The 57,671-nt window shown below is 42.2% G+C and carries 31 protein-coding genes (2 of these 31 only partly in view); 28 read left to right on the top strand and 3 right to left on the bottom strand.

Translation table 11 applies throughout. The features are described from left to right. The 3 genes in view from BM367_RS10285 to BM367_RS10275 are tightly spaced (at most 45 nt apart) and all read right to left on the bottom strand, a layout consistent with a single transcriptional unit that may run on beyond the window. A protein-coding gene (locus tag BM367_RS10285; RefSeq protein ID WP_092460256.1) for an aspartate kinase crosses the window boundary here: on the bottom strand, positions 1-358 show its 5' end (the start). Its footprint begins 965 nt before the window's first position; the window shows 358 of its 1,323 coding nt (coding positions 1-358); the start codon lies at positions 356-358; its stop codon lies beyond the left edge, outside the window. 45 nt (positions 359-403) lie between these two features. Continuing rightward, positions 404-1,525 carry an Ldh family oxidoreductase gene (locus BM367_RS10280; RefSeq protein ID WP_092460254.1) on the bottom strand — a complete coding sequence of 374 codons (1,122 nt, stop codon included), beginning with the start codon at positions 1,523-1,525 and terminating at the stop codon, positions 404-406. Between the two features lie 31 nt (positions 1,526-1,556). Further along, the gene (locus BM367_RS10275; RefSeq protein WP_092460252.1) at positions 1,557-1,871 is read right to left on the bottom strand and encodes a DUF3467 domain-containing protein; all 315 of its coding nucleotides are present in this window, start codon (positions 1,869-1,871) and stop codon (positions 1,557-1,559) included. Positions 1,872-2,211: 340 nt separating this feature from the next. On the opposite strand from BM367_RS10275, the gene rhaT reads away from it, so the two are divergent. The 28 genes from rhaT to BM367_RS10135 all read left to right on the top strand — a co-directional run. Next, a complete protein-coding gene (gene rhaT, locus BM367_RS10270; RefSeq protein WP_092460251.1) occupies positions 2,212-3,285 on the top strand; it encodes an L-rhamnose/proton symporter RhaT in 1,074 nt (357 codons plus the stop codon). 3 nt (positions 3,286-3,288) lie between these two features. Continuing rightward, positions 3,289-3,603, top strand: a complete 315-nt coding sequence (gene rhaM / locus BM367_RS10265; RefSeq protein ID WP_092460249.1) for an L-rhamnose mutarotase — start codon at positions 3,289-3,291, stop codon at positions 3,601-3,603. Between the two features lie 92 nt (positions 3,604-3,695). Next, positions 3,696-5,747 carry a glycoside hydrolase family 65 protein gene (locus BM367_RS10260; protein ID WP_222842621.1) on the top strand — a complete coding sequence of 684 codons (2,052 nt, stop codon included), beginning with the start codon at positions 3,696-3,698 and terminating at the stop codon, positions 5,745-5,747. Positions 5,748-5,797: 50 nt separating this feature from the next. Beyond that, on the top strand, positions 5,798-8,581 hold the full coding sequence (locus tag BM367_RS10255; protein ID WP_222842620.1) for an alpha-L-rhamnosidase: 2,784 nt from the start codon (positions 5,798-5,800) through the stop codon (positions 8,579-8,581). A gap of 27 nt (positions 8,582-8,608) precedes the next feature. Beyond that, positions 8,609-9,760, top strand: a complete 1,152-nt coding sequence (locus tag BM367_RS10250; protein ID WP_092461020.1) for an alpha-hydroxy acid oxidase — start codon at positions 8,609-8,611, stop codon at positions 9,758-9,760. Positions 9,761-9,940: 180 nt separating this feature from the next. Next, positions 9,941-13,054 carry a SusC/RagA family TonB-linked outer membrane protein gene (locus BM367_RS10245; RefSeq protein WP_092460246.1) on the top strand — a complete coding sequence of 1,038 codons (3,114 nt, stop codon included), beginning with the start codon at positions 9,941-9,943 and terminating at the stop codon, positions 13,052-13,054. An 18-nt stretch (positions 13,055-13,072) separates the two neighbouring features. Then, a complete protein-coding gene (locus BM367_RS10240; RefSeq protein WP_092460244.1) occupies positions 13,073-14,575 on the top strand; it encodes a RagB/SusD family nutrient uptake outer membrane protein in 1,503 nt (500 codons plus the stop codon). A 20-nt stretch (positions 14,576-14,595) separates the two neighbouring features. Next, a complete protein-coding gene (locus tag BM367_RS10235; RefSeq protein ID WP_092460242.1) occupies positions 14,596-15,396 on the top strand; it encodes a rhamnogalacturonan acetylesterase in 801 nt (266 codons plus the stop codon). Positions 15,397-15,629: 233 nt separating this feature from the next. Next, entirely contained in the window at positions 15,630-19,112 is a 3,483-nt protein-coding gene (locus tag BM367_RS10230; protein ID WP_177224195.1) for a DUF4450 domain-containing protein, read from the top strand. Positions 19,113-19,121: 9 nt separating this feature from the next. Beyond that, positions 19,122-22,034, top strand: coding sequence for a sugar-binding domain-containing protein (locus tag BM367_RS10225; protein WP_092460238.1), 2,913 nt, complete (start codon positions 19,122-19,124; stop codon positions 22,032-22,034). Between the two features lie 4 nt (positions 22,035-22,038). Continuing rightward, entirely contained in the window at positions 22,039-24,231 is a 2,193-nt protein-coding gene (locus tag BM367_RS10220; protein WP_143104006.1) for a hypothetical protein, read from the top strand. Next, positions 24,218-25,534 carry a glycoside hydrolase family 88/105 protein gene (locus BM367_RS10215; RefSeq protein ID WP_092460235.1) on the top strand — a complete coding sequence of 439 codons (1,317 nt, stop codon included), beginning with the start codon at positions 24,218-24,220 and terminating at the stop codon, positions 25,532-25,534. Before BM367_RS10220 ends, BM367_RS10215 begins: the two co-directional genes overlap by 14 nt. A 5-nt stretch (positions 25,535-25,539) precedes the next feature. After that, complete coding sequence (locus tag BM367_RS10210; RefSeq protein ID WP_092460233.1) at positions 25,540-26,868, top strand: rhamnogalacturonan acetylesterase; 1,329 nt, start codon at positions 25,540-25,542, stop codon at positions 26,866-26,868. Positions 26,869-26,884: 16 nt separating this feature from the next. After that, positions 26,885-28,300, top strand: a complete 1,416-nt coding sequence (locus BM367_RS10205) for a glycoside hydrolase family 28 protein (RefSeq protein WP_092461019.1) — start codon at positions 26,885-26,887, stop codon at positions 28,298-28,300. Next, the gene (locus BM367_RS10200) at positions 28,297-29,868 is read left to right on the top strand and encodes a sialate O-acetylesterase (RefSeq protein WP_092460232.1); all 1,572 of its coding nucleotides are present in this window, start codon (positions 28,297-28,299) and stop codon (positions 29,866-29,868) included. Before BM367_RS10205 ends, BM367_RS10200 begins: the two co-directional genes overlap by 4 nt. A gap of 332 nt (positions 29,869-30,200) precedes the next feature. Further along, positions 30,201-32,846, top strand: coding sequence for a glycosyl hydrolase 115 family protein (locus BM367_RS10195; RefSeq protein WP_177224194.1), 2,646 nt, complete (start codon positions 30,201-30,203; stop codon positions 32,844-32,846). Positions 32,847-33,142: 296 nt separating this feature from the next. Beyond that, positions 33,143-35,323: a fasciclin domain-containing protein gene (locus BM367_RS10190; protein ID WP_092460229.1), complete on the top strand. Its 2,181-nt coding sequence runs from the start codon at positions 33,143-33,145 to the stop codon at positions 35,321-35,323. Positions 35,324-35,341: 18 nt separating this feature from the next. Then, positions 35,342-38,632, top strand: coding sequence for a SusC/RagA family TonB-linked outer membrane protein (locus BM367_RS10185; protein WP_092461018.1), 3,291 nt, complete (start codon positions 35,342-35,344; stop codon positions 38,630-38,632). A 20-nt stretch (positions 38,633-38,652) separates the two neighbouring features. Beyond that, positions 38,653-40,143: a RagB/SusD family nutrient uptake outer membrane protein gene (locus tag BM367_RS10180; RefSeq protein WP_092460227.1), complete on the top strand. Its 1,491-nt coding sequence runs from the start codon at positions 38,653-38,655 to the stop codon at positions 40,141-40,143. 12 nt (positions 40,144-40,155) lie between these two features. After that, positions 40,156-41,823 carry a fasciclin domain-containing protein gene (locus BM367_RS10175; RefSeq protein WP_092460226.1) on the top strand — a complete coding sequence of 556 codons (1,668 nt, stop codon included), beginning with the start codon at positions 40,156-40,158 and terminating at the stop codon, positions 41,821-41,823. Positions 41,824-41,844: 21 nt separating this feature from the next. Further along, a complete protein-coding gene (locus tag BM367_RS10170; RefSeq protein WP_092460225.1) occupies positions 41,845-43,311 on the top strand; it encodes a fasciclin domain-containing protein in 1,467 nt (488 codons plus the stop codon). Positions 43,312-43,318: 7 nt separating this feature from the next. Further along, on the top strand, positions 43,319-46,486 hold the full coding sequence (locus BM367_RS10165) for a SusC/RagA family TonB-linked outer membrane protein (RefSeq protein ID WP_092460223.1): 3,168 nt from the start codon (positions 43,319-43,321) through the stop codon (positions 46,484-46,486). Between the two features lie 139 nt (positions 46,487-46,625). Further along, entirely contained in the window at positions 46,626-48,278 is a 1,653-nt protein-coding gene (locus BM367_RS10160; RefSeq protein ID WP_245759963.1) for a RagB/SusD family nutrient uptake outer membrane protein, read from the top strand. 11 nt (positions 48,279-48,289) lie between these two features. After that, the gene (locus tag BM367_RS10155) at positions 48,290-52,117 is read left to right on the top strand and encodes a polysaccharide lyase family protein (RefSeq protein WP_177224193.1); all 3,828 of its coding nucleotides are present in this window, start codon (positions 48,290-48,292) and stop codon (positions 52,115-52,117) included. 2 nt (positions 52,118-52,119) lie between these two features. Next, a complete protein-coding gene (locus BM367_RS10150) occupies positions 52,120-55,086 on the top strand; it encodes a DUF4982 domain-containing protein (RefSeq protein ID WP_092460218.1) in 2,967 nt (988 codons plus the stop codon). Then, complete coding sequence (locus BM367_RS10145) at positions 55,083-55,967, top strand: PorP/SprF family type IX secretion system membrane protein (protein WP_092460217.1); 885 nt, start codon at positions 55,083-55,085, stop codon at positions 55,965-55,967. The genes BM367_RS10150 and BM367_RS10145 overlap by 4 nt, the downstream gene beginning before the upstream one ends. An 11-nt stretch (positions 55,968-55,978) precedes the next feature. Then, the gene (locus BM367_RS10140; protein WP_092461017.1) at positions 55,979-56,722 is read left to right on the top strand and encodes a polysaccharide deacetylase family protein; all 744 of its coding nucleotides are present in this window, start codon (positions 55,979-55,981) and stop codon (positions 56,720-56,722) included. A gap of 12 nt (positions 56,723-56,734) precedes the next feature. Beyond that, positions 56,735-57,671, top strand: the 5' portion of a protein-coding gene (locus tag BM367_RS10135) for a rhamnogalacturonidase (RefSeq protein WP_092460215.1). The gene runs 635 nt beyond the window's last position; only the first 937 of its 1,572 coding nucleotides appear in the window; it begins with the start codon at positions 56,735-56,737; the stop codon falls past the right edge of the window.

Raw genomic sequence — 57,671 nt, 5'->3', positions numbered from 1 at the left:
CGCCCTGAGCCAGGATATCGCGTTCGAGTGCTTCGCTGAAAGAAATTTTCAGGATAATTTCCAGAAATTCAAAATGGTGATTCACGATATCGCGGGCTTTCACGCGTGCTTCAGCTGTTTGCAACAGGCCTTCGCAGAATGCATCGTAATGTTTACGCAAATCATCGATGATTTGTTTTGCTTGATCGCGATGACCCTCAGCCAATGCTTTGCTGATCTGTACCAGCGTGTTGGTGGTGCCAGAAAGTGCAGAAAGCACTACGATTTTATCTTCCGGCTCAGCTAAAATCAGCCGGGCAACGGCATGCATACGTTCGGGCTTGCCCACCGATGTGCCGCCAAATTTCATGATCTTCATAGGCTATCTTCCGTTTTATCTGCATCAAATTTTGTGATATAAAAATTAGGTCACATTCTTTTCTTCTCCGTTTTGCAGGGAATCCGGGAAAGGCACGCCCATGCGTGCCGATAGGTTTTTTAATGCCTCGATTACTGACTGATGAAGCGGAATTCCCCGCTGCAGCCGCTCGGCTTCCATGGCCCGTTCCGGATCACCTGGAATTTTTACTGGCTCTGCGGCATCAATGGGTCTGGCACTGCGAAAACGACGAATCCAGCTATCCATGTGTGTTTTGAATGATGCTGCTGGTCGGAAAGCATCTATACGCATCGCACCAAAGAAATGGCCGATGCCGGCAGTGCCTGGGGGGGCATCCTGTGGCAGGGGCAGAAAATGTACAAAAGGAGGCACCCAGGGCCCAAAACCTGCTCCCGGCAATACGCCCGACAGGATATCTACCAGCGCAGATAGGCAATATCCTTTATGGCTGCCCGTTTCAGGCCGACTGCCTAATGGCAATAAAGCTCCCCCCCGTTGCAAAGCAAACGGATCGTGCGTAGGACGACCTTCAGCATCCTGAACCCAGCCCAGAGGAGCTTTTCCCCCTTTGCGTTGCAAAATCTCCAGTTTCCCGTTGGCAGCGGCTGCCGTAGCCATGTCAATCACCACAGGCGGCTCTTCACCCGCCGGAATGGCTACAGCAATGGGATTGGTACCCAGCATTCGCTCAAGCGATAATGCAGGTGCTACCAGTGGACTGGCATTGGTGAGGGCTATGCCAATCATGTCTTTTTCCAGGGCCAGCATCGCATGATAACCCGCAATCCCGAAATGATTGGAATTGCGCACGGCCACCCATCCGGCACCCACCTGACTGGCTTTTGCAATGGCTACACGCATCGCATAAGGAGCCACCAGCAAGCCCAGCCCGGCATCGCCATCCACCAAAGCCGTGGAAGGTGTTTCATGTACAATATGGGGCCGTGCATCCACCCGAATGCGCCCTGCATCCCAGAGACGCACATATCCTGGCAACCGCGCCAGCCCATGCGAATCAATGCCCCGCAAATCGGCTTTCAACAATACATCAGCCGCTAACGCCGCATCAGCAGCCACAAAACCCATCTGTTGAAAAACGGCCTCCGTAAACCCACGCAATGCATCTACCGAAAAGACTGCCTCCATGGAACTGTTTGCTAATACGCGCTCAACTTCTTTAAGCCTGTGCAGCCGGACCTCCAAAATTCATGGGAATAGTAACCGGATCCTGATCCTGAATGGTGCCATGTACGGCTTCATATTTCTTGATATTATCGGCCAGGGCTTTGAGCAAGCGTTTGGCGTGCTGGGGAGTGACAATAATCCTCGATTTCACCCGGGCCTTGGGCATGCCGGGCATCACGGTGATAAAGTCCAACACAAACTCGGCATTGGAATGCGTAATCACGGCCAGATTGGCATAAATGCCTTCGGCCATGTCTTCGCTCAGCTCAATATTGAGCTGATTCTGATTTTCGGGTTGCTGACTCATGCTGCAAAATTTCTTCTGCCAGCAAAGGTAGCAAATCCTGAAAAGCCGTAATAGAAATTGTATTTCCTCTGGCTTGAATCATGTACCCAAAAACAAGTACGAGCAGGACACCACAGGATAGTTTTTCGTGAACGGCTTGTTACCTTTATCCAACCAAGTATCTACAGGATATGATATCTGGTTTATGGGTAAATGAGTTCATCCAACAACCGCTCCGGCTCATTCCTGACCGGAGCTTTCTCTTTTCATCCGTTCAGGAATGCCCTACCGAATGGAATGTAGTATATCGTTCAACTGCGTTTGCTTCAGATTCAGTTCACATACTAAAGACGAATAGCTTATGCAAGTCATCTATGGTGTTATCCTGCACTTTATCGGCGGTTTTGCATCCGGGAGTTTTTACATGCCTTTCAAAAAAGTCAGAAAATGGGCCTGGGAAAACTACTGGCTCGTAGGTGGATTTTTCTCCTGGCTGATCATCCCGACCCTGGCAGCCTGGCTTACCGTGCCTCACTTTGGTGCCATCATCCGCGCCACATCGGCCGATACGAAATTCTGGACCTATCTAATGGGTGTGCTCTGGGGCATTGGGGGCTTAACATATGGACTAGGAGTGCGGTATCTGGGCATGTCGCTGGGCAATTCGGTCATCCTGGGCTTGACCTCTACTTTCGGGGCTTTGTTACCATCTATTTATTATGATTTTCATCCGGAAGATGGCAAAGTGAAATTCACCACCTTGTTACACGAAAGCTGGGGACAACTTGTACTGGCGGGTGTGGTGGTTTGCTTGATTGGCATCTATCTCTGCGGCAAGGCAGGTTTGATGAAGGAAAAAGATTTTAAAGGACATGCACCGGTAGATGAACTGTCACAGGAAAGCAAAGAAGAATTCAGCATTGGCAAAGGCTTGATCGTTGCCATCATTTCAGGCGTACTGAGTGCATGTTTTAATTATGGCATTGAAGCGGGCTATCCCATGGCCAAGATGGCTATCGAACAGGGCACCGATCCGCTTTTTCAGAACAATGTGATTTATATCGTGCTGCTATGGGGCGGACTCACCACCAACTTCATCTGGTGCATCATCCTGCATATCAAAAACCGTACGTTTGGGGATTATATCGATACCAAAACTCCATTGGCCAACAATTACCTGTTTGCTGCACTGGCCGGTACCACCTGGTTCCTGCAATTTTTTTTCTATGGCATGGGCGAAAGCAAACTCGGCAATGGGGCCAGCTCATGGATCTTACACATGGCATTTATCATCTTAACGGCTAATATGTGGGGATTGGTGTTGAAAGAATGGAAAGGCGTACAGCCGCGTACCCTGCGCACGATCATCGCCGGTATTGCAGCCATTTTTATCTCCATCATGCTGGTAGGATTGGGCAATGCTATTAAACCCTGAACCATGAAACGCATAGCATTTAAAATGCAACTAAAGCCCGGCTGTGCCGATGAATACAAAAAACGCCACGACGCCCTCTGGCCTGAATTGCGACAACTGCTGAAAGATAGCGGGATTCATCATTATGGCATCTACCTGGATGAACAATCGCACAGCTTGTTTGCTGCCCTGGAGATAGAAGATGAAAGCCGATATGCAGCTTTACCGGAACATCCGCTGATGCAGCAATGGTGGGCTTATATGGCCGACATCATGGACACCCATCCCGACCATTCACCCATCAGTATTCCGTTGAAAGAAATGTTTTATTTGGAATGATGCATGTCTTTTTACGATATGGATGCATGTTGCTTGCAATAGGGATATGCTTGCCCGCAAAAGCACAGGAATCTTTTAACCGCAAGACATGGGTGCAACGCCATAATATTCGCATTCAATCGTTTGACTCACTCGGCTCTCTTACCGTTGGTAACGGCCAATTTGCTTTTACAGTAGATATCACGGGTCTGCAAAGCTTCCCGGATGCCTATCTCCACGGCGTACCCTTAGGCACCTTGTCGGATTGGGGATGGCATAGCTTTCCAAACGATAGCAATTACACCATTGAAGAGGCTACCCGATGGCTGCCCAGTTGCCAAAACCGGCTGATTCCGTATGCGTTACAATTCGACACAGGAAGAGCAGCTCGTGCAGCCAATTACCTACGCGCCAATCCTCAACGCATTCATCTGGGGTTATTCGGGTTGCATTTCTATGATTCATCCCATCACCGCATCAACCTTTCCCAAATCAAAAATGTGGATGAAACACTGGACATGTGGAGCGGACAAATTACCAGCCGTTTTACTGTGCAATCCAAGCCCGTTAAAGTAACCACATATTGCCATCAGCAAAAAGATTTGATCGCTACGCAAGTGATCACACCTCTTTGGCATACGCATCAGGCCGAACTGTATCTCTATCTCCCCTACCCCAGTGCACAAGCCGTATCACCTGGATATGACACCGGACATGTACAGGACTATATCACGCAAGTGATTCATCAATCTAATTGTGAATTGATTTTAAAGGAACAGATTGATACTACCATTTATTACGTGTATCTGAAAACAGAACAACCTGCCCACTTTGTATCACAACAAGCCCATCTATGGCGTATTATCCCCACATCCAATACAACAGATACTTTCCGATGCAGCGTTTGGTTTACGCCCAAACTGTTTGACACTTATGTACCCGATTTTGCTGAAACGGCCATGAGCAGCCGACAGGGATGGGCAGATTACTGGAATAAAGGCGGATATATTGATTTCTCCCATTGCACCGATCCCAGGGCTTTTGAGCTGGAAAGACGAATGATCACTTCACTTTACCTCACCCGTGCACAATGTGCGGGAGTTTATCCTCCACAGGAAACTGGCTTGACTTACAACAGCTGGTATGGCAAGTTTCATCTGGAAATGTATGGGTGGCATATCTTGCATTTTGCTTTGTGGGGACATCCTGAGATTGTGGAACGCAGCCTGCAATGGTTTGCCAAAGTATTACCAGAAGCGCGTCATACAGCTGCAATACAAGGATTTAAAGGTGTAAGATGGCAGAAGATGACCGATCCCTCCGGCCGACGATCTCCCTCCAGCGTAGGTGAATTGCTGATCTGGCAACAGCCAAACGTGATTTTCCTGGCAGACATGTTATATCGGATCACCCACGATGCGCGCATATTGCATCAATATCAAAATCTGGTATTCGAAACAGCCGATTTCATGGCTTCATTTGCACACCTGGATTCAACCGATCATTTGTATCATCTCTGCCATCCGTTGATTCCGGCTCAGGAAATCTTTCATGCGGAACAAACAGATGATCCTGCATTTGAACTGAATGAATGGTATGTAGGCCTGCAAATAGCACAGCAATGGAGAAAACGGTTACATCTTTCGCCCAATCCTTACTGGCAAGATGTGATGGATCATCTGGCACCGCTTCCGGTAAAGGATAGTTTGTATCTTCCCGAAGCACATGCTACAGAAGCTTATACCCAAGATACCTTCCGACGTGATCATCCCATCGTACTGGGCATTCTGGGCATGTTGCCTTGGACGAAAAAAGTGAATTTGCCTATCATGAATCATACTTTCGATGAAGTGATGAAAAAATGGAACTGGAAAACGACCTGGGGCTGGGACTTTCCCATGATGGCCATGACAGCTACTCGTCTGGGCAGACCTGAAGATGCCATTCGTGCTTTGTTGATGCCCGTGCAAAAAAATACTTATTTGATCAACGGACATAATTACCAGGATCAGCGATTGCGGGTGTATTTGCCAGGTAATGGAGGTTTATTAACTGCACTGGCATTCATGGCCGCTGGATATGATGGTGCTACTACCACCTGCCCCGGCTTTCCACATAATGGCAAATGGAATATTCGCTGGAGCGGATTGTATAGGTTGTGGTAAAAAATGATGAAAGCTGTTTGTTTCACATATACAATACAAATGACATGAACATGAACATGATAATGAAATACTTCTCATTGATATGTGTTTTCATTTTATCCAGAAACCCGTACTTATTTGCGCAAAACGGTGTTTCCATTTCCCATCTTCGTTGTGAATACCTGGATCATCCGCTGGCAGTAAATAGTACACATCCGCGATTGAGCTGGGAAATTCAGGCCAGTGGCCGCAATGTGAAGCAGGTAGCTTATCGCATCCTGGTGGCAAGCTCAATGGATAAACTCAATCACAACGAAGGCGATTTGTGGGACTCAAAAAAAGTAATGTCGGGCCAAAGCGTGGGAGTTACATATCAAGGCATACCCCTGCAAAGCCGCATCACCTGCTACTGGAAAGTGAAAGTATGGACCAACGACGGACGTGAATCGGCCTGGAGTGAACCTGCACACTGGAGCGAAGGCTTGTTGCATAAGGCCGATTGGTATGCACAATGGATTGGACTGGATACTTTTTTCAGCTGGGACCGTCCGCACGACATGCATACGCGTCTTTCGGCACGCTACCTGCGAAAAGAATTTACCATCGACAAGCCCATCCAGTCGGCCAAAATCTATATCAGCGGATTGGGTATTTATCAGTTGTTTATCAATGGCAAAAAAGTTGGCCATGAAGAACTCTCGCCCGATCCCACGGAATATAATAAACGCATTTTTTACAACACTTTCGATATCACACCCTATTTGCATTCCGGCAAAAACGCCATAGGAGTAATCTTGGGCAATGGTAGATTTTTCACCATGCGCTGGGGCAAGTCGCCTATTCCTCCCATTAGCAATTTTGGATATCCTAAAATGATTGCCCAAATAGAAATACAACATCGCGACGGCTCCATGCAAATGCTAACCAGCGATACAACCTGGAAGATCACAGCCGATGGCCCCATTCGCTCGAATAATGAATATGACGGTGAAGATTATGATGCTACCAAAGAATTATCCGGATGGAATGAAGTGGGATACGACGACCATAACTGGTTGCAAGCTCAACTTACCCAACCGCCCTGTGATCATCTCGAAGCCCAGATGGATCCATTGATCACCATCATGGACACGGTGAAACCGAAGGCTTGCTATGAAATTGCACCCGGAAAATATATCTACGACATGGGGCAAAACATGGTGGGCTGGGTGGAAATCCATATTCCTGACGGCAAAGCCGGAGATACCGTAACGTTGCGGTTTGCCGAACGCTTGAACCCGGATACCACTTTATATACAGCCAATCTGCGTTCAGCCGAAGCGACCGATCATTACATCATGAAATCCGGAAATCAAAGCTGGGAGCCGCATTTCACCTATCATGGTTTTCGATATGTGGAACTTACTGGCTATCCGGGTAAACCCGACTTATCTACCCTTGTGGGCAAAGTCGTTTATGATGATCTGCCGGTAACGGGTCATTTTGAAACATCCAATCCGTTATTAAATCAAATCTATCATAATGCTTTTTGGGGCATTCGCGGCAACTACCGGGGCATGCCTACGGATTGTCCACAACGCGATGAGCGTATGGGCTGGCTGGGCGACCGGGCTGAAGGATCGTATGGCGAGAGCTTTATTTTCGATAACAACACGCTATATGCCAAATGGCTGCAGGATATTGAAGATGCGCAACGGGAAAGTGGAAGCATTCCCGATGTAGCGCCTACCTACTGGAAAGTGTATAGCGATAACATGACCTGGCCGGGTGCTTATCCCATTATTACCCACATGCTGTATCATCAGTTTGCCAATGAGCAACCGCTCATGCAACATTATGCATCGATTAAAAAATGGCTGTACTACATGCGTTCGCGATACATGAAAGAGGGTATCATCACCAAAGATACGTATGGCGATTGGTGCATGCCTCCGGAAGATCCGAAACTCATTCATTCCAGAGATTCGTCCCGCATCACACCCGGTGCACTGCTATCCACTGCATTTTATTATCACACGTTAAAACTCATGGAGGGCTTTGCATCGTTGCAACATCTTACGGATGATTCCATCCAGTTTGCCCGTGAAGCAGCTGCTGTGAAAACAGCATTTAATCAACATTTCCTGAATACCCGCCTCGATGAATATGCCAACAATACCGCTACGGCCAACATCTTTGCATTGGCCTTTCACCTGGCACCCGATTCCATCAGGCATACGGTGTTTGCTCATATCATTGAAAAAACAGAAAATGATTTCGACGGACATATCAGCGTGGGATTGGTAGGCGCCCAGCAGTTCATGCGTACACTTACACGCAACGGACGTCCCGATCTGGCTTATCAGATCGCCACCAATACCACCTATCCAAGCTGGGGATATATGGTAAAAAATGGGGCTACCACCATTTGGGAGCTCTGGAATGGCAATACGGCCGATCCAGCCATGAACTCGGGCAACCATGTGATGTTACTGGGTGACCTGGTTGTGTGGATGTATGAAGATTTGGGCGGTATTCGCTGCGACGATGTGCAGGTTGGGTTTCAAAAAATCATCATGCATCCCCATTTCGTGAAAGGATTGGATTGGGTGAATTGCAGTTATCATTCCGTGCATGGATTGATTCAAAGCAACTGGAAAAAACAAGGTAATACATTGCTTTGGAACGTTACCATTCCCGCCAATACAGAAGCCGAAGTGTATTTGCCGGCCAATCAAGCAAATCAGGTGCAAGTGGATGATAAACCTTTGTCTGGTGAAAAAGGCTTTTCCTTTACATCTGATCAAAACCGGATCAAAGTGCATCTGGGATCGGGAACTTATCATTTTACGGTGAATCATTTTGTGGAAGAATAAAACAAGCAAGAAAAGAAGATGGCAAGCATGAAGTTAGGTTATGATCCGCGATATCCTTCTGTAGATGACCTGAGGCGCAAGGCCCGGAAACGGATACCCGGATTTGCATTTGATTATTTGGATGGCGGATGCAATGAAGAAATCAACCTGCGCAAGAATACTGAAGAGCTCCGTGCCATTGAGCTGATGCCGAGATACATTCGGCCTTTTAGCGGAGCCAACATGGAAGTTTCGCTTTTCGGACAACGTTATCAGGCACCATTTGGTATTGCACCGGTGGGCTTACAGGGACTGATCTGGCCGGGTGCCCCGCAAATTTTGGCCAGAGCTGCATTTCATCACCAGATTCCTTTTGTGCTGAGCACCGTGAGCACAGCTACCATTGAAGAGATAGCGAACATCACAGAAGGACAGGCCTGGTTTCAACTTTATCATCCGGTCGAAGATAGCTTGCGGGATCAACTGCTGCAGCGCGCTGCCGATGCGGGTTACCGGGTTTTGGTAATCCTGGCCGATGTACCCACCTTCGGCTACCGGAACAAAGAAATCAAAAACGGACTGGCCATGCCACCCCGCATGACCTGGCGAAACATCCGACAAATCATCAGTCGGCCGCACTGGGCTATTCAAACTTTATTGCATGGCCAACCCAGATTTCAAACCCTGTTGCCTTATATCCCGAAAGGACTGAATATGCATCATTTGGGGCTATTCATGAACAGTACGTTTAATGGTCGATTAAATGATGAAAAACTCAAACGCTTAAGGGATAAATGGAAGCATAAATTGGTGATAAAAGGAATGGCCAACCCCGACGATGTGGAAAAATGCATCGAGTTGGGATTGGATGGGATTATTGTTTCCAACCATGGTGGCCGGCAACTGGATGCAGGCCCTTCGTCTATCAAGGCTTTGCAGCAAATAGCTCCCCTCTTCAAGGGTAAGATCAAGATCATGATGGACAGTGGATTGCGATCGGGGACCGACATTGCCCGCGCATTGGCCTGCGGTGCAGAATTTGTTTTCTTAGGTCGCACCTTCATGTATGGCGTTGCTGCTCTGGGCAAAAGAGGCGGCGAACACACCATCGTTATTCTCAAACGACAGCTTCAACAAATCATGGAACAACTCGGTTGTGAAAAGATTGAAGACCTGCAGGAGAGAGTGATTTCAGGATAAAATGAAAATGACGGGTTTTCCCCTATCATCTATTTTTAAAAAACATGTTAACACTTTATTTGATACGACCAGCACAGTACAGGACAGAGCAGGACACTACAGGATAGTTGAATCCAAAAATGCCTCTACTTTAGCCTTGACTACTTGCTGATTGTTTCACGCTTTTAAACTCCTTATGCCATGTACAAACACTCTTCAGTGAAAACATTATGGGTGTGGTTTAGCGGAATTTTGTTTTCTTTTTGCATCTCTTTTCAATCGGTTGCACAAAACCAGCACTTCATTTCCGGCATTGTAACCGATTCTGCTACTGGAAAACCTTTACCAGGCGTTACAGTGGTGGAAATAGGCAGCAATCATGGGACTGTTACCGATGCAGAAGGTCAATATCGCTTATCGCTATCAGGCCCTGCTGCCAGGCTGAGATTCAGTTACATTGGGTACCGCAGCAAGGTGGTTCCGGTGGAAAATGGACTCACCAACCTGAATATTGGATTAACCAGCAGCAATACCAGCCTCAATGAACTAGTGGTGATTGGTTATGGCTCGCAAAAACGAGCAGATGTAACAGGAGCCGTAGCTCAATTAAATGCCAACCGAATTGATGAGCGTCCTATTTCCCGCCTGGAACAGGCCATGGAAGGACAACTTGCTGGCGTACAGGTGCGCACAACTACGGGACAGCCCGGTGCTGCTTTACAAATCCGAGTGAGAGGCACGGCTTCTATTTCCGCAAGTAATGATCCCCTTTATGTAGTAGATGGAATTCCGGTTTCTGATCTGGGCGATATCAATCCAGAAGATATTGCGTCCATTGAAGTGCTGAAGGACGCCGCTTCATCGGCCATCTATGGCTCACGCGGTGCCAACGGCGTGGTGTTGATTACTACAAAAAAAGGACAAGCTGGCCAAACCAGGTTCACATTCAACGCCTACACAGGCTTCCAGGAATTGGCCAAAAAAATAGATCTGCTTTCTCCACAGGAATGGATTGATCTCGCCACACAGATTGAAGATTCAAACTGGGTGAAATTAGGTATTCAGAAGGGCAAAAATTATCAGGCTACCGATCCCATCTCGTTCAGGCAGCAACAATTAGGAGTGACACAAAACGCGACTTATATCCCGGATTCCCGATGGGCCTATGGCGCAGATAGCTTGGCATTCATTGACTGGCAGGATGCATTCTACCGAAAAGCTCCTATGAATAGTGTACAGCTCACTGCTTCGGGTGGCAACGCTAATTTCACTTATCGCCTCTCCGGAAATTACCTGGATCAGGAAGGAATTGCTGTGTACACGAACTATAAGCTGGCCAGTGTGAGAGCCAACTTCGAAGGACAAATGGCCAAATTCCTGAAAGTGGGACTGGAGATATCCCCATCTTACTCCTGGCTGAATGGTGGAGATGTGGATGGGAAAGACAACCAATCTCATCACGTGCTGGCCATGGTCCCCGTAGCTGAAAAGAATGCTGGCATCAACACCGGTGTGGCTCCCTATGGCCGATATTACTGGGCAGGATCCACCCAAAGCCCGGTAGCATATGAACGTGCTACTACTGATTTACAAAACCGGCTACGCCTGCTTTCCAATATGTATGTACTGGCTAATTTGTACGATGGGCTGAGTTTAAAGCTTACGGGTGCCTGGAATGCAGATATGCAATTTCATAAAGTTTATCACCCCACACTGGGTTTGGGACAGGCTCCGGGATCTGCCAGTTCAGGAAGCTACTCAACAGCCAACAGCCAATATTACCTGTTTGAATCCTTGTTGACTTATAACCATTCATTTGGTGGACATAATATCAATATCCTGGCAGGATACACAGCTGAAGAAACAGTTGGTACTAATTCCGGTCAGAGCCACAGGCTTTTTGCCAATGATGAATTAACTACTTTGAATAATGCAACCTCTACCGTAACCTCTTCTACCACTACTGAATTCAAAGAAACCCTGCTTTCTTATCTGGGAAGAATCCTGTATAACTACAAAGACAAATATTTAGCTTCTGTAGCCTTCAGAAGAGATGGCTCTTCAAAATTTGGCTCCAACAACAAATGGGGTAATTTTCCGTCTTTTTCTCTGGGATGGAACATCGCACAGGAAAACTTTATGCGTGCCATTCCCTGGATCAACGTACTGAAACTGCGTTATAGCTGGGGCATGAACGGAAATAACTCCATTCCAAATTACCTGGCTTACGGCGGAATCAGCGCAGCCAACTATTCGTTCAACGGCTCCCTTGCCAACGGATATGTACCCAGCTCATTATCGAATCCAGACTTACACTGGGAAAAAACACGTTCATCCAACTATGGAGCCGATATCGGAATAATCAACAACCGTATTTCTCTCTCGGTAGATCATTATGATAAACTCACCACTGACTTGTTGTTGAATGTCCCCGTCGCCCTCGCCACTGGCTTTTCTTCTGGATGGGTTAACATCGGGCATGTGCAAAACAAGGGATGGGAATTTGAACTGAACACACAAAACCTGACCGGAAAGCTACAGTGGCAAACCAGTTTTAATATCGGGTTCAACCATAATAAAGTATTGGCACTTGGACAGGGCAATGCTCCCATCCACACAGGTTTCAGCAATCTTACCCAGATCATTGAAGTAGGACAACCTATCAACGCGTTTTATTTGTATGATGCGATTGGCGTATATATGAATGATGCCGATTTGAAAGCCAGTCCGCACATGTCTACCAACATCGTGGGCGATGTGAAATACAAAGATGTAAACGGAGATGGCGTAATTGACGCCAATGATCGTACAATCATGGGCTATCCCGATCCCACTTATTCCTGGGGAATATACAACATATTTACCTACAAAGGTTTTGACCTATCATTCCTGATTCAGGGAGCAGGGGGAAATAAAACATACGAAATCATCGGACGAGCTATTGACCGTCCTTCCATGGGATTTACCCAGAATGCTCTTGGCCGATGGCGCAATCGCTGGCGTTCTCCTTCACAGCCAGGCGATGGACACACACCCAGAATTGATGGCACCACAGGCGGATATTACGACTCCCGGTGGTTGTACGATGCAACTTATGCCCGGTTTAAAAACCTCACAATCGGATACACTTTTCCGCATCAGCTGATTAAAGGTGTAGATCAGGCCAGGATATATTTCAGTGCCGAAAACATGTTTTATTTCATCAACAGAGATTACGGAGGATATAGCCCTGAAGCACTGAATACCTCAGGCGGAGATTATGGATCCTATCCTGATGCTAAAACATTTATGGTTGGAATTAACCTCAGTTTCTGATTTAAAAAAACAAATACTATGAAAGCATTATCATATATCTTCTCCATAGCTGCTGTAGCAGTATTGGCCAGTTGTTCAAAATCATATCTAAATGTAACACCTACATCCAGCATTACTGTTGCCAATTTTTATAAATCACAGTTAGATATCCAGCAAGCTGTCAACGGAGTATATGCTGGATTAAGGGATTGGCCAGTAGATATTTACTGGTATCTTTCCGAAGTGCGTTCACCAAACTATTATATTACCTACGACGGTGCTCAACGCGATTGGTATGATCTCAATAATTTTCAGGATAATCCACAAACACAAATTATTCACGATACCTGGCAAAGCCTCTATGCTATGATTAATAGGGCTAATGAAGTGTTAGCCAATATCGATCAGATACCCTTCAGCAGCCAGGCATTAAAAACACAATATAAAGCTGAAGTCAGATTTCTAAGAGCATTTGCATATTTCCAGCTGGTACGTCTGTGGGGCAATGTACCTATTGTCGATCATGTGATTTCTCCTTCAGAAGCACTAACTATCAAACAATCCGATCCAGCAACGGTGTATAAATTCATCACATCCGAAATGAATGCCATCAAGGATTCTCTTCCGGTACAATACACCAACAGTGCAGATATCGGTCGTGCCGACCAGTGGGCAGTAAAAGGTATCCTGGCAAAAGTATATCTTACCATGGCTGGTTATCCCCTACATCAGAAAGATAAGCTGGATAGCGCAAAAGCCTTGCTGCAGGAAATCATCAGCCATGAAGGACAATATCCTCACCTGAACCTGATTTCAAATTATGCCAATCTCTTTGGTTACAAAAATGACAATCTGCATAACATTTTTGAGGTGGAATATATTTCTGGTGGACTGGGTGAAGGAAGTTCTTTCCCTTCACAAAATATTCCTCCAAATCTCAACGCTTCTTTGGTATCAGTATCATCACTTTTATTTAATACAAGTACACAAGTTTCTTCAGATCTAATCAACAGTTATGACACTAATGATCTTCGTTTCAATGTAACAATTGATACTGCTTATTTAACCAATGACAATCCGCCAATTATTGCTCATACCCCATTTTTCAAAAAATTTGTTGATTTCGGGCTTACAAATCTTACAAGTTATAACGATTGGCCTGAAAACTTTCCTTTGCTCAGATATGAAGATATTCTCCTCATGTATGCAGAAGTACTAAATGACGAGGCATCCGCGCCTCCCGCACAAGCAATTACAATCTTAAACCGGATACGCGCGCGTGCAGGACTATCTCCTGTTACACCCGTTACAACACAAGATTTTGCGCTTGCACTTGAAACCGAACGCCGGCATGAATTTGCAGATGAAGGGCAATACTGGTTTGACCTGGTTAGAACCGATCGGGCTATTCCTGTGGAAAATGCCTACTTGCAGGCTACAGGAAGAAACAAAACCATCGACCAGCATAATTTATTTTATCCTATTCCGCAAACAGAAATTGATATTTATCCCGGCTTATATCAGCAAAATCCCGGGTATTAATCAGAAAACCATTTTTGATTATGCAAAAACTATTATGGTTCCTTGTCCCTATTTGCTGCTCAAGCTGGTTTTTTCATCAGCAACCCATCACCATCTGGCTTGCTGGCGATTCTACTATGCAACCTTACGATACCAGCCGTACACCCCAACGCGGATGGGGACAGGAACTATACCGGTTTTTCGATCATGATATCATCATAAAAAACAAAGCCAGAGGAGGAAGAAGCACCAAAACCTTCATAAACGAGGGATTATGGCAACAGCTGATTGATTCTCTGCAACCCGGCGATTGGGTATTTATTCAATTCGGCCATAATGATCATTCTTCCAAACCGGAAAGATATACATCCCCGGATCAGTATCAGGATAATCTCAAAAAAATGGTCATGGATGTACTCCAGAAACAGGCACATCCCGTTTTATTGACTCCAATTGCCATGCGCACATTCGATCAGGCGGGTCATTATCACGATGGTCATGGAGCATATCCCGATAAAGTAAGACAACTGGCAAAAGAAATGCATGTACCCCTGATTGATCTGGACAAAAGTTTCGGAGAAGCCATTGCCGCACTGGGACCTGATTCATCAAAAGCCTTTTTTATGAACTTCGTTCCTGGAATGTATCCGGGATACCCACAGGGACATCAGGATAATACCCATCTTCGTGAAACCGGCGCTCTTCTGGTGGCCTGGCTTACCATACACGACATTCAGAAGTTGCAGCTTCATCCGCTGGATCAGCATATCCGAAAAGTTTTTTGGGATGATTTGAGGAAAAAATATGAACCTGTTATTCAACAGATGAAAAATGAATATTGAACTGCATCAAATCTATCCTTTTTTCATACAGCACGGGACGAAGATTCTTCTTTGTCCCTACTATTTTTAAAAATTCAAACTATGCCATGTCAGAAAACATTGTTACATGGGCAATAATCATGTTAATCTGGATAAGTACAACCTGCTATGCATTTTCGTATCCGCATAACACAATTGATTCGATACCTGTCAGAACTCTAAGATATCATCCAGATGGAAATGATTTCGTAATTGTGAACGGAAAAAATAAATTCGATCGTTCGCTGTATGGATGGCAAACAGCTTTCCGCGTGGAAGCTGGTGATTTACCCATGTTTGCTTTGTATATGCCTGGAACTGGCGGATGTTTGAAACTGGGAGTGATAAGCCAGCCCATTTCAAAATGGGCAGAATCCTTTGCCAGCATTGAATCACGCTACCATGCAGGAAAAATGATATACACATTGCAAGATCCAAGTATTGGACAAGCAAAAATCAGAATTGAGGTTGACCCTTTGTATACTGCACATGGCATGGCAGTAAGAATACAGGTTGTACATGTGAAAAAGCCATTTCAACTGATACTCGCATTTGGTGGAGCAGGTGGAATATATCCTGCTCGCAACGGCGATCTGGGAGCAGATTCTCCTGATGTATTTGATATAACACCTGCTCATTGCCTGAACAATCATTTCATTGTTCAAACACCTCGTTTTTTTCTCACGTATAAAAATAAAAATTCCTACACCACCCTTGAAGGCATATTACCAGCAACATCGGAAATAAAAATTTTAGATGCAAAGAAAATGAATGATCCAGTATCGTTTATGCATTCGGATACAAATACACAAACGCCTGTACTTGCAGGCAAAATAAATATCAAACGAGATGGAGATTTTTTTCTGGTAATCAAAGAAAAAGATAGCTCCGCTTTGTCCGTTAGAAGGGCTAAACAAATATTCCTGAATGCAGAAATTCAAAGAAAGAATATGGCAAACAGGATTTATGTACATACGCCCGATCCATTCATGAATACAATAGGAAGTGCTATGAGTATTGCTGCCAATGCTATCTGGCAGGATTCTGTTTTTATGCATGGAGCCGTAGCCTGGCGTATGCCCTACAACGGATGGCGCGGATCTTATGTGGCTAATGATTTGGGATGGCATGAAAGAGCTAAAACATTTTTTCGGGCATATAATAAAAGTCAATTAACAGAACCAGATACCTGCATCGTGGCACCAGATCCGAAAGCCCATCTTTCCAGACAAATTGAAAAAACAGGGTTGGGTATTTACAACAGCGGATACATTTGTCGGTATCCAAATGGCAGACTCATACCCGGGCATTATGATATGAATCTGGTATATATCGATGACATGATTCGGCATTTTCAATGGACAGGCGATACGGCCTTCATGCGTGAATGTTGGCCTGTAATCAAAAGGCATCTTGATTGGGAAAAAAGAAATTTCGATCAGGATCATGATCATTTATTTGATGCTTATGCCTGCATCTGGGCGAGTGATGCACTGGAGTATAGCGGTGGTGATGTTTCATACAGCTCAGCCTATAATTATTTTCAACATAAATTGGCTGGAGAAATTGCATCTTTACTTCATGAAAATCCCCTTCCGTTTGAAAATGAAGCACAACGAATTCGGAATGCCCTATTGAGCAAATTATGGATTCCACAGAATGGATCGCTGGCGGAGTTTCAAGATTTAACAGGCGCCAGGAATCTGCATCCCGATGCAGGATTATGGACCGTTTACCATGCAATAGATGAAGAGGTTACAAACCCCTTTCAAACTTATCAACTGCTTCAATACATCAATCATGATATTCCTCACCAATATTTCACGTGCCCAGGCATACCAGGTAAATATTTTGAATTATCAACCACTGATTGGATGCCCTACACATGGTCGGTAAACAATGTAGCCATGGCCGAAATGGCTCATGCAGCTCTGGCATACTGGGAAGGAGGTCAAAAAAGAACAGCTTTCCAATTGTGGAAAAGCTTGATACTGGAAAGCATGTATTTAGGAAATTGCCCTGGAAATTTTGAACAATTATCTTCCCTCGATCATTTCCGGGGAGAATTATATCGCGATTTTGCTGACCCGATCGGCATTTGTGCTCGAACGCTGGTGGAAGGATTATTCGGCATCTGGCCCGACGCTATCCATCACCGCTTGTTTATCATACCTGGATGGCCTGACGAATGGAGGTTTGCCACAATTCGAACACCAGATATCCATCTGGAATTTCATAGAAACCTGAATACAGATCACTATGTAATCGAACCCCGGTTTGAAACTCCTATGGGATTAGATCTTTGCATACCCGTTGATCATATCATTCCTTCCGAAATATGGGTCAATCAACATCAGGTCAACTGGATTGTTGACAGTTCTGCTATCGGATATCCGCGTATTGTGATCTATGTTGCTTATCAACCTAAATATGATATTCTCATTAAATGGTCGTCTGATTCCTTGTCTTTACCAGCTTATCAACCAGTACTCTCTTTCCTGGATACCCTTCGGGTGAACCTTAAACAAATAAAGTTCATACAAATGTTTGACCCTCAAAATATTGTTCAGGATGTATCTGTAAATGATCATCAGCTTAAAATACATTTCCGCAAGCCTGCAACGGGCTATCATAGTTTTTTCATCCAGCTGGCATATCATGGAATAAAATGGTGGTATCCTATTGACATTTACCTCCAGCAACCCATAGGCATTCAGGTTCAAAAGAAAGCAAATCACATTTACCTTCAGCTGATCAATCGGAGTCATTTATCTTTCCCGTCTAATCAGGTTCAGATAAATGCATCTTTATCTTTCGAGATTCCCGAGCTTAAAGCCTATACTGCTTCCAGTTTAATTAGCATTCCGGATAGCATCTGGTTTTCGGGAACCAATCGCATCCTTGTTTCTTCGCAAGGAAAGATAGTACTGGATACTATCTGGACTGACTGGGAATGGACTATGCATTCTCATTTTCTTCATCAAAAAGAAATATCATGTGATTCATTTTTCAACGCCAGGGTTCAAGATATTTTCCGGAAAGATTATCTTTCACCCCGACCCCATGTTCCCACCTTACAACTGCCCATCCAGGGCATCGGCAACTGGACAGCACCGCTTATTCAGCCACATATCGAAATAACGGGTTGGTTACAAACATCAAAACATGGAAAAACATTTTTCCCAAATGGCGTATCCATACTTTGTCCTCATGATAGCATACAACAAAACATTGCATTTGTGTCAATCTGGTCAAATTATCCGGATAGTATAACGATTCCCATTTATCAGTCGGCCAGGCATGCTTATTTCTTAATGACGGGTACTACCAATCCTATGCAAACACACATAACCAACGGCAAGATCATTGCCTGGTACATGGACGGAACATGCGACAGCCTGCAGCTCATCAATCCCGACACCTGGTGGCCTATTGAACAGGATTACTACATCGATTCATTTGCTTTTCCAGATCAAACGCCTGTTCCCTATCGGCTGCATTTGAAAACAGGTGAAATTACCAGACTCAGCACAACTTATTCTTCTTTACCGGGTTTTACCAATCGTGCAATTGATGGTGGAGCAGCTACCTTACTGGATATGCCCTTGAATCCCAATAAAACGCTATCTCATTTTACTGTGAGAGCTACTACCAATGAAGTGATAATTGGTTTAATGGGCATTACACTTATTCAATAAATTTAACGTATGATGAATCCAAAACGGCTCATATCGAATACCCAGCTTTCACTCCTCATGCTGGCTTTCCCCATATCCTGCATGGGACAACAAAAACTTTCTATTGCAGGAACCTGGTATTTTCGCATGGATACAGCCGATAAAGGAATTTCAGAAAAATGGTTCATGAACTACCCCTTAAGCCAGGAAACAATTTTGCTTCCGGGCTCCATGCCACAAAGAAACAAAGGATTTACACCTACTCTTCATACCCAGTGGACCGCCAGCATATACGATAGCTCATGGTATTTTGATCCGGATATGGCAAAGTTCAGGCAGCCTGATAGTTTAAAGTTTCCCTTCTTCCTTACACCCAAAAAATATTATGTAGGTCCAGCATGGTACCAAAGAAAAATCAAAATCCCTGAAAACTTGAATCATCAATGCGTGATCCTCTACCTGGAAAGAGTACACTGGCAATCTACGGTATGGATAGATAGTGTTTTGATCGGACAAGGAAACAGCCTGAGCTGCCCGCATGAATTTGTCTTACCTGAAAATATCAAACCTGGCACTCATCTTTTAACCATTCGCGTGGATAACCGCATACTGAACATTAACCCCGGTAAAGATTCACATAGCCTCACCGATCAAACACAAGGCAACTGGAACGGTATTGTGGGAAAAATGTTTTTGATTGCTCATCCTCTGTGCTATATCAAAAACATTCAAACATTTCCGGATATTGTCCATCAACAAGTTATTGTACATTTATCCATAAGCAATCAAACAAAGAAATCTATAGCTGGAAAGATTCAACTCAATGGATATAGTTTCAATACAACTGAAAAACTTCACGTTGATCCTCTTCAGCTTCCCGTTCATCTACCAGCCGGTGATACCACTTTAAGCATAAATTACAATCTGGGTAAAAAAATTGCATTGTGGGATGAATTTCACCCTTCCCTGTATCATTTAACTGTACAATTGCAAACACAGGCAGGAAAAGATATAGATAGTACCGACTTTGGTATGCGCGAATTCAAAACAGAGGGAACATATTTTACCGTCAATGGCAAAAAAACTTTTATACGCGGTACAGTAGAGAATTGTGATTTCCCGTTAACAGGTTATCCCCCTATGGATGTAAATGCATGGTTAAGAATATTTAAAATTTGCAAGTCTTACGGATTGAATGAAATGCGATTTCACTCATATTGCCCACCAGAAGCGGCTTTTAAAGCTGCAGATCTAACCGGAATGTATCTGCATGTAGAAGGACCCAGCTGGGCTAATCATGGATCTTCCCTTGGCGATGGACATCCTATTGATCAATATATCTATGATGAAACGAATCGAATAGATCAATACTATGGAAATCATCCTTCTTTCTGTATGATGGCTTATGGAAACGAACCACGTGGCGCTCATCAGGTGGCTTATCTCAATGCATTTGTGGATTACTGGAAACAAAAAGATCCCCGTCATCTTTACACGGGGGCATCTGTAGGCATGAGCTGGCCATGGGTTAAAGAAGAACAATTTATTGTCCGGTCGGGACCCAGAGGACTACCATGGGCAAATGAATCTCCCAATACTCTTTTTGATTACCAAAAAGCTATTGCAGGTCACGACATTCCCTATGTCGCACATGAAATGGGCCAATACTGTGCATTCCCTGATTTTAAACAAATCAATCAATACACAGGTGTCATGCAACCACGAAATTTTGAATTGTTTCGTGACATCCTGAATGAACATCACTTGGGAGACGAGGCTGAAAATTTTCTGATGGCATCCGGAAAATTGCAGTTATTATGCTACAAAGGTGAAATAGAGGCTGCATTGAGAACGCCAGGTATGGCAGGTTTTGAATTGCTGGCACTAAATGATTATACAGGTCAGGGCACAGCATTGGTAGGCGTATTGAATGTATTCTGGCAAAGCAAAGGGTATGTTACTCCTTCCATCTTTAGCTCGTTTTGCAACGCAGTGACTCCTCTTGCCCGAATTCCGAAATTTACTTATTACAATACCGATACCTTTCAAGCCTATATACAAATCGCCAATTTTTCTCCAAAACCTTTACAACAAGCGTTAATCAAATGGACAATTAGGAACGATAAAAATCATGTACTTGCTGAAAGCCAATTTTTAAAGAAGAAAATTCCTATTGGAAACGATATCATACCAGATACCATACGTTTTCCACTTTATAATATTGAACATGCAGAGAAATGCACTTTAAGCATTGAAATTGCGGGTACACCATATAGAAATCAATGGTCATTCTGGGTATATCCTCATCATCAAATAGATCTTCATCATCTGCAGAATATTTACATCACACATGAGTTTGATTCGAGCGCTGTTCAGGCCCTCAGTCAAGGGAAAAATGTATTGCTGCTGTGTGCAGATCATGTAATTTTAGGTAAAGATGTATCCATGCATTTTTTACCCGTATTCTGGAACACTTCCTGGTTTAAAATGCGTCCACCTCATACTACCGGAATATTTGTAGATACCACACACCCCTTGTTTAAATACTTCCCTACAGCTTATTATCAGGATTTTCAATGGTGGAGCATAGCGAATAAACAGCCCGTTATGTGGATAAAAGATTTTCCACCTGCATTCAAACCGATTGTACAACCCATTGATACCTGGTTTAGAAACAGAAGACTGGCCTTAATATGGGAAGCAAAAGTGGGAAAAGGTAAAATACTGGCCTGCAGCAGTGATCTGGAAACTAACAGCAAGAAATACCCAGAAGCCAATCAGCTTTTATATGCGATTATACAATATATGCAATCTTCAGCATTTCAACCCAAGTATGTTGTTTCCGTTCATCAAATTGAAAGTTTATTCTCATCTAATGATCAAAGCGGTACATATCATTCATTTACAACAGATGCTCCGGATGAATTAAATAAAAAACAGTAAAACTATGAAGAAATGGATACTTACATACAGCTTTCTTCTTGCAGGCATAATGGGTTATACCCAGCAGTATACATATATCGTTTTGAAAAAGCATGCACATCCGGCAGTAAAATCAGCTGCTTATCTACTGGCAAAGGCATTGCATATTGACACAAACAATATTGTGGAAGAGAGTGAAATCAGTATTCCATCGCCTCATCAGATTGTGCTGGATGAAGGTATTCCCTCATCGACGGAAAAGATTTTTTTACAAAAAGACCCTCAAACTGTGCAGTATGATGGATATATTATTCGATTTCATAATAAAGGTGCACTGATTTTTGGTAAAAGACCCCGATCATTGCTTTATGCAGCAGGAGATGTGTGTTGGTGGAAAAATATCAAAGAAGGTGTATATGTTCGACAACCAGCTTTCAAAATTCGGGATATTAATTTGGGTAACGAACGCAATATACCATTATTGATTGCGCAAACGGGTGCAAATATTATATTTGAAAATATACATCCCGACTTTGTAACGTTGCAGAAAAGTTTTCCGCAAATATGGAACCGAATTCCTCCAGAAGACCAGCAAAAGTTACTCGAAAAGAAAAACGCAGCTATCCAAAATGTAACGCGCATTCTGCAGGCATGCCATGATGCTGATGTAGATTTTTATCCTTTCTTGTATGGAAATGACATTGTAAGATGGTCGCCAGTTTTGGCCAAAGCCATATATGATGTATATCCTTTCATCAAAGGCGTTCGCGCACCCCATTCATGGGAAAAAGCCTCTATCAATCCTTCTCTTCCCCTTGCCTGGGAAATCATGGACTCAATCCTTTCAGAATATGTGCAAACATTGAAAGGAGATGGTTTAATCACTACCTTCTGGGATGAATATGGAATATATAGCCAGGATAGCCTGTCTGTCGGCAACGGATTGAATCAGTTTAACAAAGAACTTTATAAAAACATTGGAGAATATGAACGGGTGCTTAAAATCTATCATCTTCCCCTGATTGTTAGAACCTGGTCATCCGGAACAGCTCATTGGGTATCATTACGAAATAATGAAGGAACGCTGGAACGCCAGTTTGTACATGCTCCTGGATATGGCGGATTTAGTGGCGATCGTTTGTCTTTATGGAAATATGTAATTGATTCATTACCTGCAGATATTGTTTTGCAAACCAAGGCCTATATGTCGGATTGTTTCCCTGCTGCAAGAGATAATACATTGATTGGAAAAGTAGCCCCTCATCCGCAGATTATTGAGTATCAAATGACAGGACAAACAACTGGTTTGTATTACTTGCCGGCCATAAACGTGTCCTACACCGATTCTACCCTAAAACGGGCTTATGCTAAAATCGGTTCTGAAGGTGGGACCAGTTTGTTTTACGGAGCTACTCATCAGGTAGATTATCACCCCTTTTCAGATATCATAAATAGCATAAATTTATTTGCATGGAAAGAATTATCTTGGAATATTCATGCATCTATACAAAAAATATGGAACACATGGGCATTGCAATTTTATGCACCGGAAGCTGTGCCCTATATTGTAAAAGCCCTTCAGCTTTCAGAACCTGTAATCAATGACATATTTTCTACACTGGGTTTTGGTTGGGATACCAATTCAGGATTCCCTGGAACGATTGACCGACGAGAAGTATTGCTTATGTACACCAATAGATATTACCTGCCGGAATATCAGCGCTTTCTAATCCCTAATAAGGAAAATATTGAAAAGGTGATTCATCAAAAGGATCTGGCATTGAAACGAATAGACAGCATGTTCATCTATCTCAATCAGGCTAAAACATTTTTAACGAATCAACAATATGAAGAACTTGATACCCGATTTAACTGGCTGAAATATGTGGCTTTGGTGAACAAAGAACTCGAAGTGAGCTATTGGAGATACCGCTACCTAAGATATTTATTTTCACTTCGCACTACCGACACCACACAATTCCAATGCATCGTAGATTCATATAAGCGTGTTGCACAGCTGAAAGATAGTTTATTTCAATTTAATCCAGATCTGATATTTAGTCCATATCATCATACCTTAGGCGAAATCAACCGTATGAGGCACATCAGCCTGGGAAGTCCCTTACCACTCATGCGAGATATTTATACCGAATCCCAAAAATATGTGGAAGAATTTACAGGACCCATATCTAAAAACGAAGCATATGAAACAAAGTAAATTGCTCATTTTTCTGCTGCTATTTGCAAGCATCAAAACAACTGTTTATGCTCAATCAAGCGCATCGACCGAAGAGGTGCTGAGAAAAATTGCTGACCGAATTATTTCACAAGCAGATTTCTCATTTATCAATACCCGCACCCATGAAACTTATTCAAATCTGAAAAACCTGCCTGTATTGCCTGATATACAACTGGCAAGCCAATATGCTGACTGGCATTACACCAATGGAGTATTAAATATAGCTATGCTGGATCTATCAGATACATTACATGATTCGAAATACCGCGAATTTGTGGATCATTATTTTTCATTTGTATTTAATCCGGATAATCTGAATTATTTCAGGAGAGAATATGATTCTGTATTGCATACCCCTAATGGGCTGGAAAAAGTTGCGCGTGTGCCCTGGTACATGTTTTTCCGGATGATTCGGCTGGACGATTATGGCACCATGGCAGGAAGTCTGATTCAGGAATATCAATTTCACCCAGATCCCGCATATAAAGCATATATCGATAAGGCAGCTTATACCCTTTTAAACAGAGAACCTCAACTGAAAGATGGAACCATTGCCCGATATTTTCCGCATCAAATGACGATCTGGGGAGATGATTTGTATATGAGCGTCGCTTTGCTGGCCAGATTGGGATATTTAACAGGTGATAAAAAATATTTCAACATGGCCGTTCATCAAGTAATGATGTTTCATCATTACTTATGGGATTCCGTTAAACATTTGTACTATCATTGTTATTACATGGATAGCCACCACCCCGGTGTGGCTTATTGGGGCAGAGCAAACGGATGGATGATGATGGCTCAGGCCGACCTGTTAACCTATTTACCTAAAGATGATCCCAACAGAAAAATTTTACTCGACTTATTCAGACAACAAGTAGAAGGCATTGCCCGCTATCAGGGACCAAATGGGCTCTGGCATCAGTTACTGGATAAAACGGATTCTTATTTCGAAACGAGCTGCTCGGCTATGTTCACATTCAGCATTGCACGAGGCGTGAACAGAGGATGGCTCGAACCCGATTATGCACAGGTGGCTGCCTTCGGATGGAAAGGGATTTTGAGTAAAATCACCGCTGATGGTGACGTCACCGATATTTGCCCGGGAACAGGCATTGCACCTTCTACGGTTGTGTATTACAACCGGCCACTGGAAAAAAATACGCCAATGGGAGAAGGACCTGTATTGCGTGCCGGAACAGAAATCCTGCATATGCAACCCTACAGGGAAATACCAGCTTCTGCAACCTACCACCTGATACAGGATAGAAATAAAAAATAATCATCATGGGAAAAATCATTGCTTATTATCTGGCATTATGCCTGTTGTTGTTTACCGATGTGCATGCGCAACAATTATATGCTCTTGACTTTGGAAACGGAAAAACTGCAAGTGGATATCAGCAGGTGAATGCACTAACAAAATATACAAATGAAAAAGGATATGGGTTTGATTTAAATAGCCAACCTGTAGCTATAGATAGAAAGGGAACAAATCCACTAACAAGCGATTTCTGTACCAGCAATGCTCCTTTTTTCTTTTCAATTGCCCTTCCAGAAGGCAATTATCGGGTTTCAATTACACTGGGCGATGATTGGCAGCCTGCCGAAACCACAATCAAGGCTGAATCTCGCCAGCTTATATCGAAAAATATCATCACCAAAGCAGGGGAACATATAACAATTCATTTTGCCGTGAATGTGAGAGATAGCATGATTGAATCAGGAAGGCCGATCAAACTTAAACATGACGAACATGACAAGCTTGATTGGGATAACAAGCTTACGCTTGAATTCTCGGGTGCACGGCCCTGCGTGGATGCCATCACCATTGAACGAGATGAAAACATACCCACTATTTTCCTGGCCGGCAATTCTACAGTCACTGATCAGGGAGTAGAACCCTGGGCCAGCTGGGGACAAATGTTCCCTTATTTTATAAAACCCGGTGCGGCTGCTATAGCGAACTATGCTGTATCCGGAAGCACACTGAAAGCATTCATCGCAGAAAGAAGACTGGAAAAGATTTCCAGATTGATGAAACCAGGCGATTATTTGTTTGTGGAATTTGCTCATAATGATCAAAAGCCCGGGCCTAATCATGTAGATCCATATACTTCATACAACGAATATCTGCGCATATTCATTGACTCTGCTCGTGCACATGGAGCTATTCCGGTACTGGTAACCTCAACATGCAGAAGATTTTTTGACTCTACAGGGCATATTATGCCCACGCTTGGCGACTACCCTGATGCCATGCAATACGAAGCCCGGAAAGACCATGTGTTATTGATTGATTTAAATGACATGACCAGAACATTATACGAAACCTTAGGACAAGAAAATTCCAAACAACTGTTTGTTCAATATCCTGCTGGGACTTTTCCAGATCAGGAAAAAGCATTAACCGATAATACGCATTTCAATGATTTTGGCGCTTTTGAATTAGCCAAATGTGTGGCATGGTATATTATTCAACATCAATTGCCATTAAAAAAATATATCGATGAGGAAAAAATCGGAAATTTCAGTCCCACCCATCCGGATGATTTCAAAAAATGGGATTTACCGCTTACACCCTTATTCACCACCGCAAAACCAGCTGGTAGTTAATATAAAACACAGTGTTATGAAAAAAATCATGATCATTTTTGGCTTTTTATTTCTTTCATCAGCCATGCTGATGGCCAACCCATTGCCCGACACCAATTGGATAAAAGATGTAGGAGCAGGAAACATCTACATTCGAAATCAGGTTTTTTATGTGAATGATTTCGGTGCTGTAAACGACGGCAAAACCATGAGCACATCGTTTATTCAAAAAGCCATTGATGCATGTGCAGCAAAAGGTGGGGGCATTGTAGCATTTAAACCAGGCACCTATCTCACCGGATCCATTTTTGTAAAATCTAATGTAGAACTGCGTATCGATTCCGGTGTTACGATCATTGGCAGCCAACACATCGAAGACTATCCCATGATTCCCACAAGAGTTGCAGGTATTGAAATGCAATGGCCGGCTGCACTGATTAATGTCATTCAACAGCATAATGTTAGGATCACGGGTCATGGCATCATAGACGGAAGGGGAAAACCTTTCTGGGACAGTTACTGGAATCTGCGCAAGGTGTATGATCCCAAAGGCCTCCGCTGGGCAGCCGATTACGATTGCAAACGTCCACGATTAATCCTCATTTCCCGATCAAATCATGTAGAGCTAAGCCAGCTTCATTTGCAACGATCAGGTTTCTGGACGGTGCACATCCTGTACTCCGATCATGTAACCGTAAATGGTATTACCATTCAAAACAACATAGGCGGACATGGCCCCAGCACCGATGGAGTGGATATTGATTCTTCCACCCGCATATTGGTAGAAAATTGCGATGTGGACTGTAATGACGATGATTATTGTTTGAAAGCAGGCCGGGATGCGGATGGATTGCGGGTAAATAAGCCCACGGAATATGTGGTGATCCGCAATTGCATAGCCCGGCATGGAGGCGGATTGATTACTTTCGGTAGTGAAACATCAGGAAGTATCAGGCATGTTTTGGTAGAACATTCTAAAGCCATAGGTACATCCAATGGCGTTAATTTCAAATCTGCTTTTACAAGAGGAGGAACCGTAGAAGACGTGTATATCCATCATATCCAGATGGAAGATGTAAACACAGCTATTCGTTTTAACCTCAACTGGAATCCCAATTACAGTTATACTTCTCTTCCTGCTGGCATAAACCCGGACTCCATCCCCGATTACTGGAAAGTGATGTTACAAAAAGTACCTCCATCAAAAGGTACGCCTACTATCCGAGACGTGTACATCGCCGACGTACGTGCAACAAATTGCACACAAGGCATTTATGCCGCAGGCATGCAAACCTCCCCTATTCAAAGCATCACATTGAAAAATATTCAGATTGAGGCTCAAAATGCAGGAACTGTTCAATATGCCAGGAACTGGAAAGCTATTGAGCTGCAAATTACATCTGCCAATCATAAACCCGTTCAATTAGAACACACGGAAAACGTCAATCTATGAAGCGTTCATGTTGTCATCACCTGCTACGCAATCTGCTGACCATACATGTGATGATATTGTCGTTTTCCTGGCATGCATGGGGATATGTAGATCTTCCGGACATCATTTCCGATAGCATGGTATTGCAACAAAATCAACCTATCCCTATCTGGGGGAGGGCACTCCCAGGCGAAGAAGTGATTGTGCGATTCAAAAACCAGGTCAAAACCACCATAGCCGACGATCAGGGGCATTGGTACATTGTACTCAATCCTATGCAAGCTGATAGTGTAGCTGCTGATATGTGGATCGAAGGTATTAATACCATTCATCTAAAAGGCATATTGGTAGGAGAGGTGTGGTTGTGTGCCGGGCAATCGAATATGCAGCTTACTTTGAGTGAAAGCCTGCATGGCGATTCAGCAGTAACATCCGCCCATGATCCTCAATTGCGTCTGTTTAATGTAAATCGCATCACTTCCTTTGGACATCAGTATGGCCCTATCGGCCAATGGCAAGCCAGTTATCCTGCTTCGGTACGTGTTTTTTCTGCCGTAGCTTATTATTATGGACAACTATTAAGGCAAAAACTGCATGTGCCAGTAGGCATCATCAACGATTCGTATGGTGGATCGCAGGCAGAAGCCTGGACTCCCGTGGCCTATCTGCATACACCTGATTTACAACCTTGCATAGACCGCGAAAAAACCTGGGCTGCCGAACGCGCTATTGTTCAACACCAATATCAGCAAGCAATTACACAGTGGAAATTATATGCAGAACAAGAGCGTGCCGCTGGACGTGTTCCCCGAGAAGCTCCACATCAGCCTGATGCACTTCGTGAATATCGCCCGGCAGGATCTATTTATGAACACATGGTAAAGCCTCTGATTCCTTTTGCAATCAGAGGCGTCATCTGGTATCAAGGTGAATCCAATGAAGATCGGGCAGAACAATATGGCATTTTGCTACCCACCCTGATCCGCTCCTGGCGCAATGAATGGCACAATGATACACTGCCGTTCGGCATCATTCAACTGCCCAACTTTCGTGATCCCCATCCCTACCCTGCCGATGAAGCATGGAGCCACCTTCGCGATGCACAAAGATGGACAGCCGATACCGTGCCTCATTGCGGCCTAATCGTAACCATTGACCTGGGAGAAGCTCATAATATTCACCCCAAAGATAAATGGGATGTCAGCAAAAGAGTGCTTCAATGGGCGCTGGCCAAAGTTTATGATTGGCCTGTATTGCCAGGTGGACCTATCTTTCAGCAAGCACATCCGAATGGAAATAAAATGATACTCACATTTACCTGCACGGGAAAAGGATTAAAAACTACCGATGGTATGCCTCCAAATGAGTTTGCCCTTGCCGGTGAAGATCATCAATGGCATTGGGCCAAAGCTAAGATTCTATCTCCCAATCAAATCATCGTGTGGAGCCCCGAAGTAAAGCATCCCATAGCCGTGCGGTATGCCTTTAACAACAACCCCCTGCGTCCCAATCTAACCAATGATTCCGGCATCCCGGCTTCACCATTCCGATCCGACGATTGGCCGGGGCCTACGCATGGGAAAAGATGAATGAAGGATTTCACATACTCGATATTGATGATAACCTGAAATACATATTCCTGCTTAATATGAGCATGAAGATAAAATTCAAGAGCTTTATCCGACATTCCCTGAAAAGAAAAAGCAAGATTTCTTTCAGGCAACGATGGCTTATGTTTTTGCTACCTTGTATGTTGGCTTTTTCTCATTTTCATTTCCACAAAAGGGAGCCATTTATTTTATCTGCCCCGGATCAACCAGCTATCATTTTTGTTGGCGCATCTGAACCAGATGTTGTTAAAATAGCAGCCAATGGGCTTTCAGAAGATATTCAGGACATTACCGGCATAAAGCCCAGCATCGTGAAAGAAAAATATACATGGGAACAAGCCAATGTAATCATTGGCACTGCAAACGATTCGCTGATTAAATATCTGAGCACACAGTACCATCTGCCCGACATACGCAATCATTGGGAACATTTTGTGGTTAAGATTCTTCACCATCCATTTGGCAATAACAAAGATGTACTGCTAATCATGGGCAGCGACCCCCGAGGTACTGCCTATGGTGTATTCACCGTGAGCCGCCTGATTGGCGTATCGCCCTGGAAATGGTGGGCTGATGCAATACCTATGCACAAAGACCAGATTGAGTTAGATAAAGATATTTATCTGAATGAAGAACCCTCCGTAAAATATAGAGGCATTTTCATCAATGATGAAGACTGGGGCTTCAGGCCATGGGCAGCAAAAAACATCGATACCGAATTGAATAACATTGGTCCTGCAACTTATGCCAAAGTGTTTGAACTTTTGCTTCGATTAAGAGCCAATACAATTTGGCCAGCTATGCATCCTGGAACCCAAGCTTTTTTCTCCGTACCGGGTAATTATGAGATGGCTCAAAGATATGATATCCTGATTGGCACCTCGCATGCCGAACCTATGTTGCGGAATAATGTGGGAGAATGGGATTCCAAACAAATCGGCGATTATAATTATGTAACGAACAGGAATGCCGTGTATCATTATTGGGAAGAACGCGTAAAGCAAGTTTCCGGAACCCACAATGTAATCTTTACACTGGGTATGCGAGGTATTCACGATAGCAAGATGGAAGGTGCAAAAACAATTGAAGAACAAAAACAAGTGCTTACCCATGTGTTTGAAGATCAACGAGCACTTTTACGTAAATACATGGACACCAATCTATCGAATATCCCGCAAATTTTTATCCCTTACAAAGAAGTGTTACCTGTATATGATCATGGATTGAAAGTGCCTGACGATGTTACACTTGTATGGCCGGATGATAATTATGGTTATATCCGCAGGCTGAGTAATCTGAATGAGCAAAAAAGATCGGGATCATCAGGAGTATATTATCACATTTCGTATTGGGGAAAGCCGCACGATTATTTGTGGTTATGCACTACCCAACCTGGCCTGATTTGGGAAGAAATGCAAAAGGCCTGGGCATATGGAGCCCATCGCATTTGGATACTCAATGTGGGTGATATTAAACCCGGAGAATTTGATATGCAATTCTTTCTGGATATGGCCTGGAATATTCATGCCATCAAAGCCAGTGAAATCAGATCCTACATGCGAAACTGGTATGCCCACCTATTTGGAAATCAATTTGCTGATTCCATCTGCACTATCATGGATGAGTATGATCGGTTGGCCAGCATTCGCAAACCCGAATTCATGGGATGGAATCAAGTGGAACCCAATACACCCGTTCAAAACGCAGCTTTCCATCCATTTCAACACGGAGATGAGATTGATCAACGTATCAGAGCATATCAGAAATTAGCAGAACAGGCAGAACGAATTCAGAAACATATTCCAAATAACTTACAGGATGCTTACATGGAGCTTGTGCTGTATCCGGTAAAAGCCTCTGCATATATGAATGAGAAGATCTTATATGCGCAGAAAAGCAGATTGTTTGCACATTATCATCTTCCTGTTGCATGGAAGTATGCATCATTATCTCAACAAGCTTATGATCGTATTGTAAGCATAACCCAGCAATACAACCAAGTTGCACATGGGAAATGGAGATATATGATGGATATGCAGCCCCGCAATTTGCCTGTATTTCAGAAACCTGTCCTGCCTAAAATAATTAACCCCACACAAAAGGGTACACTGATCTGGCTGGAAGGGCAAAGCAAGCCGATTGAAAATCATTTTTACGATACACTGCCGGTTTTTGCAGGCCTGCCTCATGAATCCCATTTCATTGATTTGTTTAACCGGGATACGGTTCCTGTTCGTTGGGAGGCTTCTGCAAGCACTGATTGGATAAGCATTCAACCCGCTTCATCAGGCATATTGAAAGAAGAAATACGGTTACAAGTGAGTGTAAATCCCAAACTTCGTCCATCTTCTCCTGCATCCGGGATGATTCGCATCCGTTCGGGAGACAGCACTTATGTCATTCACGTACAACTTGTGCCTGTCCCCACTGCTGCATTGTCTTCCCCGCTTCTCGTTGAAAAAAATCAACTGATCAGCCTGCAAGCCTATCAGTTTACCCACAAGCATGAAGCAGTGAATGTAGGAAAATGGACGGGTATTCCTTTGTTAGGATATAGCGATAGCGCTTTCACACTCTTACCATCCTCTTCAAGTCCGATCAACCAAAACGACACTGCATATCTGAGTTACCGGTTCTACACCTGGAGCACTGGACCTGCCGAAATCACCATCTTCACTTTGCCTACACACGCGGTACAGCCTCACGGACAATTGCGGATAGCCGTTTCAGTTGATCAAAAACCCAATCACATCCTTTCTTATGATGCCGAAGCAGAGACTTCCGCATGGAAAGAAAATGTACTCAGCAACCATGCCCGCTGTATTTTTTCCGCTGATTTTACCCAACCCGGATGGCATGAATTAAAAATAGCCCCTCTTGATCCCGGAGTAGTTCTGGATCAAATCCTGATCAACTTCCGGCCTGATATACCTGTTTATGCCATTCAGGACAAATGAGGTAGTAACAAATACATTTTGCTTTAAGAATCAGATTTTTGTAACTATCCTGCCGGGCAGGATACCACAGGATAGTTTTCAGAAAAAAGTCATCTACATTGCAATTGTCAGATTGACAGAACAGGACACCACAGGATAGAGCAGGACACTACAGGATAGTTATGCGAGTCGAAATGTATAATTTGGCAAACAGAAACTAATCTTGCGAATTTGGAAAAACCCTTTGAATACCCATATCCATTGAAAGGCACATAACCAAAATTTAGCATTTATCTGTGAAAATAAACTCCTAACGCATGATAAAAAAATACCCACTACACCTTGGTTGGAGTGCATTATTGATATTGTGTTTATTTGCTGCTTGCAGAAAAAAAGAATGGGATCAGTACTACGGACGTCCCTCCTGGTTAGCTCCACCTATATACCAGCAGTTGCAGGCTATGGGTCATTTCAAGCACCTGCTGGCAGCTATTGACAAAGCAGGCTACAAAGCCACCCTGAGTAGTGGTGGATATTGGACCATGTTTGCTCCCGATGATTCTGCTTTTGAAGCCTTTTATCAACAAATGGGTATTAAAGGCGATGATCAACTCGACTCTGTTACCGCCAGCAAAATTGTTCGTTATGCATTGGTATATAACGCGTACCGGGAAGATCAGCTGATTGATTATCAGAAAGCAGGAGGAGCCGATACCAGCATGGCTTTCAAACGCCAGACGGCTTATTACGACTGGGTATATACTGAAAATGGAAAAAAAGTAATAGCAGCCAACCGAAATGGAAGTTTTGCTGAAAATGACAACAATTATAAATATATCCCTTATTTCATCACCGGATTCTTAGCTGCAAACGGATTAAGTGTATCTGATTACAATTTCTTTTTTCCCAACACTCCATTTACGGGATTTAATGTAGCCGATGCAGCCGTTATTCAAAAGGATATCCCCGCCGAAAATGGGATGATTCATGTCATCAACAAGGTCATACTGCCACTTCCCAATTTAGAGCAATATCTCGCTGCCAATCCACAATACAGCGAATTCAAAAGTTTGCTGGATCGCTTGGTACGGTATCAGTCTGATGCTTCAATAACCCAAAGATATCAAGCTCTTACCCGATCTACCGATTCTGTGTATGTGAAACTCTACGATGCAAGTTTGGCTTTTTCGCCAAACAATGAAAACTATATGCTTTCCGGGACTGATGCACAAACCAATGGATGGACACTGGTAGTACCTACCAATGATGTATTAAAAGCCTATGAACAAAAAATTCTGAGATATTACAAAACTTTTGATGCAGCACCTCCCTCGGTATTGCTTACCTTATTAAATGCACACATGTGGCAGCAATGCCTCTGGCCCAGCAAATTGAAAAACACAGTCAATAGTGAAAGTGAACCACCCACATTTGATCTTTCCAATGTCATCGACAAAAAAGTATGCAGCAATGGATTCTTCTATGGTATCAATACTGTACAGGATGCCAACGAATTCAGATCAGTATATGCTGCAGCTTTTCTAAATCCCGCCTATTCACTTATGACATTGGCTTTGGATCAGGATGGGATCAAATATTCCGTTATCAACCCAAGCGTACATTATACCATGTTTATGATTTCTGATCAGGCATTCAGAAATGCAGGATATGACTATAATGCAAACAGGAGCTCGTGGGCATATCAAGCACCGGGAGCTTCGGTCCAATATGGATCAGGACCGCAAAGCAGGGTTTTTCGGATACTTGAAACCTCTGTGTTCATTACCAATAACAATGAATTAAATGATCTTTCGGGTGATGGTATTGTAGAAGCGTGGAATGGTGAATATATCCGATATAAGAACAATACCGTTTGGGCAAGCGGAAATGCTGATGATGGCACAGTGGTGCACATTGACAGTGCAGAAACATTCTATAACGGAAAAGTGTATTATACAGATGGATTACTTAAGTTCACAGAACATACTGTTGGCTATCATATTCAACAATTAGCCAATAAAGACCCCAATGATTTTGGATATTTTTATCAATACCTTTCTAACTCTGTGATCTGGCAAGCTTCCACGCAAACAATCCTAGGAATGACTCCTGGTACTTTTTATACTGTATTCATTCCTACCAACCAGGCTATATCCAATGCTGTCAGGAAAGGTATCTTACCTGGAAATCCGACTACAGGTACACCTAATTTTAAACCATCCAGTCCCGATGACCAACAAAAAGTGATCAACTTTATTTACTACCACATTTTAAATAAAAATACGGTAGTCCCGGATGGTAAAAAATCTGGAAGCTTCCAAACACTATATCAAACAATTGACGGGAACCCCACATTTATTACGATCAACAATCAGCTCAATAACATGCAATTGACAGATCAGGTGGGAAATACAGCTAATGTAATTATTTCGATTAGCAACAATTTATCTGACAGAACAGTGATTCATGCTATCGATAGAGTTCTTCAATATCAATAAAATTTAATGGCTGATGCTATGAAAAAATTACTCACTACCCTTCTGGCATTGACTTCCGGATGGCTAATCTTTACCCAAGAAGCCAAAGCGCAAAATATACAAGAAAGAATCATTATCAGAGGCAAGGTAACTGATGCATCTTCACACATGCCTGTTATAGGTGCTTCAGTGGCTGAGCTGGATAAAGATAATCGCATCATCAATGGAACAACTACAGATATTGATGGTAATTTTGCTCTGAAAGTAAATGATCCGGTAAATAATCGGATATCCATCTCTTACATCGGATACAAAACCCTTGTTCAACCTATCCGGAATCAGCGTGAGATGAATATTCACCTGGAAAGTTCATCCCGAACACTTTCAGAAGTACAAATCACTGCAGGACGGACCGTAGACAATGGAACAGGATTGATGATTCCCGAACGCAATTCCACTTTTGCTACCACAACTATTGATGCACAACAGCTCGAAAACCTTTCTTTCCCTTCCATTGATATGGCACTTGAAGGGAAAGTAGCTGGTGTAGATATTGGAGCTACTACCGGCGATCCGGGCGCCGGGATGTCCATCCGCATCAGGGGAACTACTACCATAAATGGTTCGGATAATCCTCTCATTATTCTCGATGGAATGCCTTATAATATTGATATTCCTTCCGATTTCAATTTTGGAACAGCCGATGAACAGGGATATGCACAATTGTTAAACATTGCACCCTCAGACATCAAAGACATCACCATCTTGAAAGATGCAGCCTCTACTGCTTTGTGGGGTTCAAGAGCTGCTAATGGCGTAATTGTGATTAACACTAAGCGGGGTACCATCGGAAGGCCTTCTGTGGGATATTCATTTAAAGGTTCTATATCATGGCAACCACGAGGTATTCCTTTGCTTAACGGATATCAATATACCACACTCATCATGGAAGAAGTAGCCAATGCGGGCGGTGCACCTTTGGATATTCGCAATAACAAAGAATTTGCCTACGACCCCACTGATCCTTACTGGTACTACAATTACAGCCGGAATACAGACTGGATCGGAGCTATCACACAAACCGGTTATTCACAAGAGCATGACATATCTATGATGGGCGGAGGAGAAAAAGCCCGATACTATGCTTCAGTAGGCTATCTTACCCAAACCGGCACTACAGTCGGTACAGGACTAAACCGCATTACTTCCACCATCAATCTGGATTACAACGTTTCCGATAGAATTCATTTTCGATCCGATATCAGCTATACGCATATCATCACCAATGGCAATTATGTTCCCAATTCCAGCTATCAGGTTCGAAGTGTAGCCTATCGGAAAATGCCCAATATGTCCATTTATGAGTACGATATTTATGGAAATCAAACACCTAATTATTTCTCACCTGCTTCCAATATTCAAGGTAGTTATTATCAAACATACAACCCCGTGGCGCTTGCCAAAACAGCCCTTAACCGTCAGGTAGGAGAACGGGTAACTCCTCGCTTTCATATTCAGTATGATATTTTCCCATCTTACCTGATCGGCACATTCGATGTACAATTCGACATCAATAACTCAAAAGTAAACACTTTCCTACCGCAAATTGCTACGGGACGTCCCATTACAGAACCAGTAGTAAATCAGGCTGGATTAAGTGATGGTGATGTTTTTGACGTATATACCAAAACCAACCTTATTTTCAATCATAACTTACCAGATGAAAATCACCAGCTACAAGCTCTTTTATCCATACAAACCGATGATAATAAATCCATTGCATTTAATGAAATTACTTCCAACACGGCATCATCTTCCTTACAGGATCCTGCTAGTCCTTCCAACATCACCACCTCAGCCCAAACATTAAGTTCTACAAAAGCAGAAACCCGTAGCATTGGCATTGTACTACAAGGCCAATACGATCTGATGGACAGGTACATTATCAATGCAGGAATTCGAATGGATGGCAGCTCCAGATTCGGGCCTGCTCATCGATACGGTTTCTTCCCATCCATCTCGGGTAGATGGAGGATATCAGGTGAACCTTTTATGAAGCAATTCGCATTTATCAACGACATGAGTCTTCGGTTAAGCTATGGTCATAGTGGATCCACTCCACCTGATAAACCTATTTGGAATTATTTCAATACCTATTCTCCATTCAGTTATAGCTACATGGGCATGTCAGGTGTATATCCATCAAATGTGGAATTATCAGACCTAAGATGGCAAACACTAATCGGTTCAAACCTTGGGTATAATATCTGGATGTTTCATAATCGGATCCGTTTTGACATGGAATTGTACCGAAATCGAATCAAAGATATGTTCTATGATAACATTCAAATACCTGCTTATACCGGATATAATACCATTCCAAGCAATGTAGGAACCATGGATAATCAAGGTTGGGAAATCATGTTGAATACCATCCCATACCGCTCTAAAAATTGGGAATTAGGTTTCGACTTTAATATATCCAAAAACGCAAATATTATACGGAGTATTTCCCCCTACTTCCCAAGAACAAATATCCCTTCTATCACTCAGAATGGAGTTTACAAAACTTATCTCCAAATCAATAATCCTTTTGGCTCTTTTTATGGATTCAGATATCTGGGAGTATATAAAGACAAAGAATCAACCATTGCACGAGACGCGTCAGGAAAAGAAATCATAGGACCAGATGGTAATCCAGTGTATATGCGATTCGGATATCCTAATGTAAATTATGTTTTTCAACCGGGCGATGCCATGTACGAGGATGTAAATCATGATGGTGTAATTGATGATAAAGACATTGTGTATTTAGGAAATGGACTTCCAAAGATATCCGGAGGATTTGGAATCAACATCACATATAAAGAGCATTTAAAATTAATCACCTTCTTTGTTTCCAGGTTGGGTTATCAGCTGGTTAACTATGCCGACATGGTTACCAGCAACATGTACGGGTTCGACAACCAGAGTACTGTAGTACTAAAACGCTGGAGAAATCCGGGTGATATCACAGATATTCCGAGAGCATTATACCGATCTGGATACAACTGGCTGGGGTCAAGCAGGTATGTACAAGATGCTTCTTTTCTGAGATTACAAGCCGTTACGATACGATATAATTTTTCAAATGATTTGTTGAACAGGTTAAAAATAAGAGCTGCTGCGTTCTATATTACTGGAGAAAACTTATATACCTGGACAAAATATAAGGGACAAAACCCCGATCAATCCATTATTGGAAATAATAATCCTTTTGCTTATCCGGTAGATAATGCGTTAACTCCTATACCTATTGATGTAGTGATAGGATTGAACGTTAGTTTCTAATTATCAAAAATATATCCTGTATGAAACATATTTTATTCATTTTACTCTTATTCATATTGATCGCGGGATTTACTTCCTGCAAAAAGTGGCTCGATGTAAAACCACAGGATGGTATTATACGCAATAACTATTGGAAAACAAAAGAACAACTTCAGGCTGCGGTAATAGGTATATATGCCTCGTTGCTCGATAACTCACTCGTTCAGGACCTGTTCGTGTGGGGGGAATTGAGAGGCGATATGGTGGTATCGACGCAATTCACATCTAATGATGAAATTAATATCATGCAGGACAATATTCTTCCTTCCAATAGCTACACGGATTGGTCCCCCATTTATCGTACAATCAATTATTGCAATACCGTCATTGATTTTGGTCCATCTGTGCTCCAGAATGATCCCACCCTTACCGAAGATCAACTAAATGCCTATCTGGCTGAAGCATACGCCATACGAGGATTGATGTATTTTTATTTGCTTAGAACATTTGGAGAGGTACCACTTCAATTAAAAGCCACATCGAGTGACAGCCTCATCCAGCGTATACCCAAAAGCACTCAACAAGAAGTTTATAATCAAGTCATGAACGATCTGCATATAGCTCAAATTTATGCACCTTATACATACGGAGATAGAAATGAAGACAAGGGAAGAATAACCCGATACACTGTATTTGCAATAGAAGCAGATACCTATCTGTGGATGGATCAATATGATAGTTGTATTGCCATGTGTGATTCCATCATTAACTCCCAAAGGTTTGGACTGGTAGATGGTACCAATCAGGCAGAATGGTTTAATACACTTTATTACCAGGGTAATTCTGTTGAAAGCATATTTGAATTTCAGTTCGACCAGCAAAAGTTAAATCCATTTTATAACTTATTGATTTCCGGAACAAGACACTTTGTAGCAGCACCCACAGTCATGGATGAAGTATTTGGCATTGATATGACTGATCCTAATAACAAAGATATCAGAGGTGATGGTGGATCTGTTAACGCCATTGACGGTACAATCTGGAAATATGCGGGTGCCACCAGTGGATCCACCATGATTATGCGCACTTCGGATCAATCGTATGCCCATTGGTTTGTATATCGCTATGCCGATATTCTTTTAATGAAAGCAGAAGCATTGGCCTGGGTGGGAAGAGGACAGGAAGCACTGGATTTGATTAATATGATCAGAACAAGAGCACACGCACTAGACTATACGGCCGAATCTCCAGATCCCAATTCACCTGAAGACATTTCTACTTATATTCTGGATGAAAGAGCCAGGGAATTTGCCTACGAAGGGAAAAGATGGTTTGATATTTTAAGAATATGCAAAAGAAATAATTATGAACTTATCAATCTGCTGCTAAATGCAGTAACGAAGAATGTTCCTGGTTATTTGCAACAAACTGTGATGAATAAATACAAAGATGTGAGAAGCCATTATTTACCGATCAACCAAAATGAATTACTAGTTGATCCGAACTTGAAACAAAATCCTTTCTATCAATAAATAAATTGAGCTATGAAACGAGATGTCATTCTAAAAAATATTTTTATCGGGGCTAACCTGGTTTTTATCGTCCTATTCCTGATATGGATGGGATGCAAAAAAGTGCCAATTGTCTATACCACCAGCGATGTGGTAAATATTACCGGGTACCTGGATGAACATCCAGACACCTTTTCGGAATTTAGAGAGATTTTAAAAATCACAGGTGATGAAGGCTTTCTGGGGGCATATGGGACCTACACACTGTTTCTCCCGACGAATGATGCCATCAATGCTTACCTACAAAAAATAGGGAAATCATCTGTTAATGATATTAACATTGATACCCTGAAAGCACTGGTAAGGTTTCATTTGTTAATGGATACTCTTTACACAACATCATTTACAGATGGCAAGCTTCCTGTATTAAATATGTACGGCCAATACTTGACTACACTGGCAGTGAATGAGAATGGCATTACCCATATTCAGGTTAACCGCCAGGCTTACATTATTCAATCCAATATCCGAGTGGGCAATGGTGTTATTCATGTCATTGATCATGTATTGGAACCTGCAAAATATACACTTGCTCAACTCATTGAAAACAATCCCAGATATAGCATTTTTACGCAGGCATTGAAGGCAACCGGTTATTATGATACGTTAAACATTTTGCCAAGCCAGAATCCCGATACATTAGAGTCCTGGCTAACTGTAATCGCCGAATCCGATTCAGTTTTGCAAGCTGCTGGTTTTTCCAGTTTTGATGCTCTAAAAGCTCGTTATGACAATTTGGGTAACCCCATGGATCCGAATGATAGCCTTCATGTATTCGTAGCCTATCATATTTTATATGGAGCCTTATATCTGGCAGATATTGTTTCTAGTTCATCGCATCATACCCTTGTACCTGATGAAGTTATTACCTCTAAACTGGTTGGCCAAACTGTACTGATCAACGATGATGTCTTCAACGGTGTACATGAACCCGGAGTAGTATTGGATAGATCGTTTGGAGACATTTCAGCCACAAATGGTGTATTGCAGGATGCAATGGGACATTTTACAGTAAAAGTAAGAACACCCTTCCCGGTTTATTGGGACGTATGTCGTTTCCCGGAAATTATGAATCTACCTCAATACTATCAGAAACAAAATTATTCGTTTACATTAAACAACATGCCTTCCTTCATCAATGATCCCGGTCCATCCGGAGTGAATTACAAAGTGGGAACAACGTTTGTGTATGGTGATTATCTCGAAATTCCACTTGGTGGACCAGGCAGAAGCCCATGGATTGAATTTAAAACACCATTGATTGTAAAAGGAAAATACAAGGTTTGGATTTGCTACAGAACTGCTAAAGGTTGTGGAAGTTGTACCAATGTCAATCAAATTTCCATTGATGGTGTTCCTCTGCAAAGAACCATGAATTTTACTACTTATATGCCAACTGGTACTGATGCACAGATGGAAGCTCAAGGATGGAAATACTATACCTATCCTCCTAGTGCTAACTGGGCAAGCCAATTAGTAGGAACAATAGACATTAAAACAACAGATGTACATGTAATCCGGTTTACAACTCTGCAAGGAACACAAAACACAAATTGGTTAGACATGATAGAGTTTATCCCTGTAGATATGGATCAAATCTATCCCAGATTTGATCAACAAGGAAATCCACATTATCAGTAAAACTAAAATCGGTATTGCAATATGAATCGAAATAACAAATTATTAATAGTGCTACTTACATTCAGTATCGTACTGAATGCATGTGAAAAAGAAAGATGGGATAGCCATGATAAAATTACTGACCCGCAGTTACAGCAAAATTTATGGCAGACTATTCAGAAAAATCCGGATCTTAGCCTGTTTAGCCAATATTTACAGCAAACCGGATATGATACCATCCTTGCTTCTGCTAAAACATTTACTGTCTGGGCACCCACCAATGAAGCCTTAAAAAGCATAGATCCATCCTGGATCCAGGATACTTCTAAACTCAGGCAATTGATAGCTAATCATATTGCTCTCACAAGATTTACTACCGACATAATCCAGGATTCTATTCGAGTAAAAACACTCGATGGAAAAAATATAATTTTCAAAAAGCAACAAGTGGAAAATGCAAATTTGATCGAAAAAGATCTATACTCAAAAAATGGGATCCTGCACATAATAGATCAACCACTGATTCCCAGAATGAATATTTGGGAATATCTTAACACGGCCTTTGCAGGGAGTTTGCAACAACAATATTTACAATCCCTCATGTATAGTTATCAGGACCCAGATAGTGCTGTGCAGATTGGCGTGAATCCACTTACGGGACAACCCATATACCAGCCTGGAACGGGTATCGTTACAAGAAATCGTTATCTTCAAAAGGTAAATATCAGTAACGAAGACTCAAGTCTGACTTATATCATCCTAACCGATCAGGCCTATCAAAATGAAAAAAATAAACTACAGGTTTATTTCCAGGATACTACTTCATCTCAAACAGATAGCGTAACTCAATGGAATATCGTAAAAGATCTGGCTATACAAGGTATATATGATCCAGACCATTTGCCTAATATCTTATACTCAGCAAATGATAGCGTCATATATCATCTTGATAAATCAGCCATCATCAGCACTTATCGGGCAAGCAACGGTGTAGTATATGTCATGAACAATATAAATTACGATTTATCCACCAAAATTAAACCAATCATTATTCAAGGTGAAAATTTTTATGATCGGATGGATCCTACAAAATCCTATTCTATTATCAGCAGAAGAAATCCGATAACTGATTCGATATTTCGTGAATTCTATATGGCAAATTATGGACTTGCATCTTATTGGATACGTTATCCTCGAGTCCTAAACTCCATAAAATACAAGGTATACTGGGTATCTATGAATGATGTTCAAACAGGAAACTTTGCCATGAAATTAGCTTTTCGCGCTCACTTGGATACTATTCCACAACCTCCTTCATCCGTAACATTCGACTTCCAATTTCCATATACGACTGTAACTCCCAATAACTATAGTGAAGTTTATCTGGGAGAATATAATCAAAATCTATATGGTCTCATAGATATATTTCTTGTAGGAAACAATACTACAACCAATGGGAATAACACAATCTTGTTGGATTACATAAAATTAGTACCTGAATTAAACTGATGCAAATATGAAAAGAAATTATATAGTATCTTGTTCCATCATATTCAGCTGGTTAATATTATTTAACTCCTTTCAAGGAATTTGTCAACAAAAAAAGGAAACTATCCATGATTCACTTTCTATTCATGGAATAGTTATAGATGCAGTTACTAAAAAACCTGTTTCTGGAATCAATGTAACTGTACCAGATTATTCTGCTGCTATTACAGATGATCGAGGGAATTTCGAATTAAAGGTTCCATCATATCAAGTATCTATACTTATCAGCGGAGCCGGATATCAGGATAAAGAGATTGCCCTGAAAGGACGTCATGAAATTACGGCAAAAATTTATCAGGAACCGTTTCAGTCATTCTACGATATGGCAAGGTTACCATACAGACAGGAAAGATTAAGCCATGTTACATACAGCATGAATGCATTGCAATTAAATGATAAATGGAGTAGAACATCCCTGGAATCCCCGGCAGCCTATATGCAAGGAATAACCAGTGGATTGAATGTAATCAGAAGATCGGGCACACCGGGAATAGGAGCTGAATTGTTTCTCAGAGGATACAATTCGTTGTTAGCAACCAATTCCCCACTGATCGTAATTGATGGAATGATTTACGACAACAACGAATACGGGAATTCTTTTATGAGTGGTTACTTTCATAATCCGCTTAGCGATGTGGATATTCGCGATATTGAAGAAATCACTGTGATAAAAGATGGTACCTCAACATTTGGAACAAAAGGAGCAAACGGTGTAATCCTGATTACCACAGGAAGAGCAAAAGAATTGGCCACACGAATTGATCTGGAGGTATCTGGCGGATATAACCTTGTTCCTGCGATCATACCCGTCATGAATGCAAATGATTACCGGATTTATCTCACTGATTTGCTTACAAGTCAGGGACTTACCCAACAACAAATCGCCAATCTTCCCTACATGAACGACAATTTATCCAATCCATCATACTTTGCTTATCACAGCAACACCAATTGGCAAAAAGAAGTGCTCCATAACAGCTATAATCAAAATTATTACCTCCGGGTAACAGGTGGTGATAATGTGGCCACCTACGCACTCTCCCTTGGATATAGAAACAACGAAGGAATCATCAAAAACACCAACGATACAAAATATTATACTCGATTTAATGGAGATCTGAATATTTCACAAAAACTAAAAGCAGCTTTAAATCTTTCGCTCATATCCGGATCCAGAAACTTACAGGAACAAGGATTCTTGAATGCATATAGCCCGTTAAACATTGCTTTAATCAAGGCCCCATTTATTCCCGTTCATGTCCTGAACAACCAGGGTGTTGCTTCACCTAACCTATCACCAGCCAATACTTTTAATGTAGCCAATCCGGTTGCGATCTTAAATGGCATGCAAGGCATTAACCAAAGTTACCGTTTCTTTGGCTCTGTTCGTTTTAGCTATCAACTCAATAACAGCTGGGATATTCAATCACTACTGGGGGTTACATTCGATAAAGTAAGAGAAAGTTATTTTATGCCCAGCAATGGTGTACCACCCGATACGCTTGTAAAAGGAGTGGCTTACAATCAAACGGGAAGCAATGTGGAAAGATTGTATAGCATTTATAACGATACCCGAATTTCTTATCAACATACATTTGAACAAATTCATCACGTACAAGCCCATTTGGGCATACGCTATCAGGCCAATCAGTCAGAAGCTCATTACGGACTCTCCTACAATACACCCACAGATCAGTACGTCAGCGTAGGAATGGGACAACCAGCACTTCGTACAGCAGGGGGTCAACTGGGAAAATGGAATTGGATGAATACGTATATCAATGCATCATACAACCTGCTCGATAAATATTTCATAAACGGTGATCTATCTTTTGATGCTTCATCCAGATTTGGAAAACAAGTTCGTGAAGGAATTAAAATTAACGGACAACCTTTTGCTGTAATGCCGTCTATCTCTGCTGGTTGGGTTATCTCATCTGAAAATTTCATGTCAAGACTTCCATTTATAGAATTATTAAAGCTTCGTGCAAGCTACAGCCAGTTGGGAAATGATGATATCGGAGATTATACATACCGGCAACTATACATCTCACAAAACCTGCTGGGATTAGAAGGTTTATACAGAGGAAACGTAGCAAACCCTTATTTACAATGGGAAACAGTACGCAAATTCGACATCGGCATAGATGCTTCATTCATGAATGAACGACTGAATGTACAAGCCGATGTATATACAGACCATACTGAAAATATGCTTACTTATCAACCTCTGCCAACTTCTTCCGGTTTTGATTCAGTCATGGTTAATGGTGGAAGTATGAAAAATAATGGATGGGAATTGAGTCTGAACGGGCGAATTATCAACCATCCTCAACTAAAATGGGATATGGGAATCAACGTGTCTCATTACAAAAACCGGGTATTAAGTATTCCGGGTGGACAGATGACAACCAACTATGCTGGAGCAACCATATTAACAAAACCCGGGTATGCAGCCAATGTTTTTTACGGATACAAAACAAACGGCGTATTTACCTCCGACCAGGAAGCTAATGCATCTGGACTTACTTATATAGATGCAAACGGAAATGCTATCACACCCAGAGGAGGCGATGTGCGTTTTGTGGACCTGAATGGTGATCATATCATCAATGATTCTGATAGGACTATTATTGGTAATCCCAATCCTAAATTATTTGGGGGCATATCTGAAACCTTTACCTGGAAGAGATGGCAACTCGATGCACTTTTTACTTTCTCTTTAGGAAGCGATATTTATAATGCACAACGTCGGCAGCTGGAGTCGATGGATAACTATAACAATCAAACCCTTGCTATTCGGAACCGATGGAGAGCAGATGGACAAATTACTTCTATTCCAAGAGTAGCCTGGGGCGATCCTTCAGGAAATGCAAGATTTTCGGATCGATGGATTGAGAATGGTTCTTACCTGAGATTGCGATACATCTCACTTTCCTACAATATCGATTTTCAAAACAGTGCCATTAAATACTTGAAGATTTATATCACCGGCAACAATTTGTGGACATGGACAAAATATCTGGGATATGATCCTGAATTCAGTTCTACTTCAGGTCCTATTGGCCAAGGTGTGGACATCGGACTTGAACCCTTATTTAAAACTGCACAACTGGGAATAAGAATTGGTTTATAAAAATTTTAAGAAAATGATTACAAGAAGTGTACAAATCATGCATAAACTAATTATGTGCCTGGTCCTATTCACAATAGGATTGTCTTCATGCAAAAAAACATTTGATATCCTTCCAAAGGATAATCTGGATCATCAACAAATGTATCAAAACGTTTACGATGCTGATGCTGCTGTAACAGCTATTTACGGAAAATTACTAACGCTTGCGGATAAAATTGTTATTCTGAATGAACTGCAGGGTGACATGTTGGATGTTACCCCAAATTCAGATTCATATTTAAGGCAAATCAACCTGCATCAGGCAACTACAGATAACCCCTACATCAACCCCAGGCCCTTCTATGAACTGATTGTAGATTGCAACGATGTACTATACAACTTCAACCAGATGCTGGCAAACAAGAGAATCAGCCAGGCCGATTATGATATCCGCTATTCCACTGTAGGAGGTATTCGGTCCTGGCTTTATCTTGAATTGGGGATTCTGTATGGCAACGTTCCCTATGTTACCAGCCCAATGGCCAACATTGATGAAGTGAACAATCCCAATAACTATCCATGGCTATCATTTGACCAGTTGCTCGATTCCTTGATTCAATTCACTGAGTCACTTCCTTACAAAGACCTTATGCCTTCAGATATATCACTAAATACCTCTGTCAATGGATACAGTACTTCCAAATTCTTTATCCCCATCCGTTGTTTGCTTGGCGATTTATATCTATGGAAGGGAGAATACACACAGGCTGCAACCGAATATCATATCGTCATGAATTATGCGGATGTACTCTATCCAGCAATGAATAGCGAACAATGGTATGAAACCTACAAGGTTGCCTGGACTGCTAATATTAATGGAGCTAACTGGGTAAATATTTTTTCTCAGCCTTATGGTGAACGATATTCAAATTATGAAATTATCTGGGACTTGCCCTTTGATCAAAATTTTGCTCCCACTAATCCATTTATCAGGTTGTTCGACAATATTGCCGGTCAATACTTACTAAAACCATCAGCCTTATCTATCCAGAATTGGGATAACCAAACCCGAACCGATCACACACCCGGCGATTATAGAGGATTAAATGCGTCATGGAAATGGAGTGCCGGTGTACCCATAGTCAATAAATTCACAGCTTACTTTAATCCCTTACAACCTTTCGCAACGAATGGCAAATGGATTTTGTACAGAGCTGCCATGCTACATCTACGATATGCTGAAGCTGCCAATCGGGATCATCATCAAAAATTAGCCTATGCCATGTTAAATGTAGGGATTGGTACAGAATACGATCCTGCTTATGATACTACAGGTGTGGGAGGCGGACAATCAAGAGATGTCACCAATATCCAGCAAAGCTTTGGTCCTCCTTATGATTTTGATGCACGATTTGGAAATTACCCGTTTTACAGAGGAGCCTGGCATCGGAATGTAGGCATCAGAGGAAGGGTCTCTCTGCCACCTGATTACATTGATTCTACAAAATATTATGACATGAGCAGTCCTGAAATCGATAAACCCATTATCGATGAAACCGGGCTTACGCTTACGCTTGAAAATGACATTGTTGATGAAGATGCATTGGAACTTGCTTTTGAAGGGAATCGCTGGCCTGATCTGTTGCGCATTGCTTTGCGAAGGGAAAAAGAACAACCGGGAAGTGGAGTGGCTTTTCTGCAATCTCATATTGCAGCTAAATTTCAGGCAGCAGGTGATGCTGCTGATGCGGCAGCTGTAAGTGCAAGACTGGCTGATCCAAAAAACTGGTATTTACCTTTTAAATGGCAGTAATTATTCACCAAATGATAAAGAACTGCATTAACCTGATCTGTTTGTTGATAATACCCGTATGCGGATGGTCTCAAATCAACTGGCAAACCCTTGCTGATAACGATGACTTGTCAAATTCTTCTTCGAATTATACTTCCATAATCACCATCCGGAAAAATAACAGCATTGTGCCTTATGTGGCTTTCACCACATCTGATACAGGCAAAGTAAAAGCTTATCTAAATAGTCAATGGATTACCATCGGAGGAAATATTTCTTCCAGCAGAATTTCTTATCCACACTTATTTAAAGATAATCTGAATCGAATCTATATCAGCTACGTGGATATGGACAATGGGAATCGACTGGCTGTTAAAACATATGATACTGCTACCAAACAATGGATACCCCTAAATGGAAATAACAGTAATCTGTATGTTTCCTCTGGCTCTGTGGTTAACACCGTTTCACAATTGCTGATCTCACATAACAACTGGATGGCATTTGACAGCAGCAACACACCTTATATTGTATATGCCGAAATGAGTTCAGGCGGAAATGCTTATGTCAAACGATTTACAAACAATGCCTGGCAATTAGTCGGAACTGGCCCTGTTTCTTCCGACAAAGCTTCTGGAGTAGGAATAGCTCTTTCAAAAAATCAAATTCCTTACGTGGTGTATGCGGCCGGGACCGGCAGTACCGGACAAATTACGGTATATGGATATATCAATAATAATTGGACAAATCTAAATGTTCCTCCTACTTTATCCAATGGCCGTAAAACCAATGGGGCAAGACATACTGCTATCACAATTGTGCATGATAGCTTATATGTGATTTATATGGATGCCAATAACCGAAATGTAGCCACTGTGATCGGAACTGATTTAAATAACATAAACTGGTTTCAGGCAGGAAACCTGCTTTCAAGCCGCGATGCAAGTTATCTCAACATTACGCACGATACAACCGGTAACTTATTTGCTTGTTTTATTGATGTCATCTCATCCGGATCTGGCAGAACGGTTGCACGGGTGATGGAATTGCCTAAAGGAAGCACTACCTGGAATGAAATCAAAGATTCTTCACGGGCAGTAGGTGTAGATGAACCTTCCCAGTATCCTGAAATAAACATTGCAGGCAATGGAGATATTTATTTTGCTTATCTCAAACCTGATGCAAATAACCTTTATACACCAAGAGTTCGTTTTTATCAAATGCATGTTCAGCCTTCAACTTCGGTTACAGTAACCGATAACGGAAATACCGTTACCTTGAGCAATGGCATTGTATCCTTTACAGTAGATAAATCTTCTGCCACAATTACCAATCTAACGTATAACGGCATCAATATGCTGGCGGGAGGATACAGAGGCGGACAAATATATTGGAGCTGGAATATGCCCAATTATCAAAACCCCAGCAACTGCACTTATACCCTTGTTTCCAATCCACAAACCAATGGCGGAAATTTTGCTGAAGTAAAATTCCATATGAGCTGGGATGGATCTCCTTCCACAGCCGCGATGGACGTAGATATTTATTATGCTTTGCTGAATGACACTCATGGTGTATATGCTGCTGCCGAATTATCACACCCAGCTAATTACCCGGAAAATCCTGGTGGCGAATGGCGAATGGCTAGCTATGTAGGCAGTATGTTTAACTGGCTGGTTGTCGATTCGTTACGCAACCGGCTTATGGCCTCCCCATCCGATAGCACCGTATCCGTACCCGGCGCTCCACCTGAAGTTTCCCTGTATAAAACTGGTGTTTATGCCAATCATTACGAAGACAAATACAAATACAGTGCAGACATTGGCGATTTAGATGTGTGGGGTTGGGTTAGCACTTCACAGGGTATGGGCATCTGGGTAACAAAGCCAAGCGGAGAATATTACAACGGAGGCCCGATGAAACGTGAATTGACTGCACACATGGGCCCCACTTTGCTGAACATGCTAAATGGCCAACATTACGGAATGGGAAATGACGGAGATATCGCCGCCGGTGAAAACTGGAAAAAAGTCTACGGTCCCTTTTTAATCTATTGCAATAGCACCCCATCAGGAACGTCTGATATCCCGGGTACTCTATGGGCCGATGCCATCGCTCAAGCCAAAAAAGAACAAAGTCAATGGCCATATAGCTGGTTTATCAATCCCGATTATGTGCCCGACAGTGGAAGAGGCACTATCAGAGGCAAACTCGTAATCCAGGATTCTACTGATACAGCTGCCTCTCCAGCGAATATGTGGATTGGAGTCGCCATCCCACCACAATCTACCGCAGGAATAAAAGATTTTCAGCTCTGGTCAAAAAACTATCAGTTCTGGGTAAAAACCGATTCCAACGGCAACTTCACGATACCTCATGTATTACCCGGGACTTACAACATGTACGCTTTTGGCCCCGGTGCTGCTGGACAAATGACAAAAACAAACTTCGTAACCGTAACTCCCGGGCAAACCACCGACCTGGGAAATGTAGTATGGGTGCCGGAAAGAACAGCACCCACGGTTTGGGAAATTGGCATTCCCGACCGCAATGCCGCAGAATTTCGCCATGGCAAAGATTGGTGGATCAGCGATACTTTCCCCAGCACCAACTGGGCTAAGTTTCTCGACTATCCGCAAGAATTCCCGGATGATATTACCTATACAATCGGGAAAAGCGATTATCATACCGATTGGAATTATGTGCAACCATACGATAAGAGCGTGCAATCGCAGGCACCAATTTGGAAAGTTAAATTTACACTTACAAAAGATCCCACTCCAAATACCATGGCAGCTGTGTATGTAGCTTATGCCTCAGCAGAAGATGCAGCTTCCATCGTGAGCGTAAACGGCACCAACATCACCAATCCGCCAACTGGTATCTACCCCCCTAATCCATCCGACGCTATGGTACGCGAAGGTATTCATGGCGCTTTCGGCGATTATCGGTTTACATTTCCTGCCAATTTGCTGCATGCAGGTGATAATGAAATTGATTTTACCCTGCGGCTTACCGGAGGCGCAACAAGGGGCGGCATTATGTACGACTACATCCGATTGGAAGCCTGGGGAACAGAAGCCACTACTAAAAAATACCAAACCATTACATTTGATTCCATTCCCCCTCAACATTTGGGAGATCCGGATCTTGATCCCGGAGCAATTGCTACATCGGGACTTCCGGTAACATACACCAGCAGTGATACTAGTGTTGCCATTATTATCAATGGTAAAATTCATTTTACCGGAGAAGGCACTACCATTATCACTGCTAGCCAAGCCGGCGATAGCACCTGGCTTCCAGCCCCAGATGTATCAAGAGTATTAACCGTAATCAAACCCAGGCAACAACAAATTATTTACTTCCCTCCCATCCCTACAAAATATTTGGGTGAACCCGATTTTGACCCCGGTGCCAAAAGCAGCTCCGGATTACCACTTACGTATACAAGCAATAATCCTTATGTAGCAACTATTGTGAATGGAAAAATTCATTTGATGAATGTAGGTCCAGTAACCATTACCGCTCATCAAGATGGAAATGATGAATACCTTCCCGCTGATACCTCTCAATCTTTCCAGGTGAAAATATTGGAACAAGCTTCATACAACAAACTTATTACACCAAATGGAGATGGTATAAACGACGAACTTAAGATCGATCATATTGAAGCTTACCCTAACAATCGTATTCAAATATTTGATTACACTGGCAAATTAATTTACCAAAAAAACGGCTACCAAAATGATTGGGATGGAAGAATCAATGGGAAATTGGTACCAAATGGAACTTATTATTTCGTATTCTGGTCAAAAAATGAAGTAATAATTAAAGGTGCCATAACTGTAATCCATTAAGCATGCAAAAAATAATTGTTTACGGCATCATATGGTTCACCTTAATGTGTAAAGATGGAATATCCCAACGAGTTAAATTTAATTTTAACCCTGGCTGGAAAGTATATGTTGGAAATGATTCATCAGCATGGAAACCAGATTATAATGACAATGACTGGAAACAGGTAACCGTTCCCTATGCATGGAATGAAGATGATGCTTTCAGAAAAGATATCCATGACCTTCCGACTGGCATTGCATGGTATAGGAAACACTTTAAAATTCCTGTACAATATGCAGGAGAAAAAGTATTTCTGGAATTTGAAGGCATCAGACAAGCAGGAGAATTTTACCTGAATGGAAAATGGATAGGCAGACATGAAAATGGAGTAATGGCATTTGGATTCGATATTACGGATATCGTACATTTTGGAGATACGATGAATGTGTTGGCAGTAAGAATTGATAATGACTGGGATTATAAAGAAAAATCTACGCATACAAAATTTCAATGGGAAGACAGAAACTTTTATGCAAATTATGGAGGAATAGTAAAAAATGTGTATTTGCACATTGTTCCAAAGGTATATCAGACACTTCCCTTATATAGCAATCTCCATACAACTGGTGTCTATATTTATGCTGATAATTTTGATATCCCAAAACAAACTGCCACGATTCATGCCGAGTCAGAAATAAAGAATGAGACAAATCAGATTAAGCATCTCGTTTATCATGTTTCTATTATTGACATAAATGGGAAAATAGTCAAAAGTTTTTTGGGGGATACCGTCACCATACAACCAGGTGAATCAAAATTGGTAAGGGCAGCATCGCGTGTTAACGGACTGCACTTCTGGAGTTGGGGATACGGATATTTGTATGATGTAAAAACTTGCTTGATTGAAAATGGAAAAATAATTGATTCAGTAACTACCAGAACAGGATTTCGGAAAACTGCATTCCAAAACGGAATGGTCTATTTGAATGACCGTGTTATTATGATTCACGGATATGCACAACGATCGACTAATGAATGGTCTGCAATAGGATCGTGCGTGCCTGCATGGCTAAGTGATTATAGCAATGGACTCATGCTTGAAGGAAATGCTAATCTTGTACGATGGATGCATGTTACGCCATGGAAACAAGATATAGAATCACTCGATAGGCTGGGTATCATGGAAGCTATGCCTGCCGGTGATGCTGAAGCTGATGCGCATGGCATACAGTGGGAACAAAGAAAGGAACTCATGCGCGACGCTATTATATATAATCGAAACAACCCAAGCATCATATTTTATGAATGCGGAAATCATGGCATCAGCGAACAACATATGGAGGAAATGAAAAACATCAGAGATCAATACGATCCCTATGGAGGAAGAGCTATTGGCGCCCGGGAGATGTTAAACAGCAAAATAGCCGAATATGGTGGAGAAATGCTTTATGTTAATAAAAGCGCCGAGAAACCATTATGGGCAATGGAATATATGAGAGATGAAGGATCGCGTAAATACTGGGATGATTATACGCCTCCTTATCACAAAGATGGGGAAGGGCCATTATACAAAGGTCAAGATGCTTCAGCTTATAACCGAAACATGGAAAGTTTTGCCATTGAGAGTGTAAAACGATGGGATGATTTCTGGACACAAAGACCCGGTACCGGAAAAAGAGTAAGTAGCGGCGGAGCAAAAATTGTTTTTTCAGATACCAATACTCATCATCGAGGAGCAGAAAATTATCGAACAAGTGGAGTTGTGGATGCCCTGAGAATAAAAAAACAGGCCTTCTTTGCCAATCAAGTGATGTGGGATGGATGGGTCAACCCTGAACATCCCCGCATGCACATTATTGGCCATTGGAACTACACGATAGGTGTGAAAAAAAATATTTATGTGGTATCAAACGTTGACCAGGTGGAATTAAGAATAAACGGACATTCAATAGGATATGGTGAAAAAAGCTATGATTTTTTATTTACCTTTTCCAATGTACCTTTTCAACCCGGGGAATTAATTGCTTTAGGTTATGATATGCATCATCACATCGTTTGCAGTGATACACTTCAAACCTCCGGTGCTCCTTATGCTATACGCCTGACTCCTATACCCCGTCCTACTCCCTTTGTTGCAGATGGACATGATTTGGCTCTCGTCCAGGTGGAAGTTGTGGATTCGAACGGACACCTTTGCCCCACAGCTATGAATATGATACACTACTCCATAGAAGGACCAGCAGAATGGAGAGGGGGAATCGCCATAGGACCTGATAATTACATTTTATCTAAAGACTTCCCGGTAGAAGGTGGTGTAAATAGATTCCTGATCCGTTCCACTACACAACCTGGCCAGATAACAATTCATGCTACATCACAAGGATTGCGTCCTGCAACACTTGTGTTATATACCCAACCATTTCCTGTGGAAAACGGACTATCACGTATCCTGCCATCAGAAGGCTTACCCTGTCATCTTGAAAAAGGTCCGACCCCTCTATCAACATCATATACTATCAAACGCATTTCTATTCCCATTCAATATGCCATTGCAGGAGCAAACCAAGAACAAACGCATGCAAGCTACGATGATGATGAAACAACAGCCTGGACAAACGATGGTAAGCTATCAACTGCATGGATTGAATATACGTTGGCAAGACCTGCGACTATTAACGAAATCGTCATAAAACTGAACCATTTCAGGACAAAAATCTATAATTTGCGAATCACTATAGATGGCCAACTGGCATTCGAAGGAAATACAAAAGCAACACTTGGATATTATACTATTTCATGTAACCCCATCACCGGATCCAAAGTTAAAATAGAACTTATCCAGCCTCCTTCCCAAGACTCAGCTCAGATATCTCCTGAGATTTCCGGAAACAAACTTGGAGATAGTATCAATGATGATACAAATAAGCATGCCAGCCTGGGAATAATAGAAATCGAATTTTATGAAAAAACAAAAAACAATCAACCATGAATAAATTTATACAAAAATTAAAAAAGCTTATCTTTTACATGATATGCCTGTATCAACTACCTGCTTGGGGGCAAATGAATTATAGCAATACAATTGCTGAGTATTTTCACAATCAATATCTGTGGAATCCAGCATTGGCGGGAAGCAAACAAGCACAACTGTATGGGTTATTCGACAATGTTTGGTTGGGTTTTGATGGATCATCAAAATTTGTTGAATTCTCGTTCGATATGCCATTTACCGAAAAAATGGGGGCGGGAATTATCCTTAATTCGTTTTCAAGTGGTTTATTTGATCAATATAGGGGAGCTTTAAGTTATGCATATCAGATATCCTGGGATGATAATAAAAAAATACGCCTGGGAGGAAACCTGAGTTTCTACAAAGCACATCTAAACGTAAAAGATCTGTCGAATAATGCGCAAATCGATCCTGTGATTACAGAATTCAATAACAAAGGTATGCAATTAGATGGGGATCTGGGAGCATATTTGCAGTTCAATGCATTCTCAATCGGGTTATCCGGATACAATTTATCCAATTATTTTAAGAAGTCAGAACAGCAGGAAAGCGACTGGGAAATGAGCCAGGTTCAACTCTCTTATTACTTCCCCATCCAAGAAAATAAATTTTCCCTTCAACCCCTGATCGGCTATCAAATGTTTCATACCACAAAAAATATTTTAATTACAGCTATGCAATTTACCTATCAAAATGTATTTAATACCAGCTTATACTGGAAATCTACTGGATGCATCATGGGGGGATTGGGATTGATATTGAATTCAAACTTAGAAATAAATATTTTTTATTCCAGCAAGAATAAATACGGCTATCAGGAACAATATGAAGCCGGGATAAAATATATGCTTAACCCATAATCAATCAGATGATGAAACTGACTTGGTTATTGCTGATAGTATTTACTTTATTAAGTGCACAAAAAATAGAAGATAAAGTCGATCATCGATCTATTCCCGATCACGTAGTGGTGTTGACTTTCGATGATGCTGTAAGCTCAGATTATCATTTCATTGCGCCTATATTGAAAAAATATCATTTTGGCGCTACTTTTTTTGTGTGTGAATTTCCACCCGATTTTCATGACTCCACAAAATATATGACCTGGAACCAGATCCGGGAATTAAACAATATGGGATTTGAAATTGGCAATCACACCTGGCATCATGTGCATGTGAATAAAATGGATAGCATTAAATTTGTTGAAGAATTAAGTTATATCGAAAAGAAATGCACTGCGTATGGTATTCCTAAGCCTATCAGTTTTGCATATCCTGGTTATGATACCAGTTATAAAGTCATACCTTGGTTGAAAAAAAGAGGATACATATTTGCGCGTGCCGGTGGAAGCAAGCCCTTCGATCCTCGTGTGGACAATCCTTATGTTATTCCCAGCTTCAGTACATCCGGAAATGATACGGCCAGGGTATTGAATGCTATCAGGCAGGCAAAGGATGGAAAAATAGTGGTACTCACCATTCATGGTGTACCCGATGTGGCTCATCCGTGGGTAACCACACCTCCTGCATTATTTGCGTTGTATATGAAATATTTGTATGAGCATCATTATCATGTAATTGCCATGCGCGACTTAAAGCAATGGATAAACAACTAAAATTGAATAGATATGGTTCACTATTTCAAAACACATCATCTGGTTGCTGCCATTTTTAGCTGCATCGTATGCATTAGTTTCCCTGCCTGGGCAACAAGATATGCACCATCTGTTATCTACTCCCAACCTTTCTTCAACATCCGCGACTACGGCGCCAGGGGTGATGGGCATACCAACGATGCGCCGGCTATTAACAAAGCCATTCAGGCTGCCCATGATGCTGGTGGGGGCACGGTGTTTTTCCCCGCTGGTACCTATCTTTCCGGTTCCATTCATTTGCAGAGCCATGTAACCCTGTACCTCGACAATGGCTGTGTGATCCTGGCCAGCGAAAATCCACAAGATTATGATACAGCCGAACCCAATCCACATGATCAATATCAGGACTATGGCCACAGCCACTGGCATAACAGCCTGATCTGGGGAGAAAACCTCGAAGATATCGCCATCGAAGGGCCGGGTATGATTGATGGCAAAGGTCTTACCCGCAACTATCGCAGCGACCAAAAGCCAGAAGGGGTAGGCAACAAGGCCATTGCACTGAAAAATTGCCACAACGTTGTCCTGCGTGATTTTAAAATTTATCGAGGCGGTTGGTTTGGCCTGTTGTTAACCGGCGTGGATAACCTTACCATCGATAACCTGATGATCGATACCAATCGCGATGGGATGGATATCGATGCCTGTAAGAATGTACGGGTCACCAATTGCGTGGTAAATTCACCTTATGATGATGGAATCTGTCTGAAAAGCTCCTATGGCTTAGGTTTTGCCAAGCCCACCGAAAACGTGACCATCAGCAATTGCATCGTGTCGGGTGATTATGTGATAGGCAGTGTAATTGACGGTACTTATAAACTATATCCCGATACCATGCGTGTGCCACGTACCGGACGGATCAAATTCGGCACAGAATCCAACGGTGGTTTTAAAAACATTACCATCAGCA

It is taken from the genome of Thermoflavifilum thermophilum (genome assembly GCF_900116565.1).
Classification (GTDB): Bacteria; Bacteroidota; Bacteroidia; order Chitinophagales; family Chitinophagaceae; genus Thermoflavifilum; species Thermoflavifilum thermophilum.
The sequence above is the reverse complement of the archived record's forward strand: the minus strand, read 5'-3'. Positions and strand labels throughout refer to the sequence as shown.

Coding starts and splice junctions, on each gene's coding strand:
- rhaM (WP_092460249.1), top strand. CDS start 3,289: ATGAAACGCATAGCATTTAAAATGCAACTAAAGCCCGGCTGTGCCGAT.
- BM367_RS10220 (WP_143104006.1), top strand. CDS start 22,039: ATGAAGAAATGGATACTTACATACAGCTTTCTTCTTGCAGGCATAATG.
- BM367_RS10245 (WP_092460246.1), top strand. CDS start 9,941: ATGTACAAACACTCTTCAGTGAAAACATTATGGGTGTGGTTTAGCGGA.
- BM367_RS10160 (WP_245759963.1), top strand. CDS start 46,626: ATGTATCAAAACGTTTACGATGCTGATGCTGCTGTAACAGCTATTTAC.
- BM367_RS10165 (WP_092460223.1), top strand. CDS start 43,319: ATGAAAAGAAATTATATAGTATCTTGTTCCATCATATTCAGCTGGTTA.
- BM367_RS10200 (WP_092460232.1), top strand. CDS start 28,297: ATGAAGCGTTCATGTTGTCATCACCTGCTACGCAATCTGCTGACCATA.
- BM367_RS10185 (WP_092461018.1), top strand. CDS start 35,342: ATGAAAAAATTACTCACTACCCTTCTGGCATTGACTTCCGGATGGCTA.
- BM367_RS10225 (WP_092460238.1), top strand. CDS start 19,122: ATGATGAATCCAAAACGGCTCATATCGAATACCCAGCTTTCACTCCTC.
- BM367_RS10210 (WP_092460233.1), top strand. CDS start 25,540: ATGGGAAAAATCATTGCTTATTATCTGGCATTATGCCTGTTGTTGTTT.
- BM367_RS10150 (WP_092460218.1), top strand. CDS start 52,120: ATGCAAAAAATAATTGTTTACGGCATCATATGGTTCACCTTAATGTGT.
- BM367_RS10255 (WP_222842620.1), top strand. CDS start 5,798: ATGAACATGATAATGAAATACTTCTCATTGATATGTGTTTTCATTTTA.
- BM367_RS10250 (WP_092461020.1), top strand. CDS start 8,609: ATGAAGTTAGGTTATGATCCGCGATATCCTTCTGTAGATGACCTGAGG.
- BM367_RS10175 (WP_092460226.1), top strand. CDS start 40,156: ATGAAACGAGATGTCATTCTAAAAAATATTTTTATCGGGGCTAACCTG.
- BM367_RS10235 (WP_092460242.1), top strand. CDS start 14,596: ATGCAAAAACTATTATGGTTCCTTGTCCCTATTTGCTGCTCAAGCTGG.
- rhaT (WP_092460251.1), top strand. CDS start 2,212: ATGCAAGTCATCTATGGTGTTATCCTGCACTTTATCGGCGGTTTTGCA.
- BM367_RS10145 (WP_092460217.1), top strand. CDS start 55,083: ATGAATAAATTTATACAAAAATTAAAAAAGCTTATCTTTTACATGATA.
- BM367_RS10190 (WP_092460229.1), top strand. CDS start 33,143: ATGATAAAAAAATACCCACTACACCTTGGTTGGAGTGCATTATTGATA.
- BM367_RS10180 (WP_092460227.1), top strand. CDS start 38,653: ATGAAACATATTTTATTCATTTTACTCTTATTCATATTGATCGCGGGA.
- BM367_RS10170 (WP_092460225.1), top strand. CDS start 41,845: ATGAATCGAAATAACAAATTATTAATAGTGCTACTTACATTCAGTATC.
- BM367_RS10205 (WP_092461019.1), top strand. CDS start 26,885: ATGAAAAAAATCATGATCATTTTTGGCTTTTTATTTCTTTCATCAGCC.
- BM367_RS10140 (WP_092461017.1), top strand. CDS start 55,979: ATGAAACTGACTTGGTTATTGCTGATAGTATTTACTTTATTAAGTGCA.
- BM367_RS10280 (WP_092460254.1), bottom strand. CDS start 1,525: ATGGAGGCAGTCTTTTCGGTAGATGCATTGCGTGGGTTTACGGAGGCC.
- BM367_RS10240 (WP_092460244.1), top strand. CDS start 13,073: ATGAAAGCATTATCATATATCTTCTCCATAGCTGCTGTAGCAGTATTG.
- BM367_RS10155 (WP_177224193.1), top strand. CDS start 48,290: ATGATAAAGAACTGCATTAACCTGATCTGTTTGTTGATAATACCCGTA.
- BM367_RS10215 (WP_092460235.1), top strand. CDS start 24,218: ATGAAACAAAGTAAATTGCTCATTTTTCTGCTGCTATTTGCAAGCATC.
- BM367_RS10275 (WP_092460252.1), bottom strand. CDS start 1,871: ATGAGTCAGCAACCCGAAAATCAGAATCAGCTCAATATTGAGCTGAGC.